The following is a 55403-nucleotide window of genomic DNA, read 5'->3' on the forward strand; positions in this document are numbered from 1 at the left end:
GAGCCGACCTGGACATGCCGCCGGACGCCTGCCCGCTCGGAGGCGGCCGCGAAGAGTTCCGCGGCCGCTCTGTCCACAGTGTCCTTGCGAGCGGTGCCGCTGCCGGGCCCGGCGCCCGCCGCGAAGACGGCGGCGTCGGCACCTTCGAGCACCCTGGTGACGGCGTCCACATCGGACTGTTCAAGGTCGAGCACGACGGCTTCGGCACCGGCGGCTTCGAGATCGGCGACATGATCGGGGTTGCGCACGATCCCGACCGCCTGATCACCGCGCGCGGAGAGGAGTTTCTCCAGTTTCAGGGCGATCTGTCCGTGTCCACCCGCAATGACTACTCGCATGGACCCGACGGTAGCGCGTTCAGTCCACTTCGGCAGGGAGCTCGGTTTCGCGGAGCAGCTGGTCGTAGACGATCTCGTTGACCAGGCGCGAGACCGGGTCCTCGTCGAGGATCATGCGCTCGCCGTGGCCCTCGAGGTCGAGGTCGGTGACGGCGTTGGGGTCGGCGGTGACGATGCCGAGCCCGTAGGCACGGGCACGCGGCAGGCAGTTGCCGACGTAGTCTTCCGTCAGTACGGCAGGCGATGGGAGAACCATCGCGGCCTCGCCGTAACGTGCGAACGGAACCGCGGAGGCCATCGCGGTGCGCCAGTGCCGGGCGACCGCGAGGACGCCGATGATCTCGGCGGCCGGCGCGGGTGCGGTCGCGGCCAGCTCTGGCCATGTCCAGGTGTCGACGGTGGCGCGATCGACGACGGGACCCATGCCCATCGCGATGCGCTCGGCGTGCACGTCGGTACGGAGCCGGGCGACCACGCAGATCTTGCGGCCGAGCACGGTGGTCTCCGGCAACACGATGCCGTTCCAGCCGAGCAGGGCCGCCGCCTTGCGCGAAAGCTCCCCGACGCTCGCGGGCAGTTCGATCGGCGGCACCACCCGGCTCGGCAGTGACCGGCTGCGCTTCGCGCCACCGGCGACCGTCGAGCTCTCCATGTTCGGTGTAGCCGCCACGTTCCGCCTCCTTCGAACCTGGTTTCCCTAGGGCTCTTCATCCCGTGCCACCTCGGTGGAAGCGGCACATGAACTGTCTAACAGGGCGGGGAGGCGACGGCGCCGGACAACGGGAGTGGCTGCGATCGGCGGCACCTTGTCATCGGTGACCGGTCGGTAGGCGGTCATCGGACTTCAGTCCGACGTGCCGCCAACCGAGTGAGGCGGAGGTAAATGGCGTTACCCGGCGTCTCCGAACGGTCACGGACGACGAAGCGGGCCGTTAGGCCATTCGGCCCAACGAATACTCATTCCACTGTGGACCTTCGCAGGTCAGGTCACGAGATCGTCGCGGTGCGCAGGAGTTCTTCGACACCCGGTGTCCGCCACTCGTCCATCACCACGATTTGCCTGTCCGCAACGAACCAGATCCGCTGGGTCACCTGTGTCTCGCCGCTTCCGCCCGTCTGTCCACGAGGAACACACTGGATCGTCCACTCCTCGTAGGTCGCCGAAGCCCCGCTGACCGGTGCGACGGTGGAAACCGTGCGGACGGCGTCACCCTCTTGGCGGAGGTCCTTCCGCCCGGCGGCGTTGCAGGCCCGGCCGCCCGCGCTGCGCCGGTAGAACTCACCGGGCCGGTACGGCGGCTGCTCGGCGGACTGCAGGCTGTTGTCCGTGAGAAGGACGTACTTGCAGTTGAAGTACTTCTTGGGATCCGGGCAGCCGGGGGCGACGAGGACCTTCTCCAGCCCCTGCGACACCACGGACCAGTCCTGCGGCAGATGCAGGGTGAGCGCGCCCGCCGACACATCGCTACCGCTTGGCGCCGACGGGGCGGACGAAGTCCCCTTCAGCGGCTTTCCGCCGGTCACGCCTTCGACGAGTTCCGGGTTCAGGAGACCGGCCATCTTGTCGTACGGCAGCGTGTAGTCCTGGACTCCGCAGGCGGTGGCGAAGCCGAGAAGGTTGAGGTCGACGGTGACCTCGACGGCCGCCGGGGTGAACGCGAGCCACACCTTGGGCTCTTCGGCGAGATCGGCGGTCTTGAGGGGCTGGTACGGGAAGGTGCTGCTGAGCGCACCGCACTGCTGTTTGTCAGGCCAGAGCAGTTCGGCGAGGGTCCGCAGTCCGTCGTCGGTGAACTTCCCGGGGGCGAACAGCTCGGCGGGCGTAAGCGCCTTGCCCGCCTTCAGGTCGATGGTCACCGCGGCACGACCGTTCCCCCAGGTCGAATGCGGTTTGTTCTCGAGGTCGTGCGTGTAGCGCACCGAGAGGTACCGCTCGTTCTGTGAGCGCACTTCGGCCTTCGTGAGGAGCTTGTAGGGGCCGCGTTCCGGCTCCAGCTTGGCCGCGCCCGGACCGGTCTTGCGGTTCCACTCGTCGATCGGCGCCGCCAGGGCGTCGTTGACGCGCTTCAGCCAGGCTTGGTCGGGCGACCCGGTCACCTCGGGGTGGTCCCCGCTGTAGGGGAGGGTCGTCCCGGGCACGGTCCCGGACCGGGTCTTCATGGCGACCTTGAGCGCGACGGCCTGCTGCGTGGTCGGCGGCGACGGCGGCGGCGGTGTGCTCGCGTCGGAGAAAACGACCACCGAACCGACCACGGCGGCCGTCGCCGCGACGACACCGATGGCGACCTTCAGGCCGGCCGCGATCCCGCCGGTCGACGCGGCCACCGCGCCCGTCCCGGCGGCGGCCACCCCGGGGGCGGCCGCTGTACCGGCGCTGAGCAGGACCAACGGCGTCGCCGCGGCGAGCACGCCCGCCGCCTTCGCGAGCCGTGACCAGCCCTTGCGTTCCCATTCGTCGCCGTAACCCGCACGGGCGACGCGTTCCAGTTCGCTGACGAACATGAGCGCGTCGACCGGTCGTTTCGCCGGGTCCTTCGCCATCCCCAGCGCGACGATCTCGTGCACCGGCTGGGGGACTTCACCGAACGGGATGGGCGCGTGTTCGTGCAGCGTGCGGAGCACTTCGGTGTCGTCTGCCTGATACGGCCGGTGCCCGGCGACGCACTGGAAGAACACGCAGGTCGCGGCGTAGACGTCGGTCGCGGGTGTGGCCTGTCCGCCCGACCACTGCTCGGGCGCCATGTACGCGGGTGTGCCGACGGACGGGCCGCGTTCCCCCGCCAGGACGGCGGTACCGAAGTCGACCAGCTTGCTCTCACCGGTGTCGGCGACGAGGACGTTGGCCGGTTTGTAGTCCCGGTGGACGACGTTCGCGGAATGCGCCGCGGCCAGCCCGAGCAGCGAACCCTTCAGCACCGCGAGAGCGGCCTCGGGTTCGAGTGCGCCTTCGGCTTGGAGCACCGAGCGCAGGGAGACGCCGTTGATCGCCTCCATGACGATCGCCGCGCCCTGCGGCGTCTCGAAGAACTCGTGCAACTTCACGACGTGCGGGCTCGACACCCGATGCAGCGCCAGCGCTTCCTGCCGGAAGGCGGCCAGATGCGCGGGGTCCGCGGCGAAGCGGGAGAAGAGGTACTTGATCGCGACGACGTGTCCGGTGTTGTCCTGGCGTGCGAGCACCACGCGGCCGAAGGTGCCCGTGCCCAGCTGCTCCAGCTCGGTGAAGCCGGGCAGTCTCCACTCGTCGGTCAGTTCCATCGGGCCTCTTCCAGAATCTTGTCGAGGCCTGGAGTGTTCCATTCGTCGACGATGACGAGCCGCGTTTTCGGCAGGAACCAGACCCGCTGGGTGACGCTACCGCCGCCAGAACACGTGAGCCGCCACTCTTCGTAGGCGGCCCGCTTCGTCCCGACCGGGCGAAGTTCCTTCATCTGGAGGGTAGGCGCCCCCTGGGTCTCCCCAGGTGCGCCGATGGAGTGGCACGGACGCGGACCGGTCGAGCGGTTGTAAGGCTTGCCCGGTTCATACGCCGGGGTGGCGGGGTCGGTCCGCGAGTTGTCGCTGAAGACGACGCTCGCGCACTGGGCGGGCTGCATCCCGCCCGCGCACTGGTCGGCCGTCACCAGGTAGTGCTCGATGGGGGCGCCGGAGAGCAGCGACCACTTTTCCGGGGCGGTGATGGTGAAAGCGCCGACGTCGACCTCTTTGGTGCGTTGCGCCTGTGGGCCGCCGAGCAGGTTCATGACCGCCGGGCTCATCAGGTGGAGGAGGTGGCGGTATTCGACGGTGACCTGCGTCGGATCGCAGACCCTGGGGTAGCCGAGCACGGATCCGTAGACGTAGAACGTCATCCCGTTCGTGGTCGGCGCCGCCTGCAGCACCGTGTCACCGGTGATGGACCACGGATCCGACATCGCGCCGACCGGCAGGTGTGCCGGTTCGCTCGGGGCGTCGGCGAGGCAGTCACCCGGCTTGGCGGCGTCGAAGAGCATGTCTTCGAGCATGCGCATCCGGTCGGCGGTGCCGTCGACGTTGTCGAAGAGGCGCGCGTTGGGGATCTGTTCGCCCTTCGTCAGATCGATGACGATCGGGCGGATGCTGAAGCCGCCGTGGTTGCCGAACTGGACGGAGTCGATCGAGCGTTTGTAGACGACCGTGAGCAGCTTGTCGTCCTGGCGCAGGATCTCGGCCTCGGTCTTCATATGCGGGATGTCGCCGTCGGGTTCCCGTTGCGGCGGGTAGCCGTCGGGCCAGATGTCGGCGAGCCAGCCGTCGATCGGCGCCATGAGCGCCTTGTTGACCCGGTCTTCGGCCGCCTTGTCCTTCAAACCGCTGATGCGGACGTACTTGCCGTTGTAGTCGAAGCCGTCGAATTTCTCGGTTCGGGTGAGGAGGTCGACCTTCATCGCGGCGACGGTCGTCGTCTGGGACGGCGCTTCGTCGCTGTCGGCGTTGACCACGACGACCGTACCGACGGCGGCCGCGGTGACGGCGGCGATCGCGGCGGTCACCTTGAGGCCGACCGCGATCCCGCCGCCCGCTGTCGCCGCCACCCCGCCCGCCGCTCCACCCGCGATGACCGGTGCCGCGGCCGTGCCGGCGCCGAGCAGGGCCAGCGGGGAGAGGGCGACCAGGACCCCGGCGCCTTTGGCGAGCCAGTGCCAGCCGTTGCGCTCCCAGTCCTCGCCGTACGCCTTCCTGGCGGACGCCTCCAGTTCGGTGACGAACTCGGCCGCGCCCGAGGGCCGCTGGGCGACGTCCTTCGCCATGCCGCGTGCGATGAGGTCGCGGACCGGTTCGGGCACCTCGCCGAACGGGATCGGGGCGTATTCGTGCAGCGTGCGGAGCACTTCGACCTGCTCGGCCTCGTACGGCCGGTGCCCGGCGACGCACTGGAAGAACACGCAGGTCGCGGCGTAGACGTCGGTCGCGGGCGTGGCGACGCCGCCCGCCCACTGCTCAGGCGCCATGTACGCGGGCGTGCCCGCGGCGACCCCGGTCTGCCCGGCGAGCACGGCGATGCCGAAGTCGACGAGTTTGCTCTGCCCCTCCCGGGTGACCAGGACGTTCGCCGGTTTGTAGTCGCGGTGGACGGTGCCCGCGGCGTGCGCGCCGGCGAGGCCGAGCAGCGAGCCCTTGAGGATGGCCAGCGCGGCTTCGGGTTCGAGCTTCTCCTGGCGGCCGAGGATCTCTTTCAGGGAGATTCCGTGAACGGCTTCCATGATGATCGCGGCCCCTTGCGGGGTCTCGACGAACTGGTGCAGACGGGCGATGTGGGGCCCCGAAACGCGGCTCAGGATCTGCGCCTCATGGCGGAATTCGGCCAGGCGCTGCGGGTCTGCCGCGAACCGCGCGTACAGGTATTTGATGGCCACGACCTGCGCGGATTCGTCGTGCCGGGCCAGCACGACCCGGCCGAACCCACCTTCGCCCAGTGACCCCATCTCGGTGAAACCCGGCAAGGCCCAGTCGTCCACAGAATCCTCCGCGATTCCCGATCGTGTCCCCTTGGAGGTGAGCTGCGCCGCAGCGGTTCCCCGCCTTCCGGGTTTAGGGTTACTCGTCGGTCACTTAGCCCGTTGCGATGGAGGAACGATGCGTTCGCCGAAGGATTTCTTCGCCCCGCTCGCGGTGGGGGCGCCGGAACCGCTCCGCCAGATCCCCGTGCCTCCTTCGCGGATGATCCACTTCTTCGATCCCAGCAACGAGAAGATGGCCGCCAAGGTCCCGGACATCGCCAAGAAGGTCGACGTCCTGCTCGGGAACCTCGAAGACGCCGTGCGCGCCGACCGCAAGGAGGCCGCACGGAACGGGCTCGTCTCCATCGCGAAGTCGACCGACTTCGGCAATACGCAGCTGTGGACCCGCGTCAACAGCCTCGACTCGCCGTGGGTGCTCGACGACCTGATCACGCTGGTCACCGAGATCGGCGACAAACTCGACGTCATCATGGTGCCGAAGGTCGAAGGCGCGCAGGACATCCACTACGTCGACAGGCTGCTCGCGCAGCTCGAAGCGCGGGCCGGGCTGAGGAAACCGCTGCTGGTGCACGCGATCCTGGAGACCGCCAGCGGCGTCGCGAACGTCGAGGAGATCGCGGGCGCGAGCCCCCGGATGCAGGGCATCTCGCTCGGCCCGGCCGACCTCGCCGCCAGCCGCCGCATGAAGACCACCCGGGTGGGTGGCGGGCACCCCGGTTACCTGGTGCGCACGGACCCGACCGGTGAGGACCTGAACGAGGGACGCACTACGTATCAGCAGGACCTGTGGCACTACACCGTCGCGCGGATGGTGGACGCCTGCGCGGCGAACGGGATCCTGCCGTACTACGGGCCGTTCGGCGACATCCGCGACGTCGTGGCGTGTGAGGACCAGTTCCGCAACGCGTTCCTGCTCGGCTGCGTTGGCGCCTGGAGCCTGCACCCGGTGCAGATCGACATCGCCAAGAAGGTGTTCTCGCCCTCGCCGGAGGACGTCGCCTGGGCACGGCGCGTGATCGCCGCCATGGGTGACGGCACCGGTGCGGTGATGATCGACGGGAAGATGCAGGACGACGCCTCGGTGAAGCAGTGCCGGGTGGTCGCCGAACTCGCGGACGCCCTCGCCGCCGACGATCCTGAACTCGCCGCCGCGTACGACGCCGCCACGAAGGAGGCTTCCTGATGAACCCGCGACGTTCCGTCCTCTACATGCCCGGCGCGAACGAGAGAGCGCTGGAAAAGGCCAAGACGCTGGACGCGGACGGGCTGATCCTCGACCTCGAAGACGCCGTCGCGCCCGACGCGAAGGAAGCCGCACGTGAACGCGTTTGCGCGGCCGCGTCGTCGAAGGAGTACGGCAAGCGCGAAGTGACCATTCGCGTCAACGGCCTCGACACCGAATGGCACGACGCCGACCTCCGTGCCGCCGCACAGGCGGGCCCGGACGCGATCGTGGTGCCGAAGGTGAACTCCGCCGCCGAGGTGCACAACATCGAGCGCGCGCTGGAGCTCGGCGGCGCGCCGGACCACACGAAGATCTGGGCGATGGTGGAAACGCCGGTCGCGATGCTGCACGCCGAGGAGATCGCGTCGGCGTCCGAACGGCTGACCGTGCTGGTCATGGGCACGAACGACCTGGCGAAGGAACTGCACGCCGAGTTCGTCCCCGGCCGCGCGCCGCTGCTGGGCGGGCTTTCGCTCGCGCTGCTGGCCGCGAGGGCGACCGGCAAGGCGATCCTCGACGGCGTCTACAACGACGTGAAGGACCTCGAAGGCTTCGAGGCGGAATGCGTGCAGGGACGTCAGTTCGGCTTCGACGGCAAGACGCTGATCCACCCGTCGCAGCTGGAGCCGTGCAACCGGATCTTCGCGCCGTCCGAGGAGGAGATCACGCGCTCGCGCAAGATCATCGCGGCGTTCGAGGAGGCGCGGGCGGCCGGGCAGGGCGTCGTGACCGTGGACGGGCGGATGATCGAGAACCTGCACGTGGACAACGCGCGGCGGATCCTGGTGCTGGCCGAAGCGATCGGCGGCTAGCAGGGTCGGGCGGCCAACAGCCGCGCGCATGAGCTGTTGGCCGCGATGTAAGCGGCGACTTGGGGAGAGATGAGCGCGGCGAGATCCCGGACGTCTTTCCAGTGGCCTTGTACGTCGAGAGTGAGCAATGGCTCGTGATGAGCGACGCGGTTCCTGAGCCTGTGGAGGCGCTCGGCGTGTTTGTCGACGTCGCGGCGATCGGTACCGGCTTGAAAGGCCAGGTGCAGGTATGGAACCCACAGCGGGTCGTGATGACGTCGCGCGGACAGGTATCGCCAGAAGCCGAAGCTCAGCTCGGCGATCACCTTCCCCGGCGACGGTGACGCGGGGTGCTTGACCTTCGGGGTCGCGTTCCTGATGGCTTCGGCCACCAGCCTCCTGCTCGTCTCGTTGACGTCGTAACGCGTGCCGTTCGCGGATTTGTGCCATCTCGAGGGGAAGATCGTCGTCGCTTGGAAGACCCAATGCGTCCCTCCCGTGGCAGCGTGGCCCAGAGCCCGGTCATACGCGTTGCGCAGAGCCACTTCCAGATGGCACAGATCGTGGTGGAACGCCGCGGATACCGCCGCGTTCCACTCGTACAACCTCATGGCCAGCTCTCGGTCCTGGTTCGCCGCTTGCAAGTAGATCGTGAACCTCGGCTTCGACAACCGGGTCTCGATCCAATCCCCCGCGCGAGCGCTGGTCACTCTCATGGCTCCTCTGCTAAGCTGACCGACGAATAGCCCCGGATGGCCCCTGACCTGTCGGTCATGTCACCGGGGCTTTGATCTTTCTGTTGCCGGACGGCAAAGCAACGCGCTCCTGATGCATTTCGTCCTCTGGATGCGGTAGTCGCACGCGCAAGGACCGCATCCAGAGGACGAAATGCGGGTCAGGGCCAGGGGCGCGGAGCGGGGCGAAGGGTTTCGTAGGCGGCAGCGGCGCGAAGGACGTCGAGGTCGGCGAAGCGGCGACCGCTGATCTGGAGGCCGATGGGCTGATCGTCGCTCGTGTAGCCGCAGTTGATGGAGACCGCGGGCTGGCCGGACATGTTGTACGGCACGGTGAACGCGATGTGCTCGAACGGGCGGCGCGGGTCGTTGGTCGGCGAGGGCCACTCGGCGGGCGGGGCCGAGACCGGGCAGGTCGGGGACAGGACGACGTCGAAGCGTTCGGTCGCGCGCAGGGTCGCGACGGCGATGGTGTCGATCTGCGCGAAACCGCGGTAGGCGTCGACACCGCTGACGTCGGCGCCGCCGGCGGCCCAGTCGGCGATGTACGGCAGCACCTTCGCGCGGCGGTCCTCGGGCAGCGCCGACAGGTCCGACCAGGCACGGACGCGCCAGAAGGTGTCGAGCCCGTCGAGCATTTCCCGGCGCAGGAACGGCGAAACCGGCTCGACGACGGCGCCCGCGGCCTCGAAGACACGCGCGGCTTCGGTGACGGCGGCGATCGTCTCGGGCAGCACCGGGAGCCCGACGCCCGGATCGAGATGGAGCCCGATCCGCAGGCCCTCGACCTCGCAAGACAGCGACGACCAGTCCACAGAGGACGCAGGCAGCGAGAGGTGATCGCGACCGTCCACACCGGACAGAACGCTCATCAGCAGCGCGGTGTCGGCCACGGTCCGCGTCATCGGCCCGGCGACGCGGCCGAGGAACGGCGGATCCACCGGCACCCGGCCGAAACTCGGCTTCAGCCCGACCAGGCCGCACCAGCCGGCGGGCAGCCGGATCGAGCCGCCGATGTCGGTGCCGACGTGCAGCGGGCCGTAACCGGCGGCGGCCGCCGAACCGGCACCGGCGCTGGAGCCGCCGGGCGTACGCGTGGTGTCCCACGGATTCCGCGACGCGGTGTGGAAACTCGACAGCCCGGACGTCAGCATCCCGTAGTCCGGCATGGTCGTCTTGCCCAGCAGGACACCGCCGGACTCGCGCACGCGAGCGCCCGCCGGAGCGTCTTCGGGCGCGGGCGCCAGCGAGGAGGCGGCCGTGCCGAGCGGCACCGGGGTGCCCCGGGTGGCGATGTTCTCCTTGAGTGTCAACGGAACGCCGTCGATCGGGCCGAGCGGTTCCCCGGCGTGCCAACGGCTTTCGGACGCCTTCGCGTCTTCGCGCGCGCCGCTCGGGTCGTACGCGTAGAGCGCGTGCAGTTCGGGTTCGCGCGCCTCGATACGCGTGAGGACGGCTTCGGTGACCTCGACCGGCGACAGCGTCCCGGCACGGTACTGCGCGACCAGCTCGACGGCGGTCAGATCAGGCAACTCCGGCACGGCAACACTCCTTACGTCGCGGGCGGTTCGAAGCGGCCGTCGACCGCGGTCCAGCCGCCGTCCACCGCCAGTACGGAGCCGGTGACGAACGACGACGCGTCCGAGGCCAGGTAGACGACGGCGCCCGCGAGCTCGTCCGGGCGCGCCCATCGGCCGAGCGCGCCTTTGGTCGCATAGGCGTCGTACCAGGCCGGATTCGCCTTGATCTGCGCTGTCAGCGGAGTCTCGACGACACCGGGCGCGATCGCGTTCACCCGCACCCCGGCCGGGCCGAACTCCGCCGCGGCCGTGCGGAACAGCTGCACCAGCCCGGCTTTCGTCGCCGCGTACGGCCCTTGGCCGGGCTCGACGGTGGTGCCGCGGATCGACGAGAACCCGATGATGCTCCCCCGCCCGCGTTCGACCATCCCGGCGCCGAACGCGCGCACGACCTCGAAGGTCGCGCCGAGGTTCAGCGCGATCACCCGGTCGAATTCCTCGCGCGTGTACTCCAGCAGCCGTTTGCGCACGTTGGTCGCGGCGGTCAGCACCACGACGTCGATCTCGCCGAGTTCCGCCGACGCCCGCGCTGCCGCACCGTCCGAGAGGAGATCGATCTCGTACGCCTCGCCGACGCCGGTTTCCTTGGCCGCGGCGACATCGCGGTCCGCGACGATCACTTCGGCCCCGTGCGCGGCCAGCGCCTTCGCGGACTCGCGGCCGATCCCGCTGCCACCGCCGAGGACGACGGCTCGCTTTCCGTCGAGCCGGAACAGGTTTTCGTAAGTCACGGGCGCAGCACCGCCATCCTCGTCACGGTCAGTTCTTCGACCGCGAACCGCGGCCCTTCCCGCCCGATCCCGGAATCCTTCACGCCGCCGTACGGCATGGTGTCGGACCGGAAACCGGGCACCTCGTTGACCACCACGCCACCGACTTCGAGCTCGTCGAGCGCGCGGAACGCCGTCTTCAGCGACGTGCTGAACACCGAGGCGTGCAGCCCGTAGCGCGACGCGTTGACCGCGTCGAACGCTTCGTCCACAGAGGACACAGTGCGGATGCAGACCACGGGACCGAAGATCTCCTCGTCCCAGCATTCGAGGCCGTCGGGCACGTCGAGCAGCACGGTCGGCCGGATCACCGTTCCGTCGACACCGCCCCCGACCAGCCGCGCTCCGGCCGAAGTCGCTTTGTCGACCCACTCCTGGACGCGCTGGGTGGACCCCGGGTCGATCAGCGCCGAGACTCGCGTCTTCTCGTCTCGGGGATCACCGGTGACGACCTCGCCGAGCCGCGCGAGTACCCGTTCGGTGAATTCCTCGGCGACCGCGTCCACGACCAGCACGCGCTGCACCGAAATGCAGGCCTGCCCGGACGCGTAGAACCCGCCCCGCAGCACGGCGTCCGCGGCCGCGTCGAGATCGGCGTCCTCCGCGACCACGAGAGCCGCGTTGGATCCGAGCTCCAGCAACGTCTTCGTGGGCGCGGCGTCGCGGGCAATCCGGTGCCCGACCAGCGCGGATCCGGTGAACGACACCGCGCCGACCCGCCGGTCCGCGACCAGCGCCGAGCCGACGGCCGCGTCACCGGTGACCAGCTGGACCATCGCGGGCAGGTCGGTCAGCGAGCGCACCAGATGCACTAGCCACAACGTCGCCAGCGGCGTCTGCGGCGCGGGTTTCACCACAACCGGGCAACCCGCGGCGATGGCGGGCGCGATCTTGTGCGACGCCAGCAGCAGCGGATAGTTGAACCCGGCGATGCCGACCACCACACCGATCGGCTTGCGTTTCCAGAATCCGGCCAGGCCGTCGCCGGAGGGCAGGAGATCGAGCGGCACGGTCTCGCCGTGCAGCCGCGAGACCTCCTCCGCGGCGGCCTGCCAGGTGACGATCGTGCGCGCGACCTCGACGCGACAGTCGACCAGCGGCTTGCCGGTCTCCAGCACCAGCAGCTGCTCGAACTCGGAACGCCGGGCCTCCAGAGCGGCGGCGACGTCGTTCAGGAGCGAACGCCGGGTACGCGACGGCAGCGCCGCGACCTGCTTGAACACCGCGACGGCCTCGTCGATCGCGCGCGTGGCCAGCTCCGGCGTCCCGACCGGCGCCCGGCCGATCTCGCTCCCGTCATACGGGAAGCTAACCGTCGAGTAGTCCACAGTGGACACCCAGCTGGCGCCGATCGGCAGCCCTTCCGGATACTCAGCCATCGTCCCCTCCCCGCAGCCTTGCCAGTTCGGCCCGCAGATTCGGCGCGGCCGCCAGCAGTTCCCTGGTGTACTCGTGTTCCGGCGCGTCGTAGACCTGGTCGACGTCACCGATCTCCACGATCTCCCCGCGCCGCATCACCGCGACCCGGTCGCAGACGTGCCGCACCACGCCAAGGTCGTGCGAGACGAAGATCAGCGTCAGCGAGTACAGTTCGACCAGCGACGCGAGCAGGTCGAGGATCTGCTTCCGCACCGAGACGTCGAGTGCGCTCACCGGCTCGTCCGCGATGAGGACGCTCGGATTCGGCGCGAGCGCCCGCGCGATCGAGATGCGTTGGCGTTGCCCGCCGGAGAACTGGTGCGGATAGCGGCCGGCGGCGTCTTCCGGCAGGCCGACGGCCTTCAGCAGCTCCGAAACCCGAGAGGGATCCCGGCGGCCCAACGGTTCGGAGATGATGTCGCGCACCCGCATCCGCGGATCGAGCGAACCCATCGGATCCTGGAAGACGATCTGCAGTTCCGACCGCAGGAAGCCGAGTTTGCGCTCCGGCAGCGTGTCGATCCGTTTGCCCTGGAACGAGACGCTGCCCGCCGTCGGCTTGTCCAGCGCGGCCAGCAGTCTGACCAAAGTGGACTTTCCCGAGCCGGACTCTCCGACGATTCCGAACCGCTGGCCTGCTTCGACGTCGAACGACACTCCGCGCAGCGCATGCACATCGCGGCGCGTGTAGCGGCGTTCAAGGTCCCGTACGGAGATCATCATCGGCTCGCCTCCAGATCCGAAGCGGCCAGAAGCTTCTTCGTGTACTCGTGGTTCGGCTCCGTGAGCACCTCGCGGGTCGTGCCCGCTTCGACGATCTCACCGTCCAGCATCACCAGCACCCGCTCGCACACCGACGCCACGACGGCGAGATCGTGCGTGATGAACAGCAGCGCGCTTTCCCGCTGCCGGACGCCGTCGAGGATCAGTTCCAGGATCTGCGCCTGCACGGTGACGTCCAGTGCCGTCGTCGGCTCGTCGCAGATCAGCAGCTTCGGGTCGTTGGCCAGCGCGATCGCGAGGACGACGCGTTGCCGCTGACCGCCGGACAGCTGATGCGGATACGCGCGGGCGACGCCGGGCAGCCCGACGGAAGCCAGCAAAGCCTCGGGATCCTTCCGGCCGTTGCGGTGGATCCGCATCGGCTCGGCCACCTGCGCGCCGACCCGCATCGCCGGGTTCAACGCGGTCATCGGCTCCTGGAACACCATCGACATCTCATTGCCGCGCAGCCGCGACAGTTCCTTCTCCGGCGCGCCCAGCAGTTCGCGGCCGTCGAGCTTCACCGATCCGGACGCGGCGAGTTCTTCGGGCAGCAACCCCATGATCGACAACGCCGTCAACGACTTCCCGGAACCCGACTCGCCGATCAGCCCGACCCGCTCACCCCGCGCGATGTCGAACGAGACGTCGCGAACCAGCCCGGAGATGCCGAGCCCTTGGACTTCGAGTGTCATAGCCGCGCCGCCAATCGGGGGTCGAGACGATCGCGGAGGCCGTCACCGAGCATGTTGAAGCCGAGGACGGCGATGGCGATCGCGACGCCGGGCACGAGCGCGAGCCGCGGGTGCAGGGTCAGGAACATCTGGGATTCCTGGAGCATCCGGCCCCACGACGGCGTCGGCGGCCGCGTGCCGAACCCGAGGAACGACAGCGCCGCTTCCGCGAGCACGGCGATCGCGAACGACACCGACGCCTGCACGATCAGCAGCCCGGAGATGTTCGGCAGCACGTGCCGCGCCGCGATGTTCAGCCGCGAACGCCCGGCCGACCGCGCGGCCAGCACGAACTCGCTGCTCATCACCTGCAGCGTCCCCGACCGCGCGATCCGCGCGAACGACGGGATGGTGGCGATGCCGATCGCCACCATGGCGGTCAGCGTGTCCGCCCCGAACACCGCGCCGAACATGATCGCCAGCAGCAACGCGGGGAACGCGAGCACGAGATCGTTGACCCGCATGACGAACTCGCCGAGCCACCGCGACGACATCCCGGCGAGGATGCCCAGCGGGGTCCCGATCACCGCGGCGATGCCGACCGCGACCACACCGACGTACAGCGTCGTCCGCGCGCCGACCATGAGCTGGCTCAGCACGTCGCGGCCGAAGCTGTCCGTGCCCAGCGGATTGGCTCCGCTGAAATCGTGCAGCCGGTTGGCCGCGTCGACCTTCACCGGATCGAACGGCGTCCACACGAACGAAAGCAGCGCGGCGACGACGATCAACGCGACCAGGACGCCACCGATGACGAGAGTACGGCTACGCATCAGGAACCCCGCAATCTCGGGTCGAGCACCGTGTAGAGGACGTCGACCACGAAGTTCACCAGCAGCACGCCGACCACCAGGACCAGCACGATCCCCTGCACGGACAACAGATCCCGCGACGCCACGGAGTCGAGCAGCATGCTGCCCAGCCCCGGCAGGACGAACACGCGCTCGACGACGACCGCGCCGATCAGCAGGGTCGACAGTTGCAGGCCGAGCACCGTCACCACCGGCACGGCGGCGTTGCGCAGACCGTGACGGAACAGCGCTTGGAACGGCCGCAGCCCCTTGGACCGCGCCGTGCGCAGATAGTCCTGGCCCAGCGTGTCGAGCACCGCGGACCGGACGTAACGCGTGAGCACCGCGCCCTGCACGAGCCCCAGCGACAAGGCGGGCAGAACGAGACCGCGGAGGAATTCGCCCGGATCCTGCACGGGCGGTGTCCAGCCGCCGGAGGGCAGCCAGCGCAACTGCACCGCGAAGATCTGCACCAGGATGATGCCGGCGAGGAACGCGGGAATCGCGACGCCGATCTGCGACAGCCCGGAAACCGCGGTGCCGTCGGCGTTCCGATGCCGCACCGCGGCGAACGTCCCGGCCGGGACGGCGATCAGCAGCGCCACCAGCATCCCGGCGCCGACCAGCCACAGCGTCACGCCGAGGCGGTCGGTCAGGGCGGGCCCGATCTCCTCGCGCGTGACGTACGAGCGGCCGAAGTCGCCTTGCAGGACACCGCCGATCCAGTCGAAGTACTGCGTCACCAACGGCCTGTCGATACCGAACTCGGCGCGCGTCTTCGCGACCAGCTCCGGCGTCGCGTTGACGCCCAGCGCGACCTGCGCCGGATCACCCGGCAGCACGGCCATGAACAGGAACACCACGATGGACGCGACCAGCACGCTGGCCACGAGAATCCCCAGGCGGCGGAGCACCTTGACCGTCATCGCGGCGCCAATCCCGTGAGATCGAAGGACTCGCTGACCTGGTTGCGGACGAACCCGGTCACCTTGTTCTTCGCCACGATCACGTTGGGGAACAGGAAGAGCCAGTCCGCGGCGGCGTCTTCGGACAGCCGCCGGGCGACCTGGCGCATCGCGTCGACCTGCTCCTGGGGTGTGCCCGCGTCCGCCTTCGCCAGGTTCTGCTGGACGGGCTTGCTGTCGTAACCCCAGTAGTACTTCGGCCTGCCGAACGTGACGATGTCGCGCGCCTCGACGTGCTGGATGATCGACAGGTCGTAGTCGCGGTCGGTGAAGACCTGCTTGAGCCACACCGCCGGGAAGTCCAGCGGCTCGATCGTCACCGTGACCCCGACGTCCGCCAGCTGCGACGCCACCACCTGCGCTGCCGAAACGGCGTACGGCAGGTTGGGAATCCTCAGCCGCAGCGAGGGATTCGGCTGCCCTGCTTCGGCGAGCAGCGCTTTCGCCTTCGCGGGATCGAACGGGTACGCGTTCGAAAGGTCCTCGTACCAGGGATCCGTCGGCGGGACCATACTGCCGATGAGCGTGCCGCGGCCGCCCCAAGCCGTGTCCAGCAAGGCCTTCCGGTCGATGGCGTACGACAGCGCCCGCCGCACGCGGACGTCGTTCAGCGGTGGGCGCGCGTTGTTGAACGCGAGCGTGACCTCGCTGTTGGTGGTGCCTTCGACGACGGTGAACCGGTCGTCGCTCTGGAACTGCGGGATCGAATCCGGCACGGTGATCGCGGAGATGACGTCGATCCCGTTGCTGAGCAAGGCGTTGTTGAGCGCCGTCGGATCCTTGATGTACTTGAGGACCACCGTCGAGTAGGCCGGTTTCCTGCCCCAGTACGCGGGATTCTGCTTGAGCACGATGGAATCGCCGCGCCGGCGCGAGGACACCGTGTACGGCCCGGTGCCGATCGGTTTGTTCGCCAGATCCGCGACGCCGGTGCGGCTGAACATCGCGCCGAGACGGCTGGTGAGGCTGAACAGCCAGCCGTTGCTGGGTTTGGTGAGCACGACCCGCGCGTGGTCCGGCGCCACGACGTCGACCCGGTCGACGACGTCCATTGTGGACTTGATCGACACGGTCCAGTCCGTCTTCACGCGCATCAGCGAGAACTTGACGTCCTCGGCGGTGAACGGCGTCCCGTCGCTGAACTTCGCGTCCTTCCGGAGCTTGAAGTCGTAGGTCCTGCGGTCTTCCGAGATCGTCCACGATTCGGCGAGCAGCGGCACGATCTTCGCGTCCGCGTCGAGTTTCACCAGGCCCTCGTAGACGTTGTAGAGCAAGGCCTGCGGGATGGCGGCGCCGTCCGTGCGGGTGAAATCGAAGTTCGCGGGTTCGGCGGTGTAGCCGATGGCGAGCGTGCCGGGATCCTTGGCGACCGTGGCACTCGAACCGGCGGAGCAGCCGGACGCCACCAGCAGCAACGCTGCCACTGCCGCCTGAATCCGGGCTTTCATCCTGCCCCCTGGCCGGTAGACTGGTCTGACCAGTAAACCAGACGAGACGGCAGGGTCAAGATGGAATTCGAGCCGGTCGCCCCTGTCCGCGCATACCAGCGTGTCGTCGAACAGATCGAGGAAGCCGTGTTCAGCGGCCGGATCAAACCGGGCGACCGCCTGCCGAGCGAACGCGAGCTGATGGTCCAGTTCGACGTCGGCCGCTCGACCGTGCGCGAGGCGCTGCGCGTACTGCAGGCGGCGGAAATGATCCGCTCGCGGCCCGGCGATCCGCGTGGGCCCGAGGTCCTGGCCGCCTCCCCCGCCGCGTTGCACCGGTCGATGCACCGGCTCGCGCGGGCCGACCACATCGGCCTCTCCGAGCTGTTGCAGTTCCGCATGGTCCTCGACGGTTCCGCACATCTGCTCGCCGCGCAGCTCAGGACCGACGCCCATCTCGCCGAGCTCGGCACGGCGCTGGAGGCGATGCGCGCGGGCGTCTCGAAGGGTTTCGCGGAGTTCTCCCACGCGGACGTCGCGTTTCACGAGGCCATCGCCCGCGCGACCGGGAATCCGCTGCTGGTGATCAGTGGCGAGGTCGTCCGCGGTGTCGTACTGGAGCTCATCGAGGACAAGCTGGAGCACGCCGACGACCGGACGGCGCTGATGCGCAACTGGCTGGCACACCACGAAGAGGTACTCGGCGCGATCCGGGACTCCGACGGCGAACGCGCTTCTCGTCTCGCGAAGCAAGCGCTCTACGACAACTACGCCGAGTACGTCCCCGAGGAGGAACGTCGCCTCTTGCGGCCCCTGCTCGCTTGACCCGCCCCTACACTCGCTCAGGTGGGGGATATCAAGAAGCCTTCGACGACGCGCCAAGGTGTCGGTCTCGCCCTGTCCGGTGGCGGCTACCGCGCGATGTTGTTCCACACCGGGGCGCTGTGGCGGCTCAACGAACTCGGCTGGCTGTCGAAGATTTCGACCTTCTCGAGCGTCTCGGGCGGCTCGATCGCCGCGGGTGTGCTCGCGCACGCGTGGTCGGAGCTGAAGTTCGAGAACGGTGTGGCGGACAACTTCTACGACGAGGTCGTCGCGCCGGTCCGGAACCTGGCGCGCACCCGGCTCGACATACCGGTCACCTTGCTGGCCATGGCGATCCCGTGGCGGAGCGCCGGTGAAGAACTCGCGCGCGTGTACGCGAAACACCTGTTCGGCGACTGCTGCCTCAAGGACATCGACCCCGGCGGCCCGCAGTTCGTCTTCACCGCGACGAACCTCCAGGACGGCGCGCTGTGGTGGTTCTTCCGGCAGGACGGGCCGCACGGGAACATCCCGCTCGCGACCGCGGTGGCCGCGTCGTCGGCGTTCCCGCCGATGCTCTCACCCGTCGTGATCCAGGATCCGCATTCGGACGACCGGAAACGCAAGATCGTGCTCAGCGACGCCGGCGTCTACGACAACCTCGGCCTGGACCCGGTCGAAGGGCACGCGACGGTGCTGGTCAGCGACGCGGGCAAGCGGATGAAGATCAGGCGGAAGGTCCCTCGTGACTGGGGACGGCAGCTGCTGCGCGTGCTCGACGTGATCGACAACCAGGTGCGCGAGCTGCGGAGGGGCGCGCTGCTGAAGTCCTATGTGGAGAAGGATTTCAGCGGCGCCTACTGGGGTTCCTACGTCGATCTCGAGAACTTCGAGCTCGAGGATTCGCTGACGGCGCCGGTGGATCTCACGCACAAGCTGGCGGAGACGCCGACGCGCCTGACGAAACTGCCGGAAGTGCTGCAGGAGCGGTTGATCAACTGGGGTTACGCGGCCTGTGACGCGGGGATGCGGAAGTGGGTCGACACCGAGGCGGCCGCTCCCGCCGGGTTCCCGTTCCCGGCCGCCGGCTTGGGTTGAGCGCGTCCCCGGATGGGAAAAAAGGTCCTTTCCTCGCATATTCCGCGAGGAAAGGACCTTTCAAAGCGCTCGTCAGGCGACCAGGTTCGCGTAGACGATGACGTTGTCCTTGTAGCTGTGCTCTTCCTGGTCGAAGACACCACCACAGGTGATCAGCCGCAGCTGCGGCTTGTCCGTGTTGCCGTAGACCGCTTCCTCGGGGAACTGGTCCTTGGGCACCTGGTCCTTCTTCTCGACCACGAACTTCAGGCTCTTGCCGTCGCTGCGGTCGACGAGCACCTCGTCACCCGGGTTGACGTCCTTGAGCTTGTAGAAGATGCCCGGCTGCTTGTTGCCGTCGACGTGGCCGAGCAGGATCGCCGGGCCGACGTCGCCGGGCACCGGGGAGAGCTGGTACCAGGCGGCCTGCATCGGCTTCTTCGCCGAAGGGACGGCCATCTTACCGTCCTTGTTGACCGCGACGGCGATCAGGTTCGACTCCGCGCCGATCTTGGGGATCTTCACGTTCGTCGGCCTGGTGCCGCTGAACGGCTTCGTGACCGGGACGGTCGATTCCGCCGGCGCCTGCTGTGCCGCGGGTGCCGGTTCCTCGGAACCGCACCCGGTCAGCGCGAGGGAAAGGACCAGGGCGGCCGCGAGCGCGCGGCCACCCCTCCTCAGGAACTTCGTCGACATCGATCAGGCCGCGGTGGCGCCGAAACCGGTCTCGATGCCGCCCTTGGGGGCGTACTTGACCTGCTTCTCCGGCTTGCCCGGGGTGGCCGAGCCGCCGCCGATGGCACCCTCGAACTCGATGTCGGCCTTGCCCGGCTTGCCGTCGCAAGTCCAGGTGAAGGTGCTGGCGTTGCCCTTGAAGGACTTCTTCACCTTCACGATGTAGACCCAGTACCGGCCGTCGTCCTCGGCCTGGTTGCTGTACACGATGTCGAAGTCCGGCGCCGAAACGTTAGACGGCTCGCCCGAGTCGCAGGCGACGACCAGCGCGCCGTAACCGTTCTCACCGACGTAGCCGGCGCCGACGTTGTCGACGTAGGGCTCCTCCGGCGGGGCGGTGGTGGTGGTCGGCTTCTCCGAGGTGGAGGTCGGCGACGGCTTGCCGGAAGTCGGCTTGCCGCTGCTCGTCGGCGTCGGCTCCTGCGAGGACGACGAGGCCGGGGCGCTCGAGTCCGGCGGGGCCGTCGTCACCTTGCCGCCCGAGTAGGACGGCGGGGCCGGAGTCGAGGTCACGGTCTCGCTCGACGGAGCCGGCGGCGTGGTGGTCGTGTCGGTCTGCGCCATCGCGACCGGCGTCACGGCCAGCGAGATGACGGCGCCGGCCAGCACCGCGCCCGCGAGGCGGCCCAACGTCTTCTTCAAAATGATCTCCCAGTGGAAACATCGCAACACAGGGTGACCCCCACCCTGCCACCACCCGAAAGGAATCCCACGTTCGAGTGACAGCGTGATCCTGCCGTAAAAGTACGGAGGGGCGTAGCGGATAAGGCGTGACAAGAACCACCGGGAAAACCGGTAACGCTGGAATGAGCTTGCCCGATACATGGGCCCGAAAGTCGCTCAACAGAGGGAAAACCTCGCGGCGACGAAGGAATGTTAACACCCGGAGGGCCGGAACGGTTGCGTTGCGGAAGTATTTCTTCCCCGGCCGCCGAACGGCCCGGATTCGCCGCTCACCCTGGCCGGATCCCCTTTTTCCGAAGACTCTCCGCACTCGCACTACCGACCGGTTCACACTTTCGGACCACTTTCGGTGAACCCCTGACCATTTACGGCCGGACATTGGTGCCCGGCAACCCGAAGATCACGATCAGAACACCAGGAACAAGGCCACGGCGAGGGAGACCGCGCCGAGGAGGCCGGCGACGAACAGCCAGGGCTTCGGAGACGTCCGGTTCCGTACCGCCCGGCCACCGCCCACCAGCGCCAGCAAGAGCCCGAGACCGAACCCGATCGCGGGCAGGAAGGTGGCGAAGGTCCGGTTCTCGGCGGTACAGGCCCAGATCGCGTCGTCCGGACAGGACGACGCCGCGAGCTCGGCCAGCAGGCCCGCCGCGACGATCGCGAGGAAGCCGAGTACCAAGAGCCAGAACAGGCCCCACAGCAACTGACCGAGCCGCCGGGGTGGTTTCGTCTCGTCCACGTGCTAGCCGAGCGCCGAGGCCAGATCGGTCCAGAGATCTTCCGGATCTTCGAGCCCGACACTGAACCGGACGAGCCCGGCGGGCACGTGGGCGTCGCCTGCCAGCCACGCCCGCCGCTCGACCAGGCTCTCCACCCCGCCGAGGCTGGTGGCGGCGCGGATCAGCCGCAGCGAACCGATGACCTTGTCCGCGGTCTCGGCGTCCGGGAGTTCGAACGCGATCATCGTGCCGGAGCCGGGATAACGCACCCGCGTGATGGCGGGGTGGTCGACCAGCCGCGCGGCCAGCAGCGCGGCCGTGCGCGTCTGCTCGGCGAGACGGACCGGGAGCGTCCGCAGCCCGCGCAGGGCCAGCCACGCTTCGAGCGCCCCAGGGGTCGCCCCCAACCTGGTGCGCGCGTCGCGCAGGCTCTTCGCCACACCCTCGTCGGCCGCGATGGTCAGGCCGAGCAGCAGGTCGCTGTGCCCGCCGATGAGTTTCGTCGCGCTGTGCACGACGATGTCGGCGCCCAGCTCCAGCGGCCGCTGCCCGAGCGGCGTGGCGAACGTGTTGTCGACGGCGACCAGGCCGTTCGCGGCGGCGGCGATCGTCTCGATGTCGATGACGTCGAGCGTCGGGTTGGTCGGCGATTCGAGCCAGAGCAGGTCGGCGTCCGCGACGGCGACCCAAGCGGCCGTGTCGTCCGGCGCGATCTCGGTCACCACCAGGCGCCCGGTGCGCTGCGCGTGGGCGAGCAGGCCCCGCGACCCCGCGTAGGAGAACGTCGGGACGCAGACCTTCGCGCCGACGGGCAGGGTGTCGACGACGGCGCTGAGCGTCGCGATCCCCGAGGCGAACGCGGTGGCGTGCCCGCCTTCGAGCGCGCCGATCGCGGCTTCGAGGGCCTCCCAGGTCGGGGTGCCGTCCTCCCGCGAATACGCGCGGTCGGCGCCGGCGTCGAAGGTGCTCGCCGCGACGATCGGCACGTTCAACGGTTCGCCGGGGCCCTCCGGACGTCCGGCGGCGACGGCGAGGGTGCGGGGTGACCAGTCGTTCGTGTCCACCCCGCCACCGTAAACCGTCGCCTGCTAGTGCGCGTAGACCTCGAACTCGTAGAGGGAGTAGCCGTACTTGGTGCCGCGCTGGACACCGGCCATCCGGACATGACGGGCGTCCACGGCTTCGAACGCGACGTTGTCCTTCCCGCCGTCTCCGTCCACTATGGACGCCACTTCCCGCCAGTTCGTCCCGTCCGACGAGACCTGCACCTTGTACGCCTTCCCGTACGCGGACTCCCAATGCAGGACGACCCGGGAAACGCGCTGCACCGAACCCAGGTCCACGGTGATCGACTGGTCGTCGCTCCAGTCGCTCGCCCAGCGCGTCGACAGGTCGACGTCGATCGCCTTGGACGGCGGCGAGTTGTACCAGCCCGTCTCGTGGCTGGACGCGCTCACCGAGCGGCCGGTGGCGAGATTGGCGATGTTGTCGCCGCGTTTCGCCGGGAACTCCACGACCTGCTGGAAGGTCGGCCGGTTCTGGGTGCTCATCTTGTCCTGCGTGATGCCGCCGAGCGCGCGGTGGATGATCGTGTCGGCGCACCACTGGTCGCCCGCGGCGCAGTCGCCGTCACCGGGGTAAACGGTGTTGGCGGGCTGCGCGGCCGCCTGCGTCAGCGAGTCGAGCAGCACCTGACGGCAGGCGTTGACGTCACCGCCACCGCAGTACTTCACGGCGAGCGGACCGGCGACGGGCTGGCCGAGCACCGAACGGATGTCCTTGTGCACGTAGCCCCACCAGCCGGACTGGTACGACGAACCGGCGTGTCCCTGTCCGACGTGCTTACCGGGGACCTCGTTCTGCCAGCCCGACGGCGACTCGTTGATCTTCAGCACCCCGACCATGTGACCGTAGGCGTCGCCCATGCCCGGTTTGAACTGGGCGTTCACCAGCAGCGGCCACCAGGCGTCCATGATGCGGATCGCGTCGGCGTTGGCGTAGACCTTGCTCCCCGGCGAGGTCTCGGAGCGCAGGCCGCCCGCGGCGAGCCACGTCTTCAGCTTCGCCACCGCGTCCGCGGCCGGGCCGGTCACCGGCGCCTTGTCGATCACCTTGAACAGCTCCGGCAGCACCTTCTCCGCGCGGAGGTCGGCGAGCGCGGCCTCCTCCATGGCCTGCGTGAGGTTCACCCGCGTCACCTTGGTGCCACTGGAGATCATCTTCTTGACCCGCGCGTCGATCAGATCGCCGCGGTGCACGGAACTCTTGTCCGCGCCGCTGGCCGCGTAGCCGTTGGCCTGCGCGTTGTTCCAGCTGATGTAGTAGTCCTGGTTGATCGACTGCGGATGCTGCGACGACGGCGTGTAGTTCGCGAGGTTGCCGTCGGGGTTCCAGCCCTGCCAATCGAATCCGGCGTCACCCTTCACCGGCATGGCCGGGTCGACGTTCGGGTCGCGGACCGGGTTCGAGCCCGAGTTGAAGTACGCGACGTCACGGGAGTCGGCGTAGAACCAGTTGTAGGTCTGGTTGACGTCGGCCGCCGCGGCCTGGAAGTCCTGCGCGGACTTGATCGCGTCCGGGTCGTTGAACTTCTGGAAGCCGATGATCGTGTCGATCTCGTGCTGGAACGTGGACCGCAGCGACGCGTACGCGACCGGTTTGCCGCCGACCAGCGCCCGGCTCGTCACCGGACCGTATTTGGTGCGGAAACTGCGCAGCGTGTACGAACCTGCCGCCGTGCCGTCGGCGACGGTGGGCTTCCAGGCGTTCTTGCGTTCGACGATCTCGAACGGCAGGCACTGGCCGCGGAACCGGTAGAAGTTGGAGTTCTTGGTCGGCGCGGAACCGTTCTGCTCGCACAGTTCGACGGCGTAGGTGTCGACGATGTCCTGCGACGCCGACGTCGCGCTCCACGAGTAGTCCTTGCCGCGGCCGAGCAGCACGTACATGCTGATCCCCGCGAACGAGGCGCCGCGGGCGCTGATGCCGGGGCCCTGGATTTCCTGCAGCATCAGCAATTGCGGCGCGAAGTAGCCCGCCTGCGGGCCGAACACGGCGACCGGGTGACCGCTCGCGGTCTTGGCGCCGGAGACCACCAGCGCGTTGGACATGCCGTGTTTCTCCGACAACAGGTTGCCCGGCAGGACGCCGTCGTCGAAGATGCCGCGGACGGCCTTCTGGTCCTCGGGCGCGGGAACGTCCACCTTGGCCGGTGTCGCCGTCCCGGCGGAACCGGTCGGATCGAAGACCAGCTGCTGCCCGGTGACCGAACCCTTGTCCGGCATCGCGGCGCCCTGCGGATTCGACGGCGCCTTGCCGTAGTCGAAGGTCTGTCCATTGTGGAGCGTCTTGACGGTCTCGGGGTCGTCCTCGGACCGCAGGCTCCGCCAGACCTTGTCTCCTTGTTCGAGGCCGTACTTCTCCTGCATCGCCATCTTCGCGATGGCGTTCTGCACCTCACCGCCACCGCCGGCGCCGAACTGCGCTCCGACGACGGCGGCGAGGACGACGAGGTCGGTGAGCTTGAACGGCTCGATGGTGCCGGCGTTCGTGATCGCGTCGACGTGCCCGGTGAGCACGTACTCGCCGGGGAAGTAGCGGCCGCTGTGCGCGTCGGAGATGTACTTGTTGACACCTTGGACGTAGGCCTCGGCGTCGGCCTTGCCCTGCGCGCCGCGCGGACCACTGGCCGCGGCGTTGTCGACCTGCTTCTGCAGTTCCTGTTCGGTGTACGGCGCCGAGGCGAAGAAGCTCTGCTCGAGTTCGCGGTTGCCTTGGGCGCCACCGGCGAACGAGGTCAGCTGGCCGCGGCCGACGCGGCGCATGATGTCCATCAGCCACAGGCGGTCCTGCGCGGCGGCGTATCCGGCGCCGTACATCGTGCCCGGCCGCGTCGTGCCGACGATCCGGGGCACGCCGGTCGCCTTGTCACGGGTGATCGTCACGTCCGAACGCGGTTTGATCGTGCTTTCGACCTGCCCGGACGGCACCCCGAACGAGGCGTCGTTGAAGAACTGGTTGATCTTGTCCGTGGTCAGCGTCTTGTAGCCGTCGGCGAGCGAGGCGTATTTGCCGAGTTGATCGGCCGAATGCGCGGGCCGGGTGCCGAACGCCTTGTGCGCCAGGATCTCGGCGAGGGTGGCGTTCCCCTTGGTGCCGGGCGGGAGGATGTCACCGCACTGGCCGCCGCAGTAGTCGTCGAGCGCGGCCGCCACCACCGAGCCGGGTGGTGCTTCCGCGGCGTTCGCCTGGAGTGCCGGGACGGTGCCCGCCACCAGCGTCAGCCCCGCCAGCGTCGTCAAGACCCGTATGCCTCGTCGCATGAAAGACCTCCGTCGTCGGAGAGTGACGAGGCGCACACTACCCACGGGTATCCGAATTTGTGAAGACTATTCGCGTTCTTGCCACCGTTCGGCGGAACACTCGCCCTGCGGACCCGGGACCAGCGGATGTAGCTTGTGGACATGTCTTTGGAGAAGCCCCAGATCGACCGCCCCGAGGGGCCCGCGCCGTCCGACCTGGAGAAGTCCGACATCACCGTCGGAGAGGGCCAGGAGGCGAAGGCCGGCGACACCGTTTCGGTGCACTACGTCGGCGTCTCGCACTCGACCGGCGAGCAGTTCGACGCGTCGTGGGACCGCGGTGAGCCGCTCCGCTTCGGCCTCGGCGCCGGGCAGGTCATCCCCGGCTGGGACCAGGGTGTGGCCGGTATGAAGGTCGGCGGCCGCCGCAAGCTGGTCATCCCTCCGCACCTCGCTTACGGCGAACGCGGCGCCGGCGGCGTCATCAAGCCGAACGAGACTCTGATCTTCGTCGTCGACCTGGTCGGCGTGAACTGACCCACACCCCCGCACCACCAGACCCGGCCCCTAGGCCGGGTCTTTTTCTTTGTTCAGCCGCGGAGGAAGTGCCGGAGATCGGAAGCGGGCTTCAGCATGGCCTCACCCGCGGCCAGCTTGTCGACGAAATCATCGAGCTGGACGTGGTCCCAGGCTCCGAGCTCGACCCCATGCAGATGGGCCGACAGCCCGTCTGCTTCGACGTTCACGCAGAAGCCGACCACGTGCTCGTCCGGCTTGTACCGCTCGCGGAACGTGACCCCACTGCCCACCGCCATCTCGTCGACCACCGCGACCCCCAGGCCCCCAAGCCGACCACCCCACCAACCGCCACCGACAGCACCGTGGGGGTCCGGGGGGCTCGGCCCCCCGGGTACTGACGAGCGACGACCTCACGAAAGAAGGCCCCGTCGCGCTAGCGAAGGGGCCTTCAACCAAGAGTGGGCGAGGAGGGAGTTGAACCCTCACGTCCTTTCGGACACACGGACCTGAACCGTGCGCGTCTGCCATTCCGCCACTCGCCCGAGTGCTTCGTTCTCTGACAGCTCGCAAAGCGTAGCAGGCGGATTTCGCGGGTTTCACCGGGGGCCGTGTCCGACTGGCCGTACCCGGATAGGATCGACGGGGAAGCACACGTGTGAGGAGGGTTGCCCGGTGGGCCGCGTCGAACGCTTTGACAGACGGCTCGAGAACCTCGTGGGCAATACCTTCGCGCGCATGTTCGGTGGCAACGTCGTCACGCAGGAAGTGGCGGTGGCGCTTGAGCGCGAGAGCGAGGAGAACGTTCGTGAGCTGGCCGGTGGTCGACAGCTCGCTCCCAACCACTACATCGTGTCGTTGGGGCAGGCTGATCACGAACGTATGGCCGGCGACGAGCGTCGGGTCACCACGGTGCTGGCGGAGGCGGTCAAGGAACACCTCGCCGAGCACGGATGGGACACCTATGGTGACGTCGTAGTTTCGCTCGAGCGCAACGAGGCGCTGCATACTGGACAGTTCAAGACCCGTTCGTCCGTCGATCCCGACGTCAAGCCCCACGGCGCCGAAGGTTCGCCACGGTCGGCACGACCCAGCAACGCAGGAGACCCAGCAATGAGCCAGCCCCCCGGCTACGGCCAATACGACCAGGGTGACCCGTACGGCCAGCAGGGCCAGTACGGCTACGGACAGCAGGCTGGCCAGCAGCAGCCCGGGTACGACCAGGGTTATGGCGGCCAGCAGCAGGGCGGCTACGACCAGGGTTACGGCGGCGCGCAGCAGCCCGGCTACGACCAGTACGGCGGCGCGCAGCAGCAGCCCGGGTACGACCAGGGTTACGGCGGAGCCGCGCCTCAGCCCGGCTACGACCAGTACGGCGGCCAGCAGCAGGGCGGCTACGACCAGGGCTATGGCGGCGCGCAGCAGCCCGGCTACGACCAGTACGGCGGCGCGCAGCAGCAGCCCGGGTACGACCAGGGTTACGGCGGAGCCGCGCCTCAGCCCGGCTACGACCAGTACGGCGGCCAGCCGCAGCAGGGCGGCTACGACCAGTACGGCGGTGGCCAGCAGCAGTACGGCCAGCCCGCCGCGGACCCGTACGCGCAGGGCGGCGGCTACGGCGGCCAGCCGGCGGCCGGTCGTCAGCTCACCGCGAGCCTCCAGCTGGACGACGGCTCGAACCGTTCGTACTCGCTGAAGCAGGGCGGGAACGTCGTCGGCCGCGGCCAGGACGCCGACTTCCGGCTCCCGGACACCGGCGTCTCGCGCCGTCACCTGGAGATCACCTGGGACGGCCAGAGCGCGACGCTCGCGGACATCGGTTCGACCAACGGCACGACCGTCAACGGCACCCCGGTGCAGACCTGGCAGCTGGCCGACGGCGACGTGATCCGCGTGGGCCACTCGTCTCTCGTGTTCCGTACGCAGGGCTGACCGGCGGCGTCCGGAGGGGGTATCGCAGAATTGCGGTGCGGGGCCTGTGGTGGATCGGCACCTCGGGTCGTACGCGGAGAGCAGCGCTGTCCGGAGCCGACCATCCCGGACGGCACGGGCTCTCCGCGGCGTACAGGAGAAACGGGAGCGGACACAACAAGTGCCAGAGCTGGTCGTTCAACTCACCAGGGTGGGCTTTCTCGTGCTGCTCTGGCTCTTCGTGTTCGCCGCGTTGCGTGTCGTCCGGTCGGATCTGTACGCGGCCTCCGGGCTGCGAGTCGCCGTGCCGACGTTCGGTCGCAAGAAGAAGAAGGAACCCAAGAGGCCGCGCGGCGGGAAATCGCCGCAGCAGCTGCTCGTGACCCATGGTGCGCTGGCGGGAACCAGGATCGCCTTGGACGGCAGGCCGATCCTGATCGGCCGCGCCGACGACTCGACCCTGGTGCTGGACGACGACTACGCGTCGACCCGCCACGCCCGGATCGCCCTGCGCGGGGAGGATTGGTACGTGGAAGATCTGGGCTCGACGAACGGGACGTACCTCGACCGGGCTAAGGTCACGGCACCCCTCCGGGTCCCGCTCGGAGTCCCCATCCGGATCGGCAAAACGGTGATCGAGCTTCGCCCATGACTCTCGTCCTCCGCTACGCGGCTCGCAGCGACCGGGGCCTGGTGCGTTCCAGCAACCAGGACTCCGTGTACGCCGGTCCCCGCCTGCTCGCCCTCGCCGACGGCATGGGCGGCCACGCCGCGGGTGAGGTGGCCAGCAAGGTCGTCATCGCCTCCCTCGCCCCACTCGACGACGACGATCCGAGCGACGACCTTCTCGCTCAGCTGCGTGAGGCCGTCCAGAACGGCAACGCGGCCATCGCCGAACTGGTCCAGCAGGACCCGGACCTCGACGGGATGGGCACCACCCTGACCGCCGTGCTGTTCGCCGGTTCGCGGATGGGTGTCGTGCACGTCGGTGACTCGCGGGCGTATCTGATGCGCGGCGGTCAGTTCTCGCAGATCACGCGGGACGACAGCTTCGTCAACGAACTTCTCGAACAGGGCCGGATCACGCCGGAAGAGGCCGCGGTGCACCCGCAGCGGTCGCTGCTGCTGAAGGCGCTCACCGGCCACGAGGTCGAGCCGAGCCTGACCGTGCGCGAGGCCCGCGCCGGTGACCGGTACCTGATCTGCTCGGACGGCCTGTCCGGCATGGTCAGCGACGAGACGCTGTCCGAGGCGATCCAGATCCCGGATCCGCAGGCCTGCGCCGACCGGATGATCGAGCTGGCGCTCAAGGGCGGCGGCACGGACAACGTCACGGTGATCATCGCCGACGTCGTCGACGTCGACTTCGGTGAGGACGCGCCCATCGTGGGCGGCGCCGCCGGGGACGGCAGCGACGAATTCCACCAGGGCGACTCCCCCGCCGCCCGCGCCCGCGCGCTGACCCAGCCCGCGCCGCAGCCGCGGCCCGAGGTCCAGCCCCAACAGGAGGACCCGAAGGTCAAGCGCCGGAGGCGATTTCGCTGGCTGGCGGGAGCGGTGGTCGTCCTGATCGTGCTGGCCGCGGCGGCGATCGCCACGCGGTATTTCGTGCTGAGCCAGTACTACGTCGGCGAGGGTCCCGGCGAGGAGGTCGTGATCTATCGCGGCGTCCCCGGCAGCGTCCTCGGCATCGACCTGCACGCCTACGAGCAGGGTTCGTGCCCGCCGGGCGGGCTGTGCACCGACAAGCTCCTGGTGCCCGCCCTTCAGGAGGACGCGCGGATCGCGGTGAAGAACGGCGTCAAGAAGGACAACCTCGACGACGCCCGCAAGTACATCGACGACTTCCTGCGCCCGCACAAGCAGCTGGCCGATTGCAAACCGGCCGCCAGCTCGACTTCCACGCCTCCCGCGTCGTCGCCGCCCCCGGCGTCGTCGGCATCCCCTTCGACCCCCGCCTCGCCGAGTTCGGCGAACCAGCCTGCGGGGAGGGACTGCTCGACGCCGGCACCGGCAGCACCAGGGGGCGGTAATTGATGAGCACGCCGCTCGCCGATCCGGCTTCGGCCCAGTTCGCCACGAACCCTCCGCGCGAGCTGCCCAAGCGGCGCGGTACCGAACTCGTCCTCCTGGCGTTCGCGACCTTCATCGTCACCGTCGCGCTCGTGCTGGTGGAGGCGAACCAGGAGCAGGAGCTCACCAGCTCGATCATCTGGCTGGGGCTTTCGTACCTCGCGGTGCTGACCGCGGCGCATCTGGCGGTCCGCCGCTGGGCGCCGTACGCGGATCCGGTGATCCTGCCGTGCGTCGCGCTGCTGAACGGGCTCGGCCTGGTGATGATCCACCGGATCGACCTGGCGCTCGCGGAACGCGCGCTGCAGCAGGGCAAGGAATACACGCCGGACGTCACCAAGCAGGTGCTGTTCACGGCGATCTCGCTGGTGCTGTTCGTGGTGGTCCTGGTCGTGATCAGCGATCACCGCACGCTGACCCGCTACGGCTACACCTGCGGCCTGGTCGGGATCGTGGCGCTCGCGCTGCCCGCGGTGCTGCCGTCGAGCCTGTCCGAGGTCAACGGCGCGAAGGTCTGGATCAAGCTGCCGTTCTTCTCGATCCAGCCGGGTGAGTTCGCGAAGATCCTGCTGATGATCTTCTTCGCCTCGTTCCTGGTGACGAAACGCGACCTGTTCATGGTCGCGGGCAAGCGGATCGTCGGCGTCGAACTGCCGCGCGCCCGTGACCTCGGCCCGATCCTCATCGCGGCGGCCGCCTGCCTCGGCGTGCTGGTGTTCGAGAAGGACCTCGGCACGTCGCTGCTGTTCTTCGGGGTCACGCTGGTGATGTTGTACGTCGCCACCGAACGGATCATCTGGGTCGTGCTGGGGGTCGGTTTCTTCGCCGCCGGCGCGATCATCGCCTACAACCTGTTCACGCACGTCCAGCAGCGCGTCCGGAACTGGATCGACCCGCTGGCCACCTACGACGACCCCGGCGGCGGCTACCAGGTCGCGCAGGGGCTGTTCGGGCTCGGCACCGGCGGGGTCGGCGGGACCGGCCTCGGCGCCGGACGGCCGGACATGGTCCCCGAGGCCAAGACGGACTTCATCACCACCGCGATCGGCGAGGAACTCGGCCTGATCGGGCTCACGGCGATGCTGATGCTGTACCTGATCCTGGCGATGCGCGGGATGCGCAGCGCCCTCGCCGTCCGCGACACCTTCGGCAAACTCCTCGGCGGCGGCCTGTCGTTCGCCCTGGTCATGCAGATCTTCGTGGTCGTCGGCGGCGTCACGAACCTGATCCCGAACACCGGGATCACCGCCCCGTTCCTCTCCCGCGGTGGTTCCTCACTGCTCGCGAACTACATCCTGGTGGCCCTCCTGCTCCGAATCTCCGACGCCGCCCGCAAACCCGCCGTGCGGCCGAAGCCGCAGCAGCCGCAGGCGCCGCTCGCCGAAGCGCACACGGTGATGGTCCAGCGGCCGCCCGCGAACGGTGAGGGGAGCCCCTCGTGAACACCCCGCTCCGCAAGGTCGGTGTCGCCATGCTCGTCATGGTGGTGCTCCTGATGGCCAACGCCACCTACATCCAGGTGGTCAAGGCCGACGACTACCGCACCGACTCGCGCAACGTGCGCGTGCTCTACGACGAGTACTCCCGCCAGCGAGGCCTGATCGTGACGCCCGACGGCGCCGCGCTCGCGAAGGTCGACCCGTCGAACGACAAGTACAAATTCATCCGCACCTACGCCGACGGCCCGATGTACGCGCCGGTCACCGGCTACTACTCGATCAACTACGGCTCCGGCGGCCTGGAGCGGTCCGAGGACGACGTCCTCAACGGCTCCGACCCGCGGCTGTTCGTGCGGCGCCTTTCGGACATGGTCACCGGCCGCGACCCGCGCGGCGGGAACGTGCGGCTGACGATCAACCCGGCCGTGCAGAAGGCCGCGTACGACCTGATGACGCAGAAGGGTTACACCGGCGCGGTGGTCGCGATGGAGCCCAAGACCGGGCGCATCCTCGCGATGGTGTCGACGCCGTCGTTCGACCCGAACAAGCTGGCCTCGCACACCACCAAGGAGCAGGTCGCGGCCTGGTCGCAGTGGCGCGACGACCCGAAGAAGCCGATGCTGAACCGCGCGATCTCGGAGACGTACCCGCCGGGTTCGACGGCCAAGTTGCTGGTCACCGCGGCCGCGCTCGAGGACGGCAAGACCGCGGACATGCCGGTCAACACCGCGCCCAACGTGAAGCTCCCCGGCACGCAGACGACGCTGGAGAACTACGGCGGCGCGGCCTGCAAGGGCAGCACGCTGAAGGAAGCGCTGCGGTACTCGTGCAACGTGCCCTTCGCCGAGATCGCGGGTGAGCTCGGCAAGGACAAGCTGAACGCGACGGCCAAGAACTTCGGCGTCGGCGAGGACCTGACCGTGCCGATGCGTGTCGCCGGCTCCTCCCTCGGCCCGCTCGAATCGAAGGCCGCGCTGTACCAGAGCGCCATCGGCCAGCGCGACGTGCGGCTGACGCCCCTGCAGGACTGCCTGCTCTCGGCGACCATCGCGAACAACGGGATGGCGATGAAGCCGCAGCTCGTGCAGTCGCTGCTGGCGCCGAACCTGTCGACCATCGAGGACTACACCCCGACCGAACTGACCGGTGACGCCGCGATGTCCAGCGCGAACGCCGCGATCCTGCGCGACATGATGCTGGCGTCGGAAGAGAACACGAAGGGCGCCGGCAAACGCGGCGACATCCAGATCGCCTCCAAGACCGGCACCGCCGAGCACGGCAACGACCCGAAGAACACCCCGCCGCACGCCTGGTACACCGGGTTCGCGCCGGCGATGGACCCGAAGATCGCCGTTTCGGTGATCGTCGAATCCGGGGGTAACCGCGGGCTCGAAGCGACCGGTGGCACCGTGGCCGCGGAGATCGGCCGCGCCGCCGTCAACGCCATGCTCGGGGGTGGATAGCGGATGCTGTCCTCGGGTCAGCTGCTGGCCGACCGGTACAAGCTGACGAACCGGATCGCCGTCGGCGGGATGGGCGAGGTCTGGCAGGCCAGTGACACGCGGCTGGACCGGACGGTCGCGATCAAGATCCTCAAGGCGGAGCTGTCCGGCGACGCGGAGTTCCTGCACCGGTTCCGGACCGAGGCGCGGATGACGGCGTCGCTGAACCACCCCGGCATCGCCGCGGTGCACGACTACGGCGAGACGGTCGCGGACGAGCTGTCGATCGCGTATCTGGTGATGGAGCTGGTCGAAGGCGATCCGCTGGCCGCGATCATCACCCGCGAAGGACGGCTGAACGCCGAGCGCACCCTGGACATCCTCGAACAGGCCGGTAACGCCCTGCAGGCCGCGCACGAAACAGGTCTCGTGCACCGGGACGTCAAACCGGGCAACATCATGGTGACCCCGGCCGGACAGGTGAAGATCACCGACTTCGGTGTCGCGAAGGCCGCCGACGCCGCCCCCGTGACCAGGTCCGGCATGGTGATGGGCACCGCCCACTACATCGCCCCCGAGCAGGCGCTCGGGCACAACGCCGAACCGGCGAGCGACGTCTACTCGCTGGCCGTCTGCGGCTACGAATGCCTCACCGGGCACCGGCCGTTCCTCTCGGAGAACGCGGTGACCGTCGCGATGATGCACATCCGCGACCTCCCGCCGCCGCTGCCGCCGGACGTGCCGCCGGGCGCCCGCGCGGTCATCGAAGCGACCCTGATCAAGGATCCGCGACAGCGGTACAACAGCGGTGGCGAGTTCGCCGCCGCTGTGGCCGCGGTCCGCGCCGGGCTTCCGCTGCCGACGCCGTCGGGGCTGGTCAACGTGGCCTATTCGGCGGGCCAGCCCGTGCTGCCGCAGCAGGTCCCGCCCGGCCCGCATTCGCCGCCGAACCCGATGGTGGCCGTCGGGCCGGCGTCGCATCCGGCGATGCACCCGGTCGGCGGCCCGCCGCCGATGGCGGTCAGCCGCCTGCCGGGCAGACGGCCACAATGGGGCTGGTGGGTGCTGCTCGCGGTGATCCTGATCGCAGTACTGGTGGCAGGAGCCTTCCTCATCGTGAGACTGGTCGGTTCGGGCAACGGACCGCAGTCGGGCGGCGTGGAAACGAGTGAACAGGTGCCGGCTCCGGGTAAGAAGTCTGAAGGTCCTCCGCCGACATCCGCATACCCAGCGGTGCCGACGGAGGGCGGCACCGAGGAGCCGGCCGGACAGGCGAATCCGGGAATGATGAGCAGCAAACCTTGGACGGAATGGAACGGCACGCAGAGATGAGCACACCAAGACTGCTCAGCAACCGCTACGAGCTGGGCGAAACGCTCGGCTACGGAGGCATGTCGGAGGTCCACCACGGCCACGACGTGCGCCTGGGCCGGGAGGTGGCGATCAAGATCCTGCGTGCCGACCTGGCGCGGGATCCCCAGTTCCAAGAACGTTTCCGTCGCGAGGCACAGAACGCGGCGGCACTGAACCACCCGGCGATCGTCGCCGTCTACGACACGGGCGAGACGAACACCGAGTTCGGCCCGCTGCCCTACATCGTCATGGAGTACGTCGAAGGACGGACTCTGCGGGACATCGTGAAGACCGAAGGGCCGATGTCGCAGAAGCGGGCGATGGAGGTCATGGCCGACGTCTGCGCGGCACTGGACTTCTCGCACCGGCACGGCATCGTGCACCGCGACGTCAAACCGGCGAACGTGATGATCACGAAGAACGGCGCCGTCAAGGTGATGGACTTCGGCATCGCGCGCGCCATGCACGACGGGCAGTCCGCGATGACGCAGACCGCCGCGGTGATCGGCACGGCGCAGTACCTCTCGCCGGAGCAGGCGCGCGGTGAGTCCGTCGACGCGCGTTCCGACGTCTACGCCGCCGGTTGTGTGCTGTACGAACTCATCACCGGCGAGCCGCCCTTCACCGGCGACTCGCCCGTGGCGGTGGCGTACCAGCACGTCCGGGAAGACCCGAACCCGCCGTCGTCGGTGAACCCCGCCGTGGCGCCCGAGCTCGACGCCGTCGTGCTCAAGGCGCTCGCGAAGGGCCCGGCGAACCGCTACCAGTCGTCGGCGGAGATGCGTTCGGACCTGGTCCGCACGCTGTCCGGCCAGCGTCCGGCCGCGCCGATGGTGATGTCGGAGGACGAGCGCACCCAGGTCATGGACTCCGACCGCCGGGTGCCGCAGCGCTACGACCAGTACGAGGACGAAGAAGAGGACCCGGCCGCGAAGAAGAAGCGGCGTGCCTGGCTCATCGCCGGTCTCGTGGTCTCGCTGGCGGCGGTGGTGCTGCTGATCATGTGGCTGTCCAACGCGTTCAGCAGCACCGGCGCGGAGAGCAAGGCGATCCCGAAGGTCACGGGCCAGTCCGAGGCCTCCGCGAAGGACACGCTCCGGGGCGCGGGCTTCAACGCGTTCGAGCCGACCAAGAAGGTGCCCTGCACCGGGGAGCCCGTCAACGGCTTGCCCGCCTGCGACGAGAACATGATCGACAAGGTCATCGCGATCAGCCCGGCCGAGGGTCAGGTGACGCCGACCACGGACAAGATCACGCTGACCATCGGTGCGAAGCCGGAGAAGGTCAAGACGCCGGACCTCAAGGGCAAGAGCGTGGCCGAAGCCACGGCCGCGCTGACCGAAGCCGGCCTGAAGCTCGGCGCGACCACCGAGGAAGAGACCGAAGACACCAACGAGGCCGGCAAGGTCATCTCGCAGAACCCGGCTTCGCAGGCCGAGGTCGACCAGGGTTCGAAGGTCGACATCACGGTCGGCAAGTCCAAGGAATTGAAGACGGTCCCGAACTACAAGGGCAAACTTCAGACCGAGGCCGAAGCCGGGTTGAAGGCGGCCGGGTTCACCCCGCAGAGCACCAACGTGGACTCCGATCAGCCCAAGGGCACGGTGCTCGAGCAGACCCCGAACGGCGGCAAGCTGCCCGTCGGCAGTGTGGTCAAGCTGTCGGTGTCGAACGGCAGCCAGGAGACCTTCGACATGCCGAACCTGAAGGGCATGACAGACGACCAGGCAATCCGGCAGTTGCAGCAGTTGGGCTGGTCAGGTCAGCTGGACACTCAGGCCGACAAGAACGGCGACCGGGATCAGGCGGGCAAGGTCAGCAAGACCAACCCACAGGCCGGGGCGAAGGTCGCCAAGAACGCGCCGATCACGCTGTTCATCGTCGAAGGCGATGAGACGCCGACGTCGACGTCGAGCTCGCGGCTTTTCCCGCCTGGATGATCGATAGCTGAGCAAGAGGGCCCCGCACGGTTTCGTGCGGGGCCCTTTTGCTTGCGGCAGCGAAGTCGCTACGTTGGAAAATATGATCCGGCGGATCACTCAACGCGAACTGCGGAACGACATGCCGGAAATCGTGCGTGCTCTCGAAGCCGGCCACGGCTTTGTTCTCACGCGTAATGGCACGCCGATCGCCGACATCGTTCCGCACGACCAGAAACCGGCCTTCGTTCCGCTCGGCCGGCTGGTCGAGCTCCTCGGTGACCTTCCGCCGGAAGATCCTGATCGGTTCTTCGCGGAAATCGACCGCGTGGCCGGCCCCTGATCCTCGCCGTGGCGACGCTGGTGAAGGTGGTCGCTCTCTACCGATCAGGGCGCCAAGCTGTCCAGAAGTCCTTGGTAGGCCTCCTGAATCCGCCCGGCGCTGGTGTGCACCAAGACCGCCTTCGGTCGCGTCGCGACGAGGTCCACGAGCCTGTCGTACATCGCCGCGAGCTGTCCGGGCCCGCCCAGCATCTCGTGCGCCTCGACGTGTTCGGGCTCGGTCGCGGCGCGGGTGCGCTCGGCGAACCGCCGGAGCGCGTTGTCCTTGGTGTCGAAGAGGACGATCTCGTGGAACTCCGCGGCCGTTTCCCCGGCAAGCGTTTCCAGCCGTTCGAGGAAATCGGCGCGGCCGAGGAACTGCGGGACGATCACGTCGTGACCCGCGAGCAGATGGGTCCGCGCGGCGCTCACGGCGAGGTCGCGGGCGAGCGGTCCGGCTTTCGCGGGGTCGTCTCGCCAGGCGCCGAGCAGGCCGCGGACGCGGTCGATGTCGAGGTTCAACGTCAGCGGATGGTCTTCGGCGTAGCGCCGCGCCAGCGTCGACTTTCCGCAGGCAGGCGGGCCGTTGAGCACGATGAGACGCGGCATCAGGCGTTGCGCCGCAGCAGGTGTCCGACGGCCGTCGCGCTCAGCAGCAGGACGGCGACCGACGCCACCGCGGCCACCGTGAACGGGACGGCCAGTGGTTCTTCCGAGGTCAGGGCGCGCAGCAGCGGGTTGGCCAGCGGCAGCCATTTCACCAGGAGCACGGCCGCGAGCGCGAAGATCGCCGCCAAGACCGACCAGCCGATGCGCGGGACCAGCAGCCGCGAACAGGGCAGCCCGATCGCGATCCCGAACAGCGCGCACAGCGCGTGTGCCGCGGCGCCGAGAGCGAGGGCGCCGATCGGGAAACCGCCGGAGCGGAGGCCCGACCAGGCCAGCGTCACGACGATCAGCGCCGCGGCGCAGCCGAAGACGGCCAGCGTGGCACCGCCGAGCACCGATCGCCAACGCCGGGCGTGACTGAAGGTCACCAGCCGCTGGACCGGGTCTTCGACGTCGAGCATCGCGATGGTCAGCCAGCACGAGACCACCAGCAGAGAACCCGCGCTGATCCCGTACTGCGGCAGCAGCGGCGACTTCGGATCCGTGTAGAGCACGGTGTTGACCGCGAGGTAGGCGAGGATCGCGGGCAGGTAGCGCTGGGAATGCCCGAGCAGCGCGAGGTAATAACGGGTCATGGCGAGCACGGCGCCACCTCCCGGACCGAGAAGCCGCGGTTGAGCGCGCGCAGCAGGACCGCGTCCGTGTGCCCGGCTTCGACGGTCAAGGTGACTTTCCCGGCTTCGGCCACGGCTTGGCTGACGCCCGGTTCCGCGGACCAGTCGCCGTCGGGCCCGTGCAGGACGATCCTCGTCGCGCCTGCTTCGACGTGGGTCGGCAGGCCGTCGTCCATCCGGTAGACGACGTCGGCGTGGGCGTGCACGACGGCCGCGCGGTGATCGGTGAAGACCACGCTCGCGCCCCGTTCCTTGGTCTCGGCGACGAGTTCGCCGAGCACCGTGTGGGCTTCGACGTCGAGCCCGGACCAGGGCTCGTCGAGGATCAGCAGTTCCGGCTCGGCGAGGACCGCCTGCGCGAGACCGACTTTCTGGGCGTTGCCCTTGGACAGGGTCCGCAGGGGCGCGTCCGGCCCGCCGACCAGCGCCAGCCGGTCCAGCAACGGATCGATTGCCGACAAGTCGACATGACCGTCGATGCGGGCCATATGCCGCAGGTAAGCCCGGGCGCTCATCCGCTGCCCTGCCGGGAAGCGGTCCGGCAGGTAGCCGACCCGCGGGCTGCCCACGACGTTCCCCGAAGTCACCCGGGAAAGCGCCGCGAGGATCCTGAGCAGCGTCGACTTCCCCGAACCGTTGGAGCCGAGGACGCCGACCACGCGACCCGCCGGGATGTCGAGGTCGACGTCGGCGAGCACGGGTTCGCCGCGGCCGTAGCGCTTACCGACTCCTTCGAGCCGGATCAGCGAAGTCACGCAGCAGCGGCCTTCTGCAGCGCGCGGGTCTCCTGTTCGAGTTCGTTGACCCTGGCGTCGGGGACCGGGTGCCCGGCCGAGGCCATCCAGTTCGCCAGCATCCGGTGCCCACCCTGGGTGAGCACGGATTCGGGGTGGAACTGGACGCCTTCGAGCGGCAGCTCGCGGTGACGCATGCCCATCACGACACCGGACTCGGTGCGGCCTGTGATCTCGAACACGGCGCCGTCGATGGTTTCGGGCAAAACGGTCAGCGAGTGGTACCGCGTGGCGGTGAATTCCGAGGGGAGCCCGGCGAGCACTCCGTCGCCCGAATGGTGGACTTGACTGGTCTTGCCGTGCAGCAGTTCCGGGGCGCGGTCGACGGTGGCGCCGAAGACGACGCCGAGGGCCTGATGGCCGAGGCAGACGCCGAGCATCGGGATGCGCTTGTCGGCGCATTCACGGATGACGTCCATGCTCTGACCAGCGCGTTCCGGGGTTCCGGGGCCGGGAGAGACGAGAACCGCGTCGAACTCGCCGAGCTTGTCGAGCTCCACCACGTCGTTACGCCAGACGGTGCAGTCGGCGCCGAGCTGGGCCAGGTACTGGACCAGGTTGTAGACAAAACTGTCGTAGTTGTCGACGACGAGCACGCGCATGAAGCCAGCTTAGCGGCTCCCAGCAGGTGGACCGTACGCCAGATCACAATGATTGTTAGGGCTACCTAACTTACCGTGGTAGGAGTGAGCCGTTCTCTTCGTGTAGCCATCGTGGGTGCCGGTCCGGCCGGCATCTACGCCGCCGACATCCTCGACAAGTCCGACGCCGACGTGACGATCGACCTGTTCGAGCGCATGCCGGCGCCGTTCGGGCTGATCCGGTACGGCGTCGCGCCCGACCACCCCCGGATCAAGGGCATCGTCACCGCCCTGCACAAGGTCCTCGACAAGCCGAACATCCGGCTGCTGGGCAACGTCGACTACGGGACCGACCTGAAGCTCGACGACCTGCGCCAGTTCTACGACGCGGTGATCTTCTCGACCGGCGCGATGGCCGACCGGGCGCTCGACATCCCCGGGATCGACCTCGACGGCAGCTACGGCGCCGCCGACTTCGTCTCCTGGTACGACGGGCACCCGGACGTGCCGCGCACCTGGCCGCTGAACGCGACCTCGGTCGCGGTCCTCGGGGTCGGGAACGTGGCGCTCGACGTGGCACGGATCCTCGCGAAGACCGCCGACGAGCTGCTCAGCACCGACATCCCGGACAACGTCTACCAGGGGCTGAAGGCCAGCCCGGTCACCGACGTGCACGTGTTCGGCCGTCGCGGCCCGGCGCAGGCGAAGTTCACGCCGCTGGAGCTGCGCGAGCTGGACCACTCGCCGAACGTCGAGGTCATCGTCTACCCCGAGGACATCGAGTTCGACGAGGGCAGCATCGCCGCGCTGCGGGCGTCGAAGCAGATCGACATGGTCGTGAAGACGCTGCAGGAGTGGGCGATCCGCGACCAGGGCGACCGGCCGAAGCGGCTGCACCTGCACTTCCTGCACTCGCCGTGCGAGATCGTCGGCGAGGACGGCAAGGTGACCGGGCTGCGGACCGAGCGCACCGAACTGACCGGTGACGGCAACGTGCGCGGCACCGGCGAGTTCCACGACTGGGACGTCCAGGCCGTCTACCGCGCGGTGGGTTACCTGTCGTCGCATCTGCCGGAGATCCCGTTCGACCACACCACCGGCACCGTGCCGAACCAGGCGGGCCGGGTGCTGGACATCGACGAGGAGCAGGTGCCGGGCGTCTACGTGACCGGCTGGATCAAGCGTGGTCCGGTCGGCCTCATCGGTCACACCAAGGGCGACGCGGCCGAAACGATCGCGAGCCTGCTGGCCGACGCCGACAATCTCACGGCCCCGGCCGTCGAGGACCCCGACGCGATCCTCGGTTTCCTGACCGAACGCGGCGTTCCCTTCACCACCTGGGAAGGCTGGGGCAAGCTCGACGCCCACGAGAAGTCGCTGGGCGCCCCGCACGGCCGGGAACGCGTGAAGGTCGTGGAACGCGACGAGATGACCCGCATCTCGCGCTCCTGAACCCTGTCCGTGAAGGCCTCCTTCCCTACTCTCAAGGTAGGGAAGGAGGCCTTCACGGCGTTCCCAGGTAGGCCAGGACGGCCAGGACCCGGCGGTTCGTGTCGTCCGAGGCGACGATGCCGAGCTTCGCGAAGATGTTCGCGGTGTGCTTCCCCACCGCGCCCTCGCTGAAGTGCAGCCGCGAAGCGATGGCGGCGTTGGAGCAGCCCTCCGCCATCAGCCCGAGCACCTCGCGTTCGCGCGGGGTCAGCGCGGAAAGGGGGTCGGAAGCGTTGCCCGCCACCAGTTTCGCGATCACTTCGGGATCCATCGCGGTCCCGCCGCCCGCCACCCGCCGCACCGCGTCGATGAACTGGTCCGCGTTGAACACGCGGTCCTTCAGCAGATAGCCGATCGCGCCGGCGCCGTCGGCGAGCAGCTCACGCGCGTAGAGCTGCTCGACGTGTTGTGACAGAACGAGAATCGGCAACCCGGGGATGTCTCGCCGTACGGCCAGCGCGACCTGAAGTCCTTCGTCGGTGAGTGTCGGCGGCATCCGGACGTCGACGACCGAGACATCGGGCCGGTGCGTACGCAGCGCCCGGTCCAGCTCCGGCCCGGTGCCCACCGCCTCGACGACGTCGAAACCGTGCGCGGTCAGCAAATGCGTCAAGCCGTCTCGGAGGAGGTACTGGTCCTCGGCGACGACGCATCGGGGTCGAGCTGGCACGGGAGCTCCATGATCGCCTTCGTCGGCCCGCCGGGCGGGCTGGTCAAGGCAAAACTACCGTCGAAGGCGCCCAGCCTGCGTTCGATCCCGCGAATCCCGCTCCCCCGGGCCGGGTTCGCGCCGCCCTTGCCGTCGTCGGTCACCTCGATCCGCAACAGACCGTCGTCGTAGGCCAGTTCGATCGACACGCGCCGCGCCTCGCCGTGTTTCGCCGCGTTGCCCAGCAACTCGCTGACCGCGAAGTACGCGCACGCCTCGGCGGGCTGCTCAAGCCGAGGCAGGACGCCGTTCACCGACGCCCGCAGCGGACTGTCCAGCGCCATCGCCCGCACCGCGTCACCGAGTCCCCGCTCGGACAACACCGGCGGGTGAATCCCGCGCACCAGCAGCCGCAATTCGGTCAACGTCTCGGACGACGTCTGCCGCAGCTCGGCCGCCAGCCTTTTCGCCGCGGCCGGGTCGCTGTCGATCAGAGCTTCGACCGCGCCCAGCTTCATCCCCATCGCGACCAGCCGCGACTGGACACCGTCGTGCAGGTCGCGCTCGATACGCCGCAGCTCGGCGGCCTGCGCGACCGACGCGTCGGTCCGCGTCTGCTTCAGCCGTTCGACACGCTGCGCCAGCCGCGAAGCCTCTGTCGGCCCGAGAAGCAGCTTCGCGAAGCGCGCTCCCGAGCGGGCCAGCCACGGCGTCGCGAGTAGTCCGGCGATGATCGCAGCCACCGCGACAGGAGTCAGCGCGAGCGCTTGCCCGAACGGCCGCGAGATCCAAAGGGCGGCCAAGCCCCCCATACCGCCGAACACCAGTGCCGCCGTCGGCACCACCATCAGCAGCAACACCACCGAGTCGACCACCGCGGCCGCCAGATCGCGCCAGGTCGCCCGGTCTCGTATGACCCAGCGCAAGCGCGCCAGCCGCGCCGGCCACCAAGGTGTGTCGTACAGCTGCCGTCCGTACTGGTACATCCCGTCCGGCCGGGGGACGGGGAACGGCGGCTCCGGCAGATACGGCCGGTCGATCCGCACCCCGGTCCAGGTCTTGGCCTCGCGGCGCAGGGTGTCGGTCACCGTGCGACCGGCGACGACCATCGTCGGGAACAGCGGCGACGGCCAGATCAGGCTGAGCAGCGTCGGGATCGCCATCCCCAGTTGCGCGACCGAAAGCGCGAACAGGCCCAGCTGGAACCCCAGTGCCTTCGACCCGCTTCTCACCCAGCCGTCCCCGGCGCGAGCCGGGCGGGGTCCGAGCCACCAGCGCGTCCACTTCCCGTACAGCCGGAGCGCGCGCGGCCCGGTCAGCAGGACCGCGGGCACCAGCAGCAGGCCCGCGACCGGATTCCACAGCTGCCAGCCGAGGTCGCGGCCGGTCGCGGGATCGTCGGAGATCCACTCGAACCGTTTGGTCCACTTGATGAACCACGACCGCTTGAACAGGCTGTTCCCGTCGCGGTACCAGCCGTCGCGCTCGCGTTCCGGTTCCGGCGGCGCCGGCCGGTAAGGCGGTTCGACGTCGACACCGCACCAGCGCCCGGCCAGCCGCCTGGTGAGCGCGGCGCGCGGACGCGTCCCTTCGAGCGCCAGCGTGTAGGCGAAGACCAGGCCGACACAGAGCAGGCAGAAACCCACCAGTTCGAGCAGCAGGTCGAGCCAGCTCACCAGCGCCAAGCCCGCGAGCGCGAAGCCCCGGCGCACAGAGGTGAGGTAGGTGCGGATCATGCGGCGAAGTCTTCCCCACCGGCCCGGCCCGGCACAGTGACCGCAGGCCCCCGATCAGGGTGGGTCCAGCCCCACCCCGGTTGTGGGTTCAGCGCCATTCTGGCCAAGTCCGTTGCGCCATAACGTTTTTCGCATGCCACTCATCGAAGTCAGCAACCTCCGCAAGACGTACGGGGAGCACGTCGCGGTCGACGACGTTTCGTTCCACGTGGAACAGGGCGAGATCTTCGGGATCCTCGGGACCAACGGCGCGGGCAAGACCACCACGGTCGAATGCCTCCAGGGACTGCGGACGCCGGACTCCGGCACCATGTCGGTCCTCGGTCTCGACCCCGGCAAGGACCACACCGCGCTGCGGCAGCGCCTCGGCTCGCAGCTCCAGGAGAGCCGCCTGCCGGACAAGATCAAGGTCCACGAGGCGCTCGACCTCTACGCGTCCTTCTACGCGAATCCCGCCGACACCGGCGACCTGCTCGCGAAGCTGGGTCTCACCGGGCAGCGGGACCAGTACTTCGGCAAGCTTTCCGGCGGCCAGAAGCAGCGCGTCTCGATCGCGCTCGCGCTGGTCGGCCGCCCCGAGGTCGCCGTCCTCGACGAGCTGACCACCGGACTGGACCCGCACGCCCGCCGCGACACCTGGAAGCTCGTCGAGACCGTGCGCGACGCCGGCGTCACCGTCCTGCTCGTCACGCATTTCATGGACGAGGCCGAACGCCTCTGCGACCGCCTCGCGATCTTCGACGCCGGCCGCGTGGTCGCCACCGGCACCCCGGCCGCACTCCGCGACCGCGCCGGCAAATCCACTTTGGACGAGGCCTTCGTGACCCTGACCGGCCGCGACTGATCCGAGGAGACGGAAATGAACACGCTCGCCAAGATCACCCTCACCGAAACGAAACTCGCTCTCCGCACACCCGGCTTCGTCCTCGGCGGGCTGCTCCTGCCGACGGCCATCACGGCCGTGCTCGGGGCGATCCCCGGCATACGCGCGGAGAGCGGAACGACGACCGGGATGCGCTTCCTCGACGCCTGGGTGCCGTCGATGATCGTGCTGACCATGGCCATGATGGGCCTGCAGGCGATCCCCGGGATCATCGCCTCGTACCGCGAACAGGGCATCCTCCGCCGCTTTGCCACCACCCCGGTGCACCCGGCCCAGCTGCTGGTGGCGCAGCTGATCATCAACGTCACCGTGACGATCGGCGGGGTCGGCATCCTCCTCGTGACGGCGGGCGCGGTCTTCGACGTCCCCAGCCCGCGTCACCCGCTCGGCTTCCTGCTGACGTTCGTCCTCGGCACGACCGCGATCTTCGGCCTCGGCCTGATCGCGGCGGCGGTCGCCAAGACCAGCCGCGCCGCGGGCGGGATCGCGTTGATCGCCTACGTCCCGGTCATGTTCCTCGGCGGCGTCTGGCTGCCGCGCCCGTTGCTGCCGGAGGTCGTCCGGGACATCGGCGCGTACGTCCCGCCAGGGGTGAAGGCCCTCGAAGACGCCTGGACCGGCACTGGCGCGCAGCCGCTGCAACTCGCCGTTCTGGCGGCTTTCGCGGTGGGCAGTTGTGTCGTGGCGGCGAAGCTCTTTCGCTGGGAGTGACGGCCGCTTCCGCCAAAGTGGTGATGATGATCGTTTTCTCTTGTGGCTTGGCCCGCGGGTGAGTAGTCAGGAAGACGGCCCACGTTCACTGTGTCTCTCTCGGAGGTCCGATGTCTCTGGATGTATCGCCCGCGCTGCTGGAGAAGGCCGAGCGCGGGGAGGTCTCCGACGCCGAGTTCGTCGCCTGTGTCCGGGAATCCCTGCCCTACGCCTGGACCGTGATCACCGGTGTCATCGCGGAGGCCGAAGGCGCGGCCGACGGGTTCGCCGACAACGAGACGCCGCCGCCGAGCGAGGCCGAACGCGGCCAGCTGCTGCGGGCGCTGGCCTCGGACTCCATCCGCGGCGGACTGGAACGGCACTTCGGGGTGAAGCTGGCGTTCCAGAACTGCCACCGCGTCGCCGCGTTCAAACCGTCCCAAGTGGACAGTGACCGCTACCGTGCGTTCATCTCGGTGCGCGGCCAGCTGCTGAACCAGAGCCCCGAACTCCGCGACTGCTAGCCCCTCCGCAGCACGGGCAGGACCTCTTCCCCGATCCGCGCGATGTTCTCGAGCGTTCCCTCCGGCGTACCGGACGCTTCCACCATCATGATCACGTGGGAGACCCCGGTACGCCGGATGCTCGTTCCCAGCCGGTCGACGCAGTACTCCACGCCGCCGATCGGGTGCATCTCGCACAGCTTGTCGGTGTAGGAGACCGGGTCCTTGTCCAGCCCCCGCTTGCCGTCGAGGTACACATGTCCCGCGAATCCCTCTTTCAGGGAGCCCGGCAACGCTGAGCGCACGACGTCCAGTGCGTCGTCCCCGACCTGGCACATCACCGTCGAGACGTGTTCGGCGGCGGAATCCCCGTACGCGGCAAGGGTTTCGATCTTGCCGTCGTCGTCGGTGTGCAGCCCGAGCAGCATCGGCAGCCCGCGATCGGCGGCGATCCGGACCGCGCGCGAGCCGGCATCGCCGCAGGCCACGACCATGCGTGGCGCGCGCTCCGGCCGCGGCACCATCGGCACCTCGCGGAAGTCGAAGTGCTCCCCCTTGGCCGAGACGATCTTCGAGGTCATCGCCGTGAGCAGCAGGTCGAGGCTCTCCTCGAACCCGGTTTCGTAGCGGGCCGCGCCGGTGCCGAAGACCTCCAGGTCCTGCCACGGCCCGCCCCGGCCGACGCCGATCCGCAGCCGGCCGCCGGAGACCGCGTCGAGCAGCGACCACTGTTCGGCCAGCGCCACCGGATGCGCGACCGACAGCACGCTCACCGCGGTGCCGACGGCGATCCGCTCGGTGCGGCCGAGCACGTGCGCGGCGAGGGTGATCGCGGACGGGCAGACGCCGTACGGCATGAAGTGGTGCTCGGCGAACCAGACGTCGTCGAACCCGGCCCGTTCCGCGGCGATGGCGGCGTCGACCGACCGGCGCAGGACATCGGCGTCCTCCTGCCCCGGAAACCGCCCGGAGACGAGGAAGACGCCGAACCGCGCGTCTACTGGACGCTCACTTCGTTGAACCAGAGCCGTGGCTCCAGCCACGGGAAGACGACGAACATCAGCAGCGCCACGACCCCGAGCGCCAGCACGACCGCCGTCACCAGCTTCACCGCGAAGGGCCCCGGCAGCTTGCGCCAGATCCAGCCGTACATCAGCGCGCCTCCGAGATCTTGGGCAGGAGTTCGGCGTAGGTGCCGACCTGGTTCTTCGGCACCTGCTGAGCCAGCACCGCGTGGATGATGAGCCGTTCCTTCGCCGAGAACTTCGGGTGACACGTCGTCAGCGTGAGCAGCGAGACCTGGTCGGCCTTCGGCAGGATGTCCGGGTCCTTGTACGGCACCGGGTTCACCGTGTCGCCCTTGGTCGGGAACACGATGCGGCGGCCGTTGGTCTCGCCGTAGGCGCCGCCGTCGACGGCGTTCGGGTCGCGCAGGGTGCCGACGTTCTTGCACTTCGGCTGCGCGCCCTTGCCCGCCGCCCAGCCTTCGACCTCGTCCTTGTACGGCAGCACCTTGTAGATGTAGAAGTCGGTCTGCGTCTCGATGATGATCTGGTCGCACGAGCTGAGGTTGTCCAGGTCGTTGAACGGCGCGCCCTTGCCGACCCGGTGGCCGGCGATGGCGAAGTTGCCCGGCTCGCCCGGCAGCGCCGTGCCCTTGTAGTGGCCGGGGCCGACTTCGAGCGCGGCCTCGGTGGTGCCTTCCTGGATGGTGAAGTTGAAGTCGGCGCCGAACACCGGGATGTGGATCCTGGCGAACGCCTTCCCGTCGACCAGGTCCGGATGCAGCTGCCGGTCCTTGCCCCACTCGCCGTCCAGCTCCGAACTGGCCTCGGACTGCTTGTTCGCGGAGAAGAGGTCGGTCACGTAGACCTCGTAGACCATGAACAGCAGCACCACGAGGCCCGCGGTGATGAGGAGCTCGCCAACGGTCCGGATGGCGGCGCCGCCCTTGCCAAGTTCGCGCGGCGGACGTTCTTCGGTCGCGGTGCCACCGCCGACCGGTTCGAAGATGACGGTCTCCTCGGTCGACCCCGGCGGAGGCGCGGGACGACGTCGAGGCGGCGGCGCGTCCGTCCGGCGGCGCGGCGGCGGCCCGTCGTACGCCCTGCCCTCCGGCGGCCTCCGGCGAGGCACCGGCGCCGCTCCTTGGGCACGACGGGGCGGAATCGCGTCCTCCGGCCTACGCCGGGGGGCCGGACGGCCTCCGCCGGGGGGTCGTTCGGGGTGGCGCCGTCGGTCCCCACCCGGCTCTTCCCGCTCAGCCACGCAAGCTCCTCAGTCTCGAACCAAGCCGCAGTGTCGAACCAGCACAATGTCGAACCGTGTGTGACACCAGTGTCACAGTGCGGGAAATCGACCGGTCCCGGACGGTGCCCAGCGGCGCTCGTTTACGTTAACGTGTGCACGTGGCGCTGGTTGCGCACCCGAAAGCGGGTCATCGCCACCAGGGAAGCCGAACAGTACGCGAGGAACACGATGCCGAAGTCCAAGGTCCGCAAGAAGACGGCGTACACCCCGCCGACCGACCGCCGCACGCCGGTGAAGGTCAAGGCGGCGGGCCCGTCGAACCTGTTCTACAAGATCGTGATGTTCGGCCTCATGTTGATCGGTCTGTTATGGCTGGTCGTCAACTACATCGCGGGCGACAAGATCCCCTTCATGGCGGATCTGGGCAACACGAACTTCGCCATCGGTTTCGCCCTGATGATCGCCGGGTTGCTCATGACGATGCGGTGGCGGTGAGCATTACCCCGGATGGCGGCTTGACGCCTAATTACACCGGTGTGACTCATCCCCAGTGTGGATAACCCCTGTGGATAACTACCCCACCTCTTGGGCGCCGCAGCAGAACGTTGTGGTAGTGGCCTGGCTGATCACCCTGTTTTTGCTGGCAGGCGTGCTGTGGCTGGCCTTCGGCGGCGACGTCGGCGGCACCGTCCTGACCGGGGTGGCGATGCTGTCCGTGGGCGCCCTCGCGCTGCACGGCACCCTGCTCCGTCCCCGGCTGGCCGCCGGACCCGACGGAATCCTGGCCAGGACCGTCGGCGGAGCGCACCGCTACTCCTGGTCCGAAGCCCGGCTGCGGGTACGCACGACGCGACGGCTCGGCCGGGACAATCTGACCCTCGAGGTCGAATCCGGCGAACACCTGCTGGTGTTCGGCCGGATCGACCTCGGCGAGGACCCCAGGGACGTCCTGGACGTCCTCACCGCCCTCAAGGGTCAGGCGTTGTCGTAGTAGTGGACGTCGCCGTTCGGACCGTGTGACCAGCCCGGGACGGCCGGGCCGACCGCGGGCGGCGCGTACTCCCCGAAGATCTCGTACGGCGCGGCCGGCGAGCAGATCGGGTTGACCTTGACGACGCAGTTCCGCAGCGAACCGCTGAACTTCGCCTTGACGTGGCGAGGCCGCTGGTCCTCGACCACGGCCGAACCCGCGGTGATCTCCCAGCCGGTGGCCGCGCCCGGCCCCGTCGTGCCGACGGTCTGCGTCGCCGCCGACGAAGTCACGCCGGGGTCGCCGAAGCAGATTTTCAACGCCGAATCGACGTAGGCGACACGCAGGGTGATCGTGCTGCCCGAGCCGAGGAAATAGCGTTTGGTGTAGGTGTGACAGGTCTCGGCGGCTTGCCCCGCCTGTGCGACCGAAGGTGCCAGAGCCGTGGCCAGCGCGGCGACGGCGACGAGAACTGCTGTTTTCCGGATCTTCATCTCAACCCCCAAGTTGATGATGTCAATGATCAACTCGAAGGTACCCGGATCAGTTGCTTCTCCACCGGGTAATCGGATGACCCACTCGGGGGAACCGGGACTACTCCGGGTAACAGACGTACGTGGGCGCGCCCCGACTGGTGGTGAGCTCGCAGGACGCGGAAATCGTCTGCGAGTCCTTCCAGGCGATGAGCCCGATCATCGCCACCACGACGATCGCGATCCCGCCGAGCTGCCACTTCAGCCGGTTCTTGTCCGGGGCGTACAGCAGCGCGAAGGTGACCAGGAGCCCGGCGACGAAACCACCGGCGTGCCCGAGGATGGAGATACCGGGCACCTGGAACGTGATGAAGACGTTCAGGCCGAGGATCACCAGCAGCCAGGTCGGATTGAGCCTGAGCTTGATGACGATGACCGTGTACGCGCCGATGAGCCCGAAGATGGCCCCGGACGCGCCGACCACCGGGACGGCGTCGAGGCCGGCGAACACGAGGTTCGCGGCCGAACCGCCGAGCATGGAGACGAAGTAGAGCACCGTGAACGGCACGCGGCCGAGCGCGGTCTCCAGCGGACGGCCGACGAACCACAGCGAGAACGCGTTGCTCGCGATGTGCAGCAGGCCGTACTGGAGGAAGCCCGAGGTGACGACGCGCCACCATTCGTCGCCGGCCAGCGTCGCCGGATTCCACAGCTGGCCGAACTGGAACAGCTCGGAGAAGTTGTTGTTCGCGAGGCTGCCGGACTGGGCGACCGTCACGAAGAAGATGATGACGTTGAGCGCCAGGAGGACAGGCGTCACGACAGCCGTCTGAACGGGCTGGGCGCCCGCGAGCGTGCGCGCGCCGTACCCGGCGTCGCGGTACTGCTTCTGCTGGACGCGATCCTGCTGGCGCCCGGCCTGGACGCAGTCCGTGCACTGGAAGCCCACGGCGGCTTCGCGCAGGCAATCCGGGCAGGCCGGACGACCGCAGCGTGAACAGCTCAGCCCGGTCTGCCGGTTCGGGTGCCACCAGCAGCCGGGCATGGCGGCCTGCTGGTACTGGGGATTCGGTGGTTGGCTCACGATGCCACCAACCTACCGAAATCCCCAGTGACAGGCTCTGTGATCAGCGGCTGATGCTGACCTTCTCGATGACGATGTCCTGCAGCGGACGGTCGGCCGGACCGGTCGCCGTGCGGCCGATCGCGTCGACGACGTCGCGGGAAGCCTGGTCCGCGACCTCGCCGAAGATGGTGTGCTTGAAGTTCAGGTGCGTCGTCGGCGCGACGGTGATGAAGAACTGCGAGCCGTTGGTGCCGGGTCCGGCGTTGGCCATGGCCAGCAGGTACGGCTTGGAGAACTGGAGCTCCGGGTGGAACTCGTCGCCGAACTTGTAGCCGGGACCGCCGCGGCCGGTGCCGGTCGGGTCGCCGCCCTGCAGCATGAAACCGTCGATGACGCGGTGGAAGATCGACCCGTCGTAGAACGGGCCCGAGTTCGTGCCCTGCGCGTTGGGCTGGGTGTACTCCTTGCTGCCCTCGGCGAGCCCGACGAAGTTCGCGACCGTCTTCGGCGCGTGGTCGGGGAACAGGTTCAGGTTGATGTCACCCTGGTTGGTGTGCAGAGTGGCCTTCAGCGCGCCACCAATGAGGGATCCCTTGCTTTCAGTCACGAGCTTCATCGTGCCATCTGCGGCAAGATCTGGGGAAAAGGGGCACGATAGGTTACAAGCAACGAAGCAGAATCAAAACGATTGATGAGGTGAAGGCCATGACCCGGGCCGCAGATTCGGTGAGCGAGTCGGCGAAGGCCGGCGCGCTCGGCCTGCGCAAACGTGCCGTCGAGGCGGGTAAGGAAGCCACCGCCCACGCCGTAGAGGTAGCCGAGCAGAAGCTCTCCGAGAGCGCCGGTGAGATCGCTAAGACCAGCCGTCGCGCGCGCAAGAAGCTCGCGAAGAAGACGGAGCTGACCCGCAAGGAGCTCAAGCGCAGCTCCAAGGCGGCTCGCAAGGAGGCGCTGGCCAGGATTTCCGAGATGCGGAAGCCGGGCCGCAAGGCGCGCAAGGCCGCCATCCAGGCCGCGAAGTCCGCCGGTGAGTCCAAGCGCCGGGGCAAGAAGGACTTCAAGGCCGCGAAGAAGGACTTCAAGGCCGCGCTCGTCGAGGCGAAGTCCGCGGCCAAGGGGACGCGCAAGCGTCGCCGCTGGCCGTGGGTGATCGGTATCGCCGTCGTCGGTGCCGGTGCCGCCTACGCGCTGCGTTCCAAGCAGGAGCCGCCGGTCGCGCCCGCGCCGCCGAAGGCTCCGCCCGCTCCTCCGGCGAAGCCCGCCGCTCCGGCGGCGGCCGCTCCGAAACCCGCTCCGGCGAAGCCTGCCGCCCCCGCGAAGCCCGCTGCTTCCGGTCCGGCCGCGGGTTCGGCTGGGGGTTCGGGTGCGGCCAAGCCCGCGGCGCCGAAGAACGGGCACCAGGCTTCGAACGCCTCCGCCGACAAGAAGAACTGACGCTTCACCCTTATCTGCTATCGCGAAACGGGTCGCCCAGGACCACAGTCCGGTCCTGGGCGGCCCTTTCACGTTCCGGTGACGAGTTCGTAGCCCGCTTCTTCGACGGCGGCGCGGACATCGGTGATGTCGAGGTCCTGGTCGCTGGACACGGTGACCGTGCCGTCGTCGACGTCCACCGCCACGGCGGTGACGCCCGCGATGGTCTCGATCTCCTCGGTGACGAAACCCGCGCAGTGCCCGCAGGCCATTCCGCGCACGGTGTAGGTGCGCGCGCTCATGTCGCCGGCACGGTGCGGGTGAGCGTGTGTCCCCGGCGCATCCGGCCGTCGGGGGTGAACTCCCCGAAGAAATAGACCTCCATCGTGAGGTCCTTGCCGCGATTCGTCACGTACAGGGTGCTCCGCGCGGCGATCCGGTCGCCGTCCGCCACGGCCTCGTGTACTTCCATCCGCCCCGTGGGCCGGTTCTTGCGGACCGGGCGGGTGTGCGCGATGAGCTTCTCCCGGTCCATCCGGTGCCCGTCGGCGAACTGCACGATGTCCGGCGTGTGATGGCGGTCGACGATCACGCCCGCGTCTTCGTCGCTGTTCACGAGCTCGTCGTGGAAGGACGCGTGGAAATCCGCGATGAACTTCTTCGGATCGGTGCCGTGGAAGGGCGTCATGGTGCTCCCCAAGCCGCATGAACTAGCTCTTACACGGTGTAAGATATCCACGGGGCACTAGCCTTGACAAGCTGTAAGCATTACGAAGGGGCGCCGTCGCCTCGACGTGATGTCGAGAGCGGACGGCGCCCCTTCGGTTGTTCGGCTCAGCGCGTGGCTGAACGGGTCACGCGTTCGCGGCGTGCTTGTCGATCAACTGGCCGAGGCGGGGAAGGGCCTCCTCGACGTTCTTCTTGCCGTTCGGGCGCAGCTTCGAGTAGACCTTCTTGATGCTGTCGCGGCTGCTCTTCTCGGCGCGCGAGTCGGTCACCGACAGGAGCGCGTCCGAAGCCTCGTCGCTGCGGCTGACCAGGTAGGCACCGAAGTCGTTGCCACCCTTGGCCTTGTAGTCGCCGTAGAAGGGCTCAAGGGCCACGGTGAAGTCGTCGAGCAGGGTGTCGACGGCGGCGGGGATGATGCCCGGCTTGATCTTCTTGACGGCGGCGAAGCCGGTCTTCACGACGGCACCCGAAACGCCGCCCTTGTCCGAGACCTCGGCGTCGACGAGACCTTCGAAGTCGCTCACGACCGCCGGGCGACGGCTGGAGTCGAGCAAGATTTCCTTGAGGGTGTCAGCCACGAAACCTGTCCTTTTGTCTTATGGGGAGAAATGATCTTTTGTGCCGCCGAGCCACACCGCAAGGCGGCCTCCGCCGGATCTGGCGCCCGCGCTGGTCCCGCGAAACCTCGCGCGTGCGGCACAGGGTAGTACAAGATCAACTTCACTCTGACGTGTGGATACCACTACCTAGAGCTTCAGCTCACCGATAGCCTCCTTCGCCACCGTACGTGCTTTGATGCTCTGCTTCTGGTTGGTGGTCACGACTACCGCGTTCCCACCTTTCGCGACGGCGTAAACGGCGCCTTCGCCGGAAGGCTGGTAGCCGCCCTTCCAGCCCGCCGGTTCGTCGGCCGGGTTCGAGGTGTCGATGGGCGCGGCCTGATCCACCAGCGCCTTGGCCACGACGGGTTCGCCGACGTACACGCGCACGGTGAGCTGCAGTTTCCCGCTCAGCGCATAGAAGAAACACGTCGGATGCGGCTGATCGGCCGAGGTCTTGACCTTGGAGACCTTCTGCCCGTTGGCGTCCGAGACGAAATCGTTGCCGAGGTACGGGCACGGGCCCTTGCCGGTGGGTTCCGGGGCGGGCGGGATGCTGGGCGCCGCGGTACTCGACGGCGCGGGCGAACTCGCCGCGGGCGGCGGCTGTTCCGTCGGCCCGCAGGCCGCCAGCAGCGGCACGACGAGCGGCAAGATCAGAAGACGTCGCATAGTGGCGTCCAGTGAAGCAGATCGCCGTTTTCGTGCGACGATGGCGCTGCGCGAGGAGTCTTCGGGAGGGTCAGTGCTCAGCAAGGAGCAGTACCTGGGTGCGGTGGCAGAGCGTATCCAGCGCAGCGGCGGCAGGCTGAACACCGTCCAGATCGGCCCGAGCGCGGCCGTCGTGGGCCTGTTCACCGAGTCCGTGATGATGTCGACGATGAACTACTGCGTGGTCGCCGCGGCGATCCCGGAGATCACCGCGCCCGCGTTGTACGACTTCACCAGGCTGGCGACGCAGCACGCGCGCGCGAACGTGATGGGCACGGTCGGCTGGACGGCCGCTTCGGTGGTCATCGCCGGGCTGATCGGCGACCGCGTGTACCCGGACGCCGCGCAGGCCGCGTCGGCGAAGTCCGGCAACCAGTTCGGCGGCGAGACGCGCATGGTGGCCGTCGACGTTTCGGCGGCGCAGATGTACGCGTTCGTCGGCGGGAAGCTGTGGGGCGCGGCGGTGCAGGGTTCGGTGAACGCGAAGCTGACGTTCTGTTTCCCGCAGCCCGCCGAGGTCTATCAGCAGGTGCAGTGGGCGCAGTCGCAGGGCCAGCAGCCGCCCATGCCGCCGGGGCCGCCTCAGCCGCCGCCCGGTCAGCAGCCGCCTCCCGGCTGGCAGCCGCAGCAGCCCCCGCCCCAGCCGCAGTACCCGGTCGGGCCGCCGCCCGCGCAGGGTCCGCCGCCGGGGCAGCATCCGCCGCACTATCCGCCGCCCGCGCCCGGTTATCCGCCGCAGCGTCCGCCGGGGTACTGATGAACCGCACGTTGCGCGGCTGGCCGTCGTTCCCCGAGGAACTTCCGGACTTCGACACCGAGGCCGCACCGGCGACCCCGCGCGAGCTTTTCCTGGAATGGCTCGAGGAAGCGGGCGAACACGTGCTTGCGCCGCACGCGGTCACTCTGTCCACAGTGGACGACGAGGGTGTACCGGACGCGCGGGTGGTGATCCTCAAGGACGTCGACGGGGACACCTGGGCGGTCGCGACGAGTTCCGAAAGCCCGAAAGGTGTTCAGCTGGCGAAGAATCCGTTCGCCGCGCTGACCTTCTTCTGGCCGGGGCGAGGCCGTCAGGTGCGCCTGCGCGGCCCGGTCTCGCCCGCCGACCCCGAGGTGTCCGCCGCCGATTTCACCGCCAGGCCACCGGCTTCCCAGGTGGAGGCGTTCATCGGCAGGCAGTCCCAGGTGCTCGAAGATCCGGCCGATCTCGACCGCGCGGCCGCGGAAGCCGAGCGCTGGGTCGCCGAGAATCCCGGCGTGGCACCGGAAACCTGGACCCGCTACCTGGTGACGCCGTCCGAAGTGGAGTTCTGGCAGGCGAGCCACGACCGGCGGCACAAGCGGCTCCGCTACCGGCGCGAGAACGGAAGCTGGCGCAAAGAGCGCCTCTGGCCGTAAACGGTAACTGGGAACGACGATCGTCGGGTTGTCGTGGATGATTCACCTCGGCGACGGTGAACGCCACCTTGTCCCCAGATCGTTCGGAGGCGAAATGTCCACACGCCGTCGCATCGGGGCGCCTTGGCCGCCACCGGGCTCGCCCTGCTGGCCGTCACGACGCCCGTCGCGAGCGCCCAGACCGGCGACCCGGCGAGAGGGCTGTACTCGGTGGAGGGCGCGTCCACGCCGGACAAACGCACCGCGGTCGCCCGTACCGGCGTCGACGTCGCGGGCTCGCGCGGCGGCGCGCTCACGGTCGTCGCCACCCCGGGGCAGGCCGCGGCCCTGCGCGCGAACGGCTTCGGCCTCAAGTCGCTCGGTGACTTCGACAGCATGCTGAAGCAGCGGAGCGCCCGTGCGGGCACCGCGGCGGTCGCGGGTGACTTCCCGCCGGGCGACGAGGCGTACCACACCTACGCCGAAACGACCGCTGAGCTGCAGAAGGCGGCGAAGGACCACGGCGACATCGCGACGCTGTCCAGCATCGGCAAGTCCCACGAGGGCCGTGAGCTGAACCTGCTGAAGATCAGCGACAACGCGGGCACGGACGAGAACGAGCCCGAGGTCCTGTTCACCTGCAACCAGCACGCGCGCGAACACCTCACCACCGAGATGTGCCTGCGGATCGTCCAGCGGTTCACCAGCGGCTACGCGACCGACGCGGCCATCAAGAAGATGGTCGACGAGCACGAGATCTACGTGATCCCGAACGTCAACCCGGACGGCTCCGAGTACGACATCACCGGCGGCGAGTACCAGGGCTGGCGCAAGACGCGGAAGCCCGTGCCGGGCAGCAACGCGATCGGCACCGACCCGAACCGCAACTGGGACTACA

Annotated in this window: 58 protein-coding genes and 1 tRNA gene (2 of these 59 only partly in view); 23 read left to right on the plus strand and 36 right to left on the minus strand. The window is 68.6% G+C overall.

What is annotated here, in order from left to right:
- The 4 genes from ACXIZN_RS33160 to ACXIZN_RS33175 form a co-directional block, all read right to left on the minus strand.
- Positions 1-338 carry the 5' portion of an NAD(P)H-binding protein gene (locus ACXIZN_RS33160; RefSeq protein WP_457958935.1) on the minus strand. It extends 313 nt beyond the left edge of the window, so the window shows 338 of its 651 coding nt (coding positions 1-338); it begins with the start codon at positions 336-338; the stop codon falls past the left edge of the window.
- A gap of 19 nt (positions 339-357) precedes the next feature.
- The gene (locus tag ACXIZN_RS33165; protein WP_240596315.1) at positions 358-1008 is read right to left on the minus strand and encodes a hypothetical protein; all 651 of its coding nucleotides are present in this window, start codon (positions 1006-1008) and stop codon (positions 358-360) included.
- Positions 1009-1325: 317 nt separating this feature from the next.
- The gene (locus ACXIZN_RS33170) at positions 1326-3596 is read right to left on the minus strand and encodes a serine/threonine-protein kinase (RefSeq protein ID WP_457958936.1); all 2271 of its coding nucleotides are present in this window, start codon (positions 3594-3596) and stop codon (positions 1326-1328) included.
- Entirely contained in the window at positions 3587-5815 is a 2229-nt protein-coding gene (locus ACXIZN_RS33175) for a serine/threonine-protein kinase (RefSeq protein ID WP_457958937.1), read from the minus strand. Before ACXIZN_RS33175 ends, ACXIZN_RS33170 begins: the two co-directional genes overlap by 10 nt.
- Before the next feature lie 118 nt (positions 5816-5933).
- On the opposite strand from ACXIZN_RS33175, the gene ACXIZN_RS33180 reads away from it, so the two are divergent.
- Together ACXIZN_RS33180 and ACXIZN_RS33185 are read left to right on the plus strand one after the other, a co-directional pair.
- Positions 5934-7001 carry an HpcH/HpaI aldolase/citrate lyase family protein gene (locus ACXIZN_RS33180; protein WP_457958938.1) on the plus strand — a complete coding sequence of 356 codons (1068 nt, stop codon included), beginning with the start codon at positions 5934-5936 and terminating at the stop codon, positions 6999-7001.
- Positions 7001-7855, plus strand: a complete 855-nt coding sequence (locus ACXIZN_RS33185; protein WP_457958939.1) for an HpcH/HpaI aldolase/citrate lyase family protein — start codon at positions 7001-7003, stop codon at positions 7853-7855. Before ACXIZN_RS33180 ends, ACXIZN_RS33185 begins: the two co-directional genes overlap by 1 nt.
- Here ACXIZN_RS33185 and ACXIZN_RS33190 read toward each other — a convergent pair.
- The 9 genes from ACXIZN_RS33190 to ACXIZN_RS33230 form a co-directional block, all read right to left on the minus strand.
- Positions 7852-8544, minus strand: a complete 693-nt coding sequence (locus ACXIZN_RS33190; protein WP_457958940.1) for a hypothetical protein — start codon at positions 8542-8544, stop codon at positions 7852-7854. The genes ACXIZN_RS33185 and ACXIZN_RS33190 overlap by 4 nt on opposite strands.
- Positions 8545-8729: 185 nt before the next feature.
- Positions 8730-10109, minus strand: a complete 1380-nt coding sequence (locus ACXIZN_RS33195) for an amidase (protein WP_457958941.1) — start codon at positions 10107-10109, stop codon at positions 8730-8732.
- Positions 10110-10120: 11 nt separating this feature from the next.
- Positions 10121-10879: an SDR family NAD(P)-dependent oxidoreductase gene (locus tag ACXIZN_RS33200; RefSeq protein ID WP_457958942.1), complete on the minus strand. Its 759-nt coding sequence runs from the start codon at positions 10877-10879 to the stop codon at positions 10121-10123.
- On the minus strand, positions 10876-12297 hold the full coding sequence (locus tag ACXIZN_RS33205) for an aldehyde dehydrogenase family protein (protein ID WP_457958943.1): 1422 nt from the start codon (positions 12295-12297) through the stop codon (positions 10876-10878). The genes ACXIZN_RS33200 and ACXIZN_RS33205 overlap by 4 nt, the downstream gene beginning before the upstream one ends.
- A complete protein-coding gene (locus ACXIZN_RS33210) occupies positions 12290-13060 on the minus strand; it encodes an ABC transporter ATP-binding protein (RefSeq protein ID WP_378343642.1) in 771 nt (256 codons plus the stop codon). The genes ACXIZN_RS33205 and ACXIZN_RS33210 overlap by 8 nt, the downstream gene beginning before the upstream one ends.
- Entirely contained in the window at positions 13057-13794 is a 738-nt protein-coding gene (locus ACXIZN_RS33215) for an ABC transporter ATP-binding protein (protein ID WP_457958944.1), read from the minus strand. Before ACXIZN_RS33215 ends, ACXIZN_RS33210 begins: the two co-directional genes overlap by 4 nt.
- The gene (locus ACXIZN_RS33220; RefSeq protein WP_457958945.1) at positions 13791-14603 is read right to left on the minus strand and encodes an ABC transporter permease; all 813 of its coding nucleotides are present in this window, start codon (positions 14601-14603) and stop codon (positions 13791-13793) included. Before ACXIZN_RS33220 ends, ACXIZN_RS33215 begins: the two co-directional genes overlap by 4 nt.
- Positions 14603-15547 carry an ABC transporter permease gene (locus tag ACXIZN_RS33225; protein ID WP_457958946.1) on the minus strand — a complete coding sequence of 315 codons (945 nt, stop codon included), beginning with the start codon at positions 15545-15547 and terminating at the stop codon, positions 14603-14605. The genes ACXIZN_RS33220 and ACXIZN_RS33225 overlap by 1 nt, the downstream gene beginning before the upstream one ends.
- On the minus strand, positions 15544-17034 hold the full coding sequence (locus ACXIZN_RS33230; RefSeq protein WP_457958947.1) for an ABC transporter substrate-binding protein: 1491 nt from the start codon (positions 17032-17034) through the stop codon (positions 15544-15546). The genes ACXIZN_RS33225 and ACXIZN_RS33230 overlap by 4 nt, the downstream gene beginning before the upstream one ends.
- 60 nt (positions 17035-17094) lie before the next feature.
- On the opposite strand from ACXIZN_RS33230, the gene ACXIZN_RS33235 reads away from it, so the two are divergent.
- Complete coding sequence (locus tag ACXIZN_RS33235) at positions 17095-17838, plus strand: FadR/GntR family transcriptional regulator (RefSeq protein WP_457958948.1); 744 nt, start codon at positions 17095-17097, stop codon at positions 17836-17838.
- A gap of 21 nt (positions 17839-17859) precedes the next feature.
- Positions 17860-18915, plus strand: a complete 1056-nt coding sequence (locus ACXIZN_RS33240) for a patatin-like phospholipase family protein (RefSeq protein ID WP_321183638.1) — start codon at positions 17860-17862, stop codon at positions 18913-18915.
- A gap of 72 nt (positions 18916-18987) precedes the next feature.
- Here ACXIZN_RS33240 and ACXIZN_RS33245 read toward each other — a convergent pair whose 3' ends face one another.
- The 5 genes from ACXIZN_RS33245 to ACXIZN_RS33265 form a co-directional block, all read right to left on the minus strand.
- Positions 18988-19590, minus strand: coding sequence for a class F sortase (locus ACXIZN_RS33245; RefSeq protein WP_126734805.1), 603 nt, complete (start codon positions 19588-19590; stop codon positions 18988-18990).
- Positions 19591-19593: 3 nt separating this feature from the next.
- Entirely contained in the window at positions 19594-20271 is a 678-nt protein-coding gene (locus tag ACXIZN_RS33250) for a hypothetical protein (protein WP_457958949.1), read from the minus strand.
- Between the two features lie 448 nt (positions 20272-20719).
- On the minus strand, positions 20720-21052 hold the full coding sequence (locus ACXIZN_RS33255) for a hypothetical protein (RefSeq protein ID WP_126734803.1): 333 nt from the start codon (positions 21050-21052) through the stop codon (positions 20720-20722).
- A 3-nt stretch (positions 21053-21055) separates the two neighbouring features.
- A complete protein-coding gene (locus tag ACXIZN_RS33260; protein ID WP_457958950.1) occupies positions 21056-22096 on the minus strand; it encodes a trans-sulfuration enzyme family protein in 1041 nt (346 codons plus the stop codon).
- Positions 22097-22120: 24 nt separating this feature from the next.
- Complete coding sequence (locus ACXIZN_RS33265; protein WP_457958951.1) at positions 22121-25354, minus strand: penicillin acylase family protein; 3234 nt, start codon at positions 25352-25354, stop codon at positions 22121-22123.
- A 141-nt stretch (positions 25355-25495) separates the two neighbouring features.
- On the opposite strand from ACXIZN_RS33265, the gene ACXIZN_RS33270 reads away from it, so the two are divergent.
- Entirely contained in the window at positions 25496-25870 is a 375-nt protein-coding gene (locus ACXIZN_RS33270) for an FKBP-type peptidyl-prolyl cis-trans isomerase (protein ID WP_457958952.1), read from the plus strand.
- A gap of 53 nt (positions 25871-25923) precedes the next feature.
- Here the strand turns inward: ACXIZN_RS33270 and ACXIZN_RS33275 are convergent, their stop codons facing one another.
- Positions 25924-26160: a DUF6228 family protein gene (locus ACXIZN_RS33275; protein WP_457958953.1), complete on the minus strand. Its 237-nt coding sequence runs from the start codon at positions 26158-26160 to the stop codon at positions 25924-25926.
- A gap of 151 nt (positions 26161-26311) precedes the next feature.
- Positions 26312-26394: transfer RNA gene (locus ACXIZN_RS33280), tRNA-Leu, on the minus strand.
- Positions 26395-26524: 130 nt separating this feature from the next.
- On the opposite strand from ACXIZN_RS33280, the gene ACXIZN_RS33285 reads away from it, so the two are divergent.
- The 8 genes from ACXIZN_RS33285 (at position 26525) to ACXIZN_RS33320 (ending at position 36329) form a co-directional block, all read left to right on the plus strand.
- Entirely contained in the window at positions 26525-27781 is a 1257-nt protein-coding gene (locus ACXIZN_RS33285; protein WP_457958954.1) for a DUF3662 and FHA domain-containing protein, read from the plus strand.
- A 160-nt stretch (positions 27782-27941) separates the two neighbouring features.
- A complete protein-coding gene (locus tag ACXIZN_RS33290) occupies positions 27942-28412 on the plus strand; it encodes an FHA domain-containing protein FhaB/FipA (RefSeq protein ID WP_126734798.1) in 471 nt (156 codons plus the stop codon).
- Entirely contained in the window at positions 28409-29797 is a 1389-nt protein-coding gene (locus tag ACXIZN_RS33295; RefSeq protein WP_126734797.1) for a PP2C family protein-serine/threonine phosphatase, read from the plus strand. Before ACXIZN_RS33290 ends, ACXIZN_RS33295 begins: the two co-directional genes overlap by 4 nt.
- Complete coding sequence (locus tag ACXIZN_RS33300; protein WP_457958955.1) at positions 29797-31275, plus strand: FtsW/RodA/SpoVE family cell cycle protein; 1479 nt, start codon at positions 29797-29799, stop codon at positions 31273-31275. Before ACXIZN_RS33295 ends, ACXIZN_RS33300 begins: the two co-directional genes overlap by 1 nt.
- Entirely contained in the window at positions 31272-32735 is a 1464-nt protein-coding gene (locus tag ACXIZN_RS33305) for a peptidoglycan D,D-transpeptidase FtsI family protein (protein ID WP_457958956.1), read from the plus strand. Before ACXIZN_RS33300 ends, ACXIZN_RS33305 begins: the two co-directional genes overlap by 4 nt.
- Before the next feature lie 3 nt (positions 32736-32738).
- A complete protein-coding gene (locus ACXIZN_RS33310) occupies positions 32739-34046 on the plus strand; it encodes a protein kinase domain-containing protein (protein WP_457958957.1) in 1308 nt (435 codons plus the stop codon).
- On the plus strand, positions 34043-36007 hold the full coding sequence (gene pknB / locus ACXIZN_RS33315; RefSeq protein ID WP_457960664.1) for a Stk1 family PASTA domain-containing Ser/Thr kinase: 1965 nt from the start codon (positions 34043-34045) through the stop codon (positions 36005-36007). The genes ACXIZN_RS33310 and pknB overlap by 4 nt, the downstream gene beginning before the upstream one ends.
- 82 nt (positions 36008-36089) lie before the next feature.
- Positions 36090-36329 carry a type II toxin-antitoxin system Phd/YefM family antitoxin gene (locus tag ACXIZN_RS33320; protein WP_457958958.1) on the plus strand — a complete coding sequence of 80 codons (240 nt, stop codon included), beginning with the start codon at positions 36090-36092 and terminating at the stop codon, positions 36327-36329.
- 44 nt (positions 36330-36373) lie between these two features.
- Here ACXIZN_RS33320 and ACXIZN_RS33325 read toward each other — a convergent pair whose 3' ends face one another.
- Genes ACXIZN_RS33325 through ACXIZN_RS33340 form a run of 4 tightly spaced genes read right to left on the minus strand, consistent with a single transcriptional unit; the run spans position 36374 to position 38986 of the window.
- The gene (locus ACXIZN_RS33325; RefSeq protein ID WP_457958959.1) at positions 36374-36916 is read right to left on the minus strand and encodes an AAA family ATPase; all 543 of its coding nucleotides are present in this window, start codon (positions 36914-36916) and stop codon (positions 36374-36376) included.
- Positions 36916-37560, minus strand: a complete 645-nt coding sequence (locus tag ACXIZN_RS33330) for a hypothetical protein (RefSeq protein ID WP_457958960.1) — start codon at positions 37558-37560, stop codon at positions 36916-36918. Before ACXIZN_RS33330 ends, ACXIZN_RS33325 begins: the two co-directional genes overlap by 1 nt.
- Entirely contained in the window at positions 37548-38345 is a 798-nt protein-coding gene (locus tag ACXIZN_RS33335; RefSeq protein ID WP_457958961.1) for an ATP-binding cassette domain-containing protein, read from the minus strand. The genes ACXIZN_RS33330 and ACXIZN_RS33335 overlap by 13 nt, the downstream gene beginning before the upstream one ends.
- A complete protein-coding gene (locus ACXIZN_RS33340) occupies positions 38342-38986 on the minus strand; it encodes an aminodeoxychorismate/anthranilate synthase component II (protein ID WP_457958962.1) in 645 nt (214 codons plus the stop codon). The genes ACXIZN_RS33335 and ACXIZN_RS33340 overlap by 4 nt, the downstream gene beginning before the upstream one ends.
- A gap of 111 nt (positions 38987-39097) precedes the next feature.
- On the opposite strand from ACXIZN_RS33340, the gene ACXIZN_RS33345 reads away from it, so the two are divergent.
- Positions 39098-40417 carry an FAD-dependent oxidoreductase gene (locus ACXIZN_RS33345; protein WP_457960665.1) on the plus strand — a complete coding sequence of 440 codons (1320 nt, stop codon included), beginning with the start codon at positions 39098-39100 and terminating at the stop codon, positions 40415-40417.
- Between the two features lie 52 nt (positions 40418-40469).
- On the opposite strand, the gene ACXIZN_RS33350 is transcribed toward ACXIZN_RS33345, so the two are convergent.
- Positions 40470-41126: a response regulator gene (locus tag ACXIZN_RS33350; RefSeq protein ID WP_126734789.1), complete on the minus strand. Its 657-nt coding sequence runs from the start codon at positions 41124-41126 to the stop codon at positions 40470-40472.
- Positions 41066-42841 (minus strand): sensor histidine kinase, encoded by a 1776-nt coding sequence (locus ACXIZN_RS33355; protein WP_457958963.1) that lies wholly within the window; start codon positions 42839-42841, stop codon positions 41066-41068. Before ACXIZN_RS33355 ends, ACXIZN_RS33350 begins: the two co-directional genes overlap by 61 nt.
- A gap of 133 nt (positions 42842-42974) precedes the next feature.
- On the opposite strand from ACXIZN_RS33355, the gene ACXIZN_RS33360 reads away from it, so the two are divergent.
- From ACXIZN_RS33360 to ACXIZN_RS33370, 3 genes are all read left to right on the plus strand, one after another.
- Positions 42975-43685 carry an ABC transporter ATP-binding protein gene (locus tag ACXIZN_RS33360; protein WP_457958964.1) on the plus strand — a complete coding sequence of 237 codons (711 nt, stop codon included), beginning with the start codon at positions 42975-42977 and terminating at the stop codon, positions 43683-43685.
- Between the two features lie 15 nt (positions 43686-43700).
- Complete coding sequence (locus ACXIZN_RS33365) at positions 43701-44435, plus strand: ABC transporter permease (protein ID WP_457958965.1); 735 nt, start codon at positions 43701-43703, stop codon at positions 44433-44435.
- Between the two features lie 110 nt (positions 44436-44545).
- Positions 44546-44938 (plus strand): SCO5389 family protein, encoded by a 393-nt coding sequence (locus ACXIZN_RS33370; RefSeq protein WP_034321968.1) that lies wholly within the window; start codon positions 44546-44548, stop codon positions 44936-44938.
- Here ACXIZN_RS33370 and ACXIZN_RS33375 read toward each other — a convergent pair.
- From ACXIZN_RS33375 to ACXIZN_RS33385, 3 genes are read right to left on the minus strand one after another with little or no spacing between them, the layout of a single operon-like run.
- Positions 44935-45960 (minus strand): LLM class flavin-dependent oxidoreductase, encoded by a 1026-nt coding sequence (locus tag ACXIZN_RS33375; RefSeq protein WP_457958966.1) that lies wholly within the window; start codon positions 45958-45960, stop codon positions 44935-44937. The two genes, ACXIZN_RS33370 and ACXIZN_RS33375, sit on opposite strands and share 4 nt — an antisense overlap.
- Positions 45915-46070 carry a hypothetical protein gene (locus ACXIZN_RS33380; protein ID WP_257483564.1) on the minus strand — a complete coding sequence of 52 codons (156 nt, stop codon included), beginning with the start codon at positions 46068-46070 and terminating at the stop codon, positions 45915-45917. The genes ACXIZN_RS33375 and ACXIZN_RS33380 overlap by 46 nt, the downstream gene beginning before the upstream one ends.
- Complete coding sequence (locus tag ACXIZN_RS33385) at positions 46070-47185, minus strand: class E sortase (RefSeq protein WP_457958967.1); 1116 nt, start codon at positions 47183-47185, stop codon at positions 46070-46072. Before ACXIZN_RS33385 ends, ACXIZN_RS33380 begins: the two co-directional genes overlap by 1 nt.
- Positions 47186-47395: 210 nt before the next feature.
- On the opposite strand from ACXIZN_RS33385, the gene crgA reads away from it, so the two are divergent.
- Both crgA and ACXIZN_RS33395 read left to right on the plus strand, forming a co-directional pair.
- Positions 47396-47662, plus strand: a complete 267-nt coding sequence (crgA, locus tag ACXIZN_RS33390; RefSeq protein WP_126734831.1) for a cell division protein CrgA — start codon at positions 47396-47398, stop codon at positions 47660-47662.
- Positions 47663-47780: 118 nt separating this feature from the next.
- The gene (locus tag ACXIZN_RS33395; RefSeq protein WP_457958968.1) at positions 47781-48158 is read left to right on the plus strand and encodes a PH domain-containing protein; all 378 of its coding nucleotides are present in this window, start codon (positions 47781-47783) and stop codon (positions 48156-48158) included.
- Here the strand turns inward: ACXIZN_RS33395 and ACXIZN_RS33400 are convergent.
- The 3 genes from ACXIZN_RS33400 to ACXIZN_RS33410 form a co-directional block, all read right to left on the minus strand.
- Complete coding sequence (locus ACXIZN_RS33400) at positions 48143-48631, minus strand: hypothetical protein (RefSeq protein ID WP_457958969.1); 489 nt, start codon at positions 48629-48631, stop codon at positions 48143-48145. The two genes, ACXIZN_RS33395 and ACXIZN_RS33400, sit on opposite strands and share 16 nt — an antisense overlap.
- Positions 48632-48731: 100 nt before the next feature.
- Positions 48732-49694, minus strand: a complete 963-nt coding sequence (locus ACXIZN_RS33405; protein WP_457958970.1) for a rhomboid family intramembrane serine protease — start codon at positions 49692-49694, stop codon at positions 48732-48734.
- A gap of 43 nt (positions 49695-49737) precedes the next feature.
- On the minus strand, positions 49738-50292 hold the full coding sequence (locus ACXIZN_RS33410) for a peptidylprolyl isomerase (RefSeq protein ID WP_037333946.1): 555 nt from the start codon (positions 50290-50292) through the stop codon (positions 49738-49740).
- Between the two features lie 89 nt (positions 50293-50381).
- Here ACXIZN_RS33410 and ACXIZN_RS33415 point away from each other — a divergent pair, with 89 nt between their 5' ends.
- The gene (locus ACXIZN_RS33415) at positions 50382-51110 is read left to right on the plus strand and encodes a hypothetical protein (RefSeq protein WP_457958971.1); all 729 of its coding nucleotides are present in this window, start codon (positions 50382-50384) and stop codon (positions 51108-51110) included.
- 68 nt (positions 51111-51178) lie between these two features.
- Here ACXIZN_RS33415 and ACXIZN_RS33420 read toward each other — a convergent pair whose 3' ends face one another.
- From ACXIZN_RS33420 to ACXIZN_RS33435, 4 genes are all read right to left on the minus strand, one after another.
- Complete coding sequence (locus tag ACXIZN_RS33420; protein WP_457958972.1) at positions 51179-51391, minus strand: heavy-metal-associated domain-containing protein; 213 nt, start codon at positions 51389-51391, stop codon at positions 51179-51181.
- Entirely contained in the window at positions 51388-51777 is a 390-nt protein-coding gene (locus ACXIZN_RS33425; protein WP_457958973.1) for a nuclear transport factor 2 family protein, read from the minus strand. Before ACXIZN_RS33425 ends, ACXIZN_RS33420 begins: the two co-directional genes overlap by 4 nt.
- 166 nt (positions 51778-51943) lie before the next feature.
- Positions 51944-52396, minus strand: a complete 453-nt coding sequence (locus tag ACXIZN_RS33430; protein WP_126734777.1) for a DUF6918 family protein — start codon at positions 52394-52396, stop codon at positions 51944-51946.
- Positions 52397-52564: 168 nt separating this feature from the next.
- Positions 52565-53089 carry a DUF2020 domain-containing protein gene (locus tag ACXIZN_RS33435; RefSeq protein ID WP_457958974.1) on the minus strand — a complete coding sequence of 175 codons (525 nt, stop codon included), beginning with the start codon at positions 53087-53089 and terminating at the stop codon, positions 52565-52567.
- Positions 53090-53162: 73 nt separating this feature from the next.
- On the opposite strand from ACXIZN_RS33435, the gene ACXIZN_RS33440 reads away from it, so the two are divergent.
- The 3 genes from ACXIZN_RS33440 to ACXIZN_RS33450 all read left to right on the plus strand — a co-directional run.
- Positions 53163-53885, plus strand: coding sequence for a hypothetical protein (locus ACXIZN_RS33440; protein ID WP_457958975.1), 723 nt, complete (start codon positions 53163-53165; stop codon positions 53883-53885).
- A complete protein-coding gene (locus ACXIZN_RS33445; RefSeq protein WP_457958976.1) occupies positions 53885-54526 on the plus strand; it encodes a pyridoxine/pyridoxamine 5'-phosphate oxidase in 642 nt (213 codons plus the stop codon). The genes ACXIZN_RS33440 and ACXIZN_RS33445 overlap by 1 nt, the downstream gene beginning before the upstream one ends.
- A 123-nt stretch (positions 54527-54649) precedes the next feature.
- On the plus strand, positions 54650-55403 hold the 5' portion of the coding sequence (locus tag ACXIZN_RS33450) for a M14 family metallopeptidase (RefSeq protein ID WP_457958977.1). Its footprint extends 494 nt past the window's final position; 754 of the gene's 1248 nt are visible here — the first part of the coding sequence; the start codon lies at positions 54650-54652; the stop codon falls past the right edge of the window.

It is taken from the genome of Amycolatopsis sp. TRM77291 (genome assembly GCF_054166285.1).

Coding starts and splice junctions, on each gene's coding strand:
- ACXIZN_RS33170 (WP_457958936.1), bottom strand. CDS start 3,596: ATGGAACTGACCGACGAGTGGAGACTGCCCGGCTTCACCGAGCTGGAG.
- ACXIZN_RS33180 (WP_457958938.1), top strand. CDS start 5,934: ATGCGTTCGCCGAAGGATTTCTTCGCCCCGCTCGCGGTGGGGGCGCCG.
- ACXIZN_RS33185 (WP_457958939.1), top strand. CDS start 7,001: ATGAACCCGCGACGTTCCGTCCTCTACATGCCCGGCGCGAACGAGAGA.
- ACXIZN_RS33205 (WP_457958943.1), bottom strand. CDS start 12,297: ATGGCTGAGTATCCGGAAGGGCTGCCGATCGGCGCCAGCTGGGTGTCC.
- ACXIZN_RS33210 (WP_378343642.1), bottom strand. CDS start 13,060: ATGATGATCTCCGTACGGGACCTTGAACGCCGCTACACGCGCCGCGAT.
- ACXIZN_RS33215 (WP_457958944.1), bottom strand. CDS start 13,794: ATGACACTCGAAGTCCAAGGGCTCGGCATCTCCGGGCTGGTTCGCGAC.
- ACXIZN_RS33220 (WP_457958945.1), bottom strand. CDS start 14,603: ATGCGTAGCCGTACTCTCGTCATCGGTGGCGTCCTGGTCGCGTTGATC.
- ACXIZN_RS33225 (WP_457958946.1), bottom strand. CDS start 15,547: ATGACGGTCAAGGTGCTCCGCCGCCTGGGGATTCTCGTGGCCAGCGTG.
- ACXIZN_RS33230 (WP_457958947.1), bottom strand. CDS start 17,034: ATGAAAGCCCGGATTCAGGCGGCAGTGGCAGCGTTGCTGCTGGTGGCG.
- ACXIZN_RS33235 (WP_457958948.1), top strand. CDS start 17,095: ATGGAATTCGAGCCGGTCGCCCCTGTCCGCGCATACCAGCGTGTCGTC.
- ACXIZN_RS33245 (WP_126734805.1), bottom strand. CDS start 19,590: ATGTCGACGAAGTTCCTGAGGAGGGGTGGCCGCGCGCTCGCGGCCGCC.
- ACXIZN_RS33265 (WP_457958951.1), bottom strand. CDS start 25,354: ATGCGACGAGGCATACGGGTCTTGACGACGCTGGCGGGGCTGACGCTG.
- ACXIZN_RS33270 (WP_457958952.1), top strand. CDS start 25,496: ATGTCTTTGGAGAAGCCCCAGATCGACCGCCCCGAGGGGCCCGCGCCG.
- ACXIZN_RS33295 (WP_126734797.1), top strand. CDS start 28,409: ATGACTCTCGTCCTCCGCTACGCGGCTCGCAGCGACCGGGGCCTGGTG.
- ACXIZN_RS33300 (WP_457958955.1), top strand. CDS start 29,797: ATGAGCACGCCGCTCGCCGATCCGGCTTCGGCCCAGTTCGCCACGAAC.
- ACXIZN_RS33310 (WP_457958957.1), top strand. CDS start 32,739: ATGCTGTCCTCGGGTCAGCTGCTGGCCGACCGGTACAAGCTGACGAAC.
- pknB (WP_457960664.1), top strand. CDS start 34,043: ATGAGCACACCAAGACTGCTCAGCAACCGCTACGAGCTGGGCGAAACG.
- ACXIZN_RS33320 (WP_457958958.1), top strand. CDS start 36,090: ATGATCCGGCGGATCACTCAACGCGAACTGCGGAACGACATGCCGGAA.
- ACXIZN_RS33325 (WP_457958959.1), bottom strand. CDS start 36,916: ATGCCGCGTCTCATCGTGCTCAACGGCCCGCCTGCCTGCGGAAAGTCG.
- ACXIZN_RS33340 (WP_457958962.1), bottom strand. CDS start 38,986: ATGCGCGTGCTCGTCGTCGACAACTACGACAGTTTTGTCTACAACCTG.
- ACXIZN_RS33355 (WP_457958963.1), bottom strand. CDS start 42,841: ATGATCCGCACCTACCTCACCTCTGTGCGCCGGGGCTTCGCGCTCGCG.
- ACXIZN_RS33360 (WP_457958964.1), top strand. CDS start 42,975: ATGCCACTCATCGAAGTCAGCAACCTCCGCAAGACGTACGGGGAGCAC.
- ACXIZN_RS33365 (WP_457958965.1), top strand. CDS start 43,701: ATGAACACGCTCGCCAAGATCACCCTCACCGAAACGAAACTCGCTCTC.
- ACXIZN_RS33370 (WP_034321968.1), top strand. CDS start 44,546: ATGTCTCTGGATGTATCGCCCGCGCTGCTGGAGAAGGCCGAGCGCGGG.
- ACXIZN_RS33380 (WP_257483564.1), bottom strand. CDS start 46,070: ATGTACGGCTGGATCTGGCGCAAGCTGCCGGGGCCCTTCGCGGTGAAG.
- crgA (WP_126734831.1), top strand. CDS start 47,396: ATGCCGAAGTCCAAGGTCCGCAAGAAGACGGCGTACACCCCGCCGACC.
- ACXIZN_RS33400 (WP_457958969.1), bottom strand. CDS start 48,631: ATGAAGATCCGGAAAACAGCAGTTCTCGTCGCCGTCGCCGCGCTGGCC.
- ACXIZN_RS33410 (WP_037333946.1), bottom strand. CDS start 50,292: ATGAAGCTCGTGACTGAAAGCAAGGGATCCCTCATTGGTGGCGCGCTG.
- ACXIZN_RS33415 (WP_457958971.1), top strand. CDS start 50,382: ATGACCCGGGCCGCAGATTCGGTGAGCGAGTCGGCGAAGGCCGGCGCG.
- ACXIZN_RS33420 (WP_457958972.1), bottom strand. CDS start 51,391: ATGAGCGCGCGCACCTACACCGTGCGCGGAATGGCCTGCGGGCACTGC.
- ACXIZN_RS33425 (WP_457958973.1), bottom strand. CDS start 51,777: ATGACGCCCTTCCACGGCACCGATCCGAAGAAGTTCATCGCGGATTTC.
- ACXIZN_RS33435 (WP_457958974.1), bottom strand. CDS start 53,089: ATGCGACGTCTTCTGATCTTGCCGCTCGTCGTGCCGCTGCTGGCGGCC.
- ACXIZN_RS33445 (WP_457958976.1), top strand. CDS start 53,885: ATGAACCGCACGTTGCGCGGCTGGCCGTCGTTCCCCGAGGAACTTCCG.